Source organism: Pediococcus sp. EKM201D (assembly GCF_011800215.1).
Classification (GTDB): Bacteria; Bacillota; Bacilli; order Lactobacillales; family Lactobacillaceae; genus Pediococcus; species Pediococcus pentosaceus.
In genome coordinates this window covers 1-57,671 of sequence record NZ_JAALFK010000001.1, presented here as the reverse complement: position 1 = coordinate 57,671, position 57,671 = coordinate 1, and the positions used below count along the sequence as shown (strand labels likewise).

At 36.3% G+C, this 57,671-nt stretch carries 57 protein-coding genes, 10 tRNA genes and 1 other annotated feature (1 of these 68 running past the window's edge); of the genes, 8 read left to right on the top strand and 59 right to left on the bottom strand.

The annotated features are described in order from the left end of the window. The 6 genes from rsmD to HFC68_RS00315 form a co-directional block, all read right to left on the bottom strand. On the bottom strand, positions 1-85 hold the 5' portion of the coding sequence (gene rsmD, locus HFC68_RS00340; protein ID WP_002833456.1) for a 16S rRNA (guanine(966)-N(2))-methyltransferase RsmD. Its footprint begins 467 nt before the window's first position; only the first 85 of its 552 coding nucleotides appear in the window; it begins with the start codon at positions 83-85; the stop codon falls past the left edge of the window. Then, positions 82-342, bottom strand: coding sequence for a DUF2129 domain-containing protein (locus HFC68_RS00335; protein WP_002833457.1), 261 nt, complete (start codon positions 340-342; stop codon positions 82-84). The genes rsmD and HFC68_RS00335 overlap by 4 nt, the downstream gene beginning before the upstream one ends. A 1-nt stretch (position 343) precedes the next feature. Further along, positions 344-1,552: an FtsW/RodA/SpoVE family cell cycle protein gene (locus tag HFC68_RS00330; protein WP_011673525.1), complete on the bottom strand. Its 1,209-nt coding sequence runs from the start codon at positions 1,550-1,552 to the stop codon at positions 344-346. A gap of 101 nt (positions 1,553-1,653) precedes the next feature. After that, a complete protein-coding gene (gene typA, locus HFC68_RS00325) occupies positions 1,654-3,498 on the bottom strand; it encodes a translational GTPase TypA (RefSeq protein WP_002833459.1) in 1,845 nt (614 codons plus the stop codon). Positions 3,499-3,572: 74 nt separating this feature from the next. Continuing rightward, positions 3,573-4,358, bottom strand: coding sequence for an inositol monophosphatase family protein (locus HFC68_RS00320; RefSeq protein WP_002833460.1), 786 nt, complete (start codon positions 4,356-4,358; stop codon positions 3,573-3,575). Then, on the bottom strand, positions 4,342-4,641 hold the full coding sequence (locus HFC68_RS00315) for a UPF0223 family protein (RefSeq protein WP_011673526.1): 300 nt from the start codon (positions 4,639-4,641) through the stop codon (positions 4,342-4,344). The genes HFC68_RS00320 and HFC68_RS00315 overlap by 17 nt, the downstream gene beginning before the upstream one ends. 84 nt (positions 4,642-4,725) lie before the next feature. On the opposite strand from HFC68_RS00315, the gene def reads away from it, so the two are divergent. Next, positions 4,726-5,280, top strand: a complete 555-nt coding sequence (gene def, locus HFC68_RS00310; protein ID WP_011673527.1) for a peptide deformylase — start codon at positions 4,726-4,728, stop codon at positions 5,278-5,280. Between the two features lie 96 nt (positions 5,281-5,376). On the opposite strand, the gene HFC68_RS00305 is transcribed toward def, so the two are convergent. Continuing rightward, positions 5,377-5,844, bottom strand: a complete 468-nt coding sequence (locus HFC68_RS00305) for a hypothetical protein (protein ID WP_011673528.1) — start codon at positions 5,842-5,844, stop codon at positions 5,377-5,379. Positions 5,845-6,006: 162 nt separating this feature from the next. Here HFC68_RS00305 and HFC68_RS00300 point away from each other — a divergent pair, with 162 nt between their 5' ends. Further along, positions 6,007-6,222: a DNA-directed RNA polymerase subunit epsilon gene (locus tag HFC68_RS00300; protein ID WP_002833465.1), complete on the top strand. Its 216-nt coding sequence runs from the start codon at positions 6,007-6,009 to the stop codon at positions 6,220-6,222. 4 nt (positions 6,223-6,226) lie between these two features. After that, the gene (gene rnjA / locus HFC68_RS00295; protein WP_002833466.1) at positions 6,227-7,903 is read left to right on the top strand and encodes a ribonuclease J1; all 1,677 of its coding nucleotides are present in this window, start codon (positions 6,227-6,229) and stop codon (positions 7,901-7,903) included. A 178-nt stretch (positions 7,904-8,081) separates the two neighbouring features. Here rnjA and HFC68_RS00290 read toward each other — a convergent pair whose 3' ends face one another. The 30 genes from HFC68_RS00290 to mraZ form a co-directional block, all read right to left on the bottom strand. After that, complete coding sequence (locus HFC68_RS00290) at positions 8,082-9,572, bottom strand: LysM peptidoglycan-binding domain-containing C40 family peptidase (RefSeq protein WP_011673529.1); 1,491 nt, start codon at positions 9,570-9,572, stop codon at positions 8,082-8,084. Between the two features lie 362 nt (positions 9,573-9,934). Further along, a complete protein-coding gene (locus HFC68_RS00285) occupies positions 9,935-11,848 on the bottom strand; it encodes a fructose-specific PTS transporter subunit EIIC (protein ID WP_167399566.1) in 1,914 nt (637 codons plus the stop codon). Positions 11,849-11,859: 11 nt separating this feature from the next. Beyond that, the gene (pfkB, locus tag HFC68_RS00280; RefSeq protein WP_055126305.1) at positions 11,860-12,771 is read right to left on the bottom strand and encodes a 1-phosphofructokinase; all 912 of its coding nucleotides are present in this window, start codon (positions 12,769-12,771) and stop codon (positions 11,860-11,862) included. Further along, the gene (locus HFC68_RS00275; protein WP_178084808.1) at positions 12,768-13,523 is read right to left on the bottom strand and encodes a DeoR/GlpR family DNA-binding transcription regulator; all 756 of its coding nucleotides are present in this window, start codon (positions 13,521-13,523) and stop codon (positions 12,768-12,770) included. The genes pfkB and HFC68_RS00275 overlap by 4 nt, the downstream gene beginning before the upstream one ends. A 124-nt stretch (positions 13,524-13,647) precedes the next feature. Beyond that, the gene (locus HFC68_RS00270) at positions 13,648-14,700 is read right to left on the bottom strand and encodes an AI-2E family transporter (RefSeq protein ID WP_002833471.1); all 1,053 of its coding nucleotides are present in this window, start codon (positions 14,698-14,700) and stop codon (positions 13,648-13,650) included. A 90-nt stretch (positions 14,701-14,790) separates the two neighbouring features. Next, on the bottom strand, positions 14,791-15,768 hold the full coding sequence (locus HFC68_RS00265) for a ribose-phosphate diphosphokinase (protein WP_002833472.1): 978 nt from the start codon (positions 15,766-15,768) through the stop codon (positions 14,791-14,793). A gap of 68 nt (positions 15,769-15,836) precedes the next feature. Continuing rightward, entirely contained in the window at positions 15,837-18,281 is a 2,445-nt protein-coding gene (locus HFC68_RS00260) for an ATP-dependent RecD-like DNA helicase (RefSeq protein ID WP_167399565.1), read from the bottom strand. Beyond that, positions 18,281-18,931: a tetratricopeptide repeat protein gene (locus HFC68_RS00255; RefSeq protein ID WP_011673534.1), complete on the bottom strand. Its 651-nt coding sequence runs from the start codon at positions 18,929-18,931 to the stop codon at positions 18,281-18,283. Before HFC68_RS00255 ends, HFC68_RS00260 begins: the two co-directional genes overlap by 1 nt. Positions 18,932-18,944: 13 nt before the next feature. After that, positions 18,945-19,619 (bottom strand): histidine phosphatase family protein, encoded by a 675-nt coding sequence (locus HFC68_RS00250; protein WP_011673535.1) that lies wholly within the window; start codon positions 19,617-19,619, stop codon positions 18,945-18,947. Positions 19,620-19,725: 106 nt separating this feature from the next. Continuing rightward, a complete protein-coding gene (mnmA, locus tag HFC68_RS00245; protein ID WP_301233043.1) occupies positions 19,726-20,871 on the bottom strand; it encodes a tRNA 2-thiouridine(34) synthase MnmA in 1,146 nt (381 codons plus the stop codon). A 109-nt stretch (positions 20,872-20,980) separates the two neighbouring features. Then, entirely contained in the window at positions 20,981-21,322 is a 342-nt protein-coding gene (locus tag HFC68_RS00240; protein WP_002833479.1) for a DUF1831 domain-containing protein, read from the bottom strand. 15 nt (positions 21,323-21,337) lie between these two features. Beyond that, the gene (locus HFC68_RS00235) at positions 21,338-22,498 is read right to left on the bottom strand and encodes a cysteine desulfurase family protein (protein WP_002833480.1); all 1,161 of its coding nucleotides are present in this window, start codon (positions 22,496-22,498) and stop codon (positions 21,338-21,340) included. After that, positions 22,498-23,199: a 5'-methylthioadenosine/adenosylhomocysteine nucleosidase gene (locus HFC68_RS00230; RefSeq protein ID WP_002833481.1), complete on the bottom strand. Its 702-nt coding sequence runs from the start codon at positions 23,197-23,199 to the stop codon at positions 22,498-22,500. Before HFC68_RS00230 ends, HFC68_RS00235 begins: the two co-directional genes overlap by 1 nt. 11 nt (positions 23,200-23,210) lie before the next feature. After that, positions 23,211-23,471, bottom strand: coding sequence for a hypothetical protein (locus tag HFC68_RS00225; protein ID WP_002833482.1), 261 nt, complete (start codon positions 23,469-23,471; stop codon positions 23,211-23,213). An 8-nt stretch (positions 23,472-23,479) separates the two neighbouring features. Continuing rightward, positions 23,480-24,019 carry an NUDIX hydrolase gene (locus HFC68_RS00220; protein WP_002833483.1) on the bottom strand — a complete coding sequence of 180 codons (540 nt, stop codon included), beginning with the start codon at positions 24,017-24,019 and terminating at the stop codon, positions 23,480-23,482. Positions 24,020-24,021: 2 nt separating this feature from the next. After that, positions 24,022-24,231, bottom strand: coding sequence for a cold-shock protein (locus tag HFC68_RS00215; RefSeq protein ID WP_011673536.1), 210 nt, complete (start codon positions 24,229-24,231; stop codon positions 24,022-24,024). 105 nt (positions 24,232-24,336) lie between these two features. After that, entirely contained in the window at positions 24,337-27,138 is a 2,802-nt protein-coding gene (gene ileS / locus HFC68_RS00210; RefSeq protein WP_011673537.1) for an isoleucine--tRNA ligase, read from the bottom strand. Between the two features lie 46 nt (positions 27,139-27,184). Next, positions 27,185-27,399 (bottom strand) — a binding site (T-box leader). Then, positions 27,395-28,126 (bottom strand): DivIVA domain-containing protein, encoded by a 732-nt coding sequence (locus HFC68_RS00205; RefSeq protein WP_002833486.1) that lies wholly within the window; start codon positions 28,124-28,126, stop codon positions 27,395-27,397. Its footprint overlaps the feature before it by 5 nt. A gap of 23 nt (positions 28,127-28,149) precedes the next feature. Continuing rightward, complete coding sequence (locus HFC68_RS00200) at positions 28,150-28,935, bottom strand: RNA-binding protein (RefSeq protein ID WP_011673538.1); 786 nt, start codon at positions 28,933-28,935, stop codon at positions 28,150-28,152. A 2-nt stretch (positions 28,936-28,937) separates the two neighbouring features. Then, positions 28,938-29,210, bottom strand: a complete 273-nt coding sequence (locus tag HFC68_RS00195) for a YggT family protein (protein ID WP_011673539.1) — start codon at positions 29,208-29,210, stop codon at positions 28,938-28,940. 81 nt (positions 29,211-29,291) lie between these two features. Beyond that, complete coding sequence (gene ftsZ / locus HFC68_RS00190) at positions 29,292-30,611, bottom strand: cell division protein FtsZ (protein WP_002833489.1); 1,320 nt, start codon at positions 30,609-30,611, stop codon at positions 29,292-29,294. Positions 30,612-30,632: 21 nt separating this feature from the next. Then, positions 30,633-31,994, bottom strand: a complete 1,362-nt coding sequence (gene ftsA, locus HFC68_RS00185; RefSeq protein WP_011673540.1) for a cell division protein FtsA — start codon at positions 31,992-31,994, stop codon at positions 30,633-30,635. 297 nt (positions 31,995-32,291) lie between these two features. Next, positions 32,292-33,404, bottom strand: coding sequence for a cell division protein FtsQ/DivIB (locus HFC68_RS00180; protein ID WP_011673541.1), 1,113 nt, complete (start codon positions 33,402-33,404; stop codon positions 32,292-32,294). Between the two features lie 14 nt (positions 33,405-33,418). Beyond that, positions 33,419-34,507 carry an undecaprenyldiphospho-muramoylpentapeptide beta-N-acetylglucosaminyltransferase gene (gene murG, locus HFC68_RS00175; RefSeq protein ID WP_011673542.1) on the bottom strand — a complete coding sequence of 363 codons (1,089 nt, stop codon included), beginning with the start codon at positions 34,505-34,507 and terminating at the stop codon, positions 33,419-33,421. Between the two features lie 4 nt (positions 34,508-34,511). Beyond that, on the bottom strand, positions 34,512-35,879 hold the full coding sequence (gene murD / locus HFC68_RS00170; protein WP_011673543.1) for a UDP-N-acetylmuramoyl-L-alanine--D-glutamate ligase: 1,368 nt from the start codon (positions 35,877-35,879) through the stop codon (positions 34,512-34,514). A gap of 13 nt (positions 35,880-35,892) precedes the next feature. After that, positions 35,893-36,849: a phospho-N-acetylmuramoyl-pentapeptide-transferase gene (gene mraY / locus HFC68_RS00165; protein ID WP_002833494.1), complete on the bottom strand. Its 957-nt coding sequence runs from the start codon at positions 36,847-36,849 to the stop codon at positions 35,893-35,895. 16 nt (positions 36,850-36,865) lie between these two features. Further along, complete coding sequence (locus HFC68_RS00160; RefSeq protein ID WP_002833495.1) at positions 36,866-39,031, bottom strand: penicillin-binding transpeptidase domain-containing protein; 2,166 nt, start codon at positions 39,029-39,031, stop codon at positions 36,866-36,868. After that, entirely contained in the window at positions 39,028-39,414 is a 387-nt protein-coding gene (ftsL, locus tag HFC68_RS00155; RefSeq protein WP_002833496.1) for a cell division protein FtsL, read from the bottom strand. Before ftsL ends, HFC68_RS00160 begins: the two co-directional genes overlap by 4 nt. A 15-nt stretch (positions 39,415-39,429) precedes the next feature. Continuing rightward, positions 39,430-40,374 (bottom strand): 16S rRNA (cytosine(1402)-N(4))-methyltransferase RsmH, encoded by a 945-nt coding sequence (rsmH, locus tag HFC68_RS00150; RefSeq protein WP_011673544.1) that lies wholly within the window; start codon positions 40,372-40,374, stop codon positions 39,430-39,432. A 5-nt stretch (positions 40,375-40,379) separates the two neighbouring features. Beyond that, on the bottom strand, positions 40,380-40,811 hold the full coding sequence (mraZ, locus tag HFC68_RS00145; protein WP_002833498.1) for a division/cell wall cluster transcriptional repressor MraZ: 432 nt from the start codon (positions 40,809-40,811) through the stop codon (positions 40,380-40,382). Positions 40,812-41,053: 242 nt separating this feature from the next. On the opposite strand from mraZ, the gene HFC68_RS00140 reads away from it, so the two are divergent. Beyond that, entirely contained in the window at positions 41,054-41,182 is a 129-nt protein-coding gene (locus HFC68_RS00140; RefSeq protein ID WP_011673545.1) for a DUF4044 domain-containing protein, read from the top strand. Positions 41,183-41,229: 47 nt separating this feature from the next. On the opposite strand, the gene HFC68_RS00135 is transcribed toward HFC68_RS00140, so the two are convergent. The 4 genes from HFC68_RS00135 to HFC68_RS00120 all read right to left on the bottom strand — a co-directional run bounded on the left by HFC68_RS00135 (position 41,230) and on the right by HFC68_RS00120 (position 45,798). Beyond that, a complete protein-coding gene (locus HFC68_RS00135; RefSeq protein ID WP_011673546.1) occupies positions 41,230-43,581 on the bottom strand; it encodes a DNA translocase FtsK in 2,352 nt (783 codons plus the stop codon). An 8-nt stretch (positions 43,582-43,589) separates the two neighbouring features. Continuing rightward, entirely contained in the window at positions 43,590-44,108 is a 519-nt protein-coding gene (locus tag HFC68_RS00130) for a tRNA (cytidine(34)-2'-O)-methyltransferase (protein WP_002833501.1), read from the bottom strand. 177 nt (positions 44,109-44,285) lie between these two features. After that, the gene (locus tag HFC68_RS00125) at positions 44,286-45,428 is read right to left on the bottom strand and encodes an AI-2E family transporter (protein ID WP_011673547.1); all 1,143 of its coding nucleotides are present in this window, start codon (positions 45,426-45,428) and stop codon (positions 44,286-44,288) included. A gap of 13 nt (positions 45,429-45,441) precedes the next feature. Then, a complete protein-coding gene (locus HFC68_RS00120) occupies positions 45,442-45,798 on the bottom strand; it encodes a PTS glucitol/sorbitol transporter subunit IIA (protein ID WP_011673548.1) in 357 nt (118 codons plus the stop codon). 137 nt (positions 45,799-45,935) lie between these two features. On the opposite strand from HFC68_RS00120, the gene HFC68_RS00115 reads away from it, so the two are divergent. Together HFC68_RS00115 and HFC68_RS00110 are read left to right on the top strand one after the other, a co-directional pair. Further along, a complete protein-coding gene (locus HFC68_RS00115) occupies positions 45,936-46,946 on the top strand; it encodes a lactonase family protein (protein ID WP_011673549.1) in 1,011 nt (336 codons plus the stop codon). A gap of 17 nt (positions 46,947-46,963) precedes the next feature. Beyond that, on the top strand, positions 46,964-47,593 hold the full coding sequence (locus tag HFC68_RS00110; protein WP_011673550.1) for a copper homeostasis protein CutC: 630 nt from the start codon (positions 46,964-46,966) through the stop codon (positions 47,591-47,593). Between the two features lie 47 nt (positions 47,594-47,640). Here HFC68_RS00110 and mgtE read toward each other — a convergent pair whose 3' ends face one another. Genes mgtE through HFC68_RS00090 form a run of 4 tightly spaced genes read right to left on the bottom strand, consistent with a single transcriptional unit; the run spans position 47,641 to position 51,310 of the window. Beyond that, positions 47,641-48,990, bottom strand: a complete 1,350-nt coding sequence (mgtE, locus tag HFC68_RS00105) for a magnesium transporter (protein ID WP_002833506.1) — start codon at positions 48,988-48,990, stop codon at positions 47,641-47,643. Beyond that, complete coding sequence (locus tag HFC68_RS00100) at positions 48,983-49,894, bottom strand: RluA family pseudouridine synthase (RefSeq protein ID WP_029258058.1); 912 nt, start codon at positions 49,892-49,894, stop codon at positions 48,983-48,985. Before HFC68_RS00100 ends, mgtE begins: the two co-directional genes overlap by 8 nt. Beyond that, entirely contained in the window at positions 49,884-50,693 is an 810-nt protein-coding gene (locus HFC68_RS00095) for an NAD kinase (protein ID WP_011673552.1), read from the bottom strand. The genes HFC68_RS00100 and HFC68_RS00095 overlap by 11 nt, the downstream gene beginning before the upstream one ends. A gap of 2 nt (positions 50,694-50,695) precedes the next feature. Next, the gene (locus HFC68_RS00090) at positions 50,696-51,310 is read right to left on the bottom strand and encodes a GTP pyrophosphokinase family protein (RefSeq protein WP_002833509.1); all 615 of its coding nucleotides are present in this window, start codon (positions 51,308-51,310) and stop codon (positions 50,696-50,698) included. A 167-nt stretch (positions 51,311-51,477) separates the two neighbouring features. Here HFC68_RS00090 and HFC68_RS00085 point away from each other — a divergent pair, with 167 nt between their 5' ends. Next, complete coding sequence (locus HFC68_RS00085; protein ID WP_002833510.1) at positions 51,478-52,074, top strand: ClpXP adapter SpxH family protein; 597 nt, start codon at positions 51,478-51,480, stop codon at positions 52,072-52,074. A 21-nt stretch (positions 52,075-52,095) separates the two neighbouring features. Here HFC68_RS00085 and HFC68_RS00080 read toward each other — a convergent pair whose 3' ends face one another. The 4 genes from HFC68_RS00080 to HFC68_RS00065 all read right to left on the bottom strand — a co-directional run bounded on the left by HFC68_RS00080 (position 52,096) and on the right by HFC68_RS00065 (position 55,513). After that, positions 52,096-53,121 (bottom strand): competence protein CoiA, encoded by a 1,026-nt coding sequence (locus HFC68_RS00080; RefSeq protein WP_167399564.1) that lies wholly within the window; start codon positions 53,119-53,121, stop codon positions 52,096-52,098. Positions 53,122-53,217: 96 nt separating this feature from the next. After that, positions 53,218-53,943, bottom strand: a complete 726-nt coding sequence (locus tag HFC68_RS00075; protein WP_011673554.1) for an adaptor protein MecA — start codon at positions 53,941-53,943, stop codon at positions 53,218-53,220. 177 nt (positions 53,944-54,120) lie between these two features. Then, on the bottom strand, positions 54,121-54,519 hold the full coding sequence (gene spxA, locus HFC68_RS00070; protein WP_011673555.1) for a transcriptional regulator SpxA: 399 nt from the start codon (positions 54,517-54,519) through the stop codon (positions 54,121-54,123). A 256-nt stretch (positions 54,520-54,775) separates the two neighbouring features. Further along, entirely contained in the window at positions 54,776-55,513 is a 738-nt protein-coding gene (locus HFC68_RS00065) for an MBL fold metallo-hydrolase (protein ID WP_011673556.1), read from the bottom strand. Between the two features lie 109 nt (positions 55,514-55,622). On the opposite strand from HFC68_RS00065, the gene HFC68_RS00060 reads away from it, so the two are divergent. Continuing rightward, positions 55,623-56,108, top strand: a complete 486-nt coding sequence (locus HFC68_RS00060; RefSeq protein ID WP_011673557.1) for a hypothetical protein — start codon at positions 55,623-55,625, stop codon at positions 56,106-56,108. Positions 56,109-56,572: 464 nt separating this feature from the next. On the opposite strand, the gene HFC68_RS00050 is transcribed toward HFC68_RS00060, so the two are convergent. The 10 genes from HFC68_RS00050 to HFC68_RS00005 form a co-directional block, all read right to left on the bottom strand. Beyond that, positions 56,573-56,643, bottom strand: a tRNA-Cys gene (locus tag HFC68_RS00050). An 84-nt stretch (positions 56,644-56,727) separates the two neighbouring features. Further along, a tRNA-Leu gene (locus HFC68_RS00045) sits at positions 56,728-56,811 on the bottom strand. Positions 56,812-56,858: 47 nt separating this feature from the next. Further along, a tRNA-His gene (locus HFC68_RS00040) sits at positions 56,859-56,931 on the bottom strand. A 5-nt stretch (positions 56,932-56,936) separates the two neighbouring features. Continuing rightward, positions 56,937-57,010, bottom strand: a tRNA-Trp gene (locus tag HFC68_RS00035). A 44-nt stretch (positions 57,011-57,054) separates the two neighbouring features. Beyond that, positions 57,055-57,127 (bottom strand) — tRNA-Phe (locus HFC68_RS00030). 22 nt (positions 57,128-57,149) lie between these two features. Next, positions 57,150-57,223 (bottom strand) — tRNA-Asp (locus tag HFC68_RS00025). Positions 57,224-57,241: 18 nt separating this feature from the next. Continuing rightward, positions 57,242-57,314: transfer RNA gene (locus HFC68_RS00020), tRNA-Val, on the bottom strand. 7 nt (positions 57,315-57,321) lie between these two features. Continuing rightward, positions 57,322-57,393: transfer RNA gene (locus HFC68_RS00015), tRNA-Glu, on the bottom strand. Positions 57,394-57,411: 18 nt separating this feature from the next. Beyond that, positions 57,412-57,503 (bottom strand) — tRNA-Ser (locus tag HFC68_RS00010). Between the two features lie 12 nt (positions 57,504-57,515). Continuing rightward, positions 57,516-57,588, bottom strand: a tRNA-Asn gene (locus HFC68_RS00005). Positions 57,589-57,671: the final 83 nt, after the last annotated feature.

The following is a 57,671-nucleotide window of genomic DNA, read 5'->3' as shown; positions in this document are numbered from 1 at the left end:
TAATTTTATCTGTTGTCGGACGGGTTTTCATTCCCGGTACGGGTTTCAAACGACGTCCACCAAAATCACCTGAAATAACTCTCACTGTTCATCTTCCTCTGCTGAATAATCTTGACTATAGTCAACCCTTAAATCTGATCGTGGAGAGATATACGCAGATCTCACCATCTCAAATCCTCGAATTTTTTTTAAAGATTCCTCAACATTACTTTTATTAACGTAAAGGATTAAATAATGCATATCTTTTGAAACATAATCAACATCGCCAATTTTTTTGATGGGTCCGATTTTTTTGATGTTATTAAAAAATACAATAATACTTTGACGTTGTACTATATTCATTCTAATCTTCCTCTATGATTTGTTTCTGTTCATTAAGTGCTTGTCTTTGCGAAGCACTTATATTTAGTAGTACCCCCATGGTAGCCGATAAAACCATCATACTTGAACCACCATAACTAATGAAAGGGAACGTAACCCCTGTAATTGGTATCAAACCAGTTATTCCACCAACATTGAAGAAAGTTTGAACAACTAGATAAGTTGCAATACCATAACAAACAAGAGCATCATACATTTTACTGGACCTAGTACCAAGAATAATTGCTCTGAAAATAATGACAAATAGGATCGAAATGATAATTACAACCATAATCAAACCCAATTCCTCAGCAATTACCGACATAATAAAATCAGTATTAGCTTCGGGTAAATATCCCTTCTTTTGAATACTATTTCCTAAACCAACACCAAAAATCCCACCATTACCGAGTGCGTAATATGAATTAACCAACTGATTACCGGCACCTTTAGAAAGTTCAAAAGGATGCGCAAATCCTACCAAACGTTGAAGCATATAATTTGAGGTATGCACATCAATTTTCGAAGCAACTGTAGTTAATAGTATAAAAAATGCTGCTAATCCAGCAAATATTCCCGCAACACTTTTACGATAATTTTTACCACCTGCAAACAAAATTACAATTGCAATTGCCGCATTAATCGTTGAACCTCCTAAATCATGTTGTAAAAAGTTCAATAAAATTAGCGAACCAATCATAACCATTGGACTCCACGTTACCTTAGGAGAAATTTCTTCTCCTAATTCAATCCGATGTTGATGTAGTGACAAAATATTTGATAAATACAAAATAATAAATAACTTCAAATATTCAGCCGGTTGGATCCCAAAAGATCCAATATAGATCCATCCAGTAGCTCCATTTGTATTCGAACCAAAAAATATAAGAAAAAAAGACGCTGCGTACATAACTAATGCACCAATTTTTAATATACCTTTATTCCTAAAACCTTTTTTGTTAATCAAAAAAAAGAACATCATGATTACAATTCCAACCATTACCCAAACTGCTTGTTTTAACAGATAACTTTTAGCGCTAATTCCATTCTGGATATAAAAATCAGCACTGGCTGAGTAGACCATTACAATTCCAAAAATACTAAGTATAAGATATGGGATTATTACCCATAAATCTAGATACGGCAATCGCTCTTTAAATCGCCTTGGAAACCAATATAAAAATTTTTGCATTAATATTTCACCCTTATCCTGCATAATACCTAATCTATTATATCGTACTACGCTCCTTAAAAATAAAAAAAGACGAAAATTAAATTTTCGTCTTTTCTTAATTATTTTTTAGCAGCCATTTTACGTTTCTTAGCAGCTTTTTCACGTTCATTTGTATTCAAGATTTGCTTACGCAAACGAATGTGATCAGGTGTAATTTCACAGTATTCATCTTCATTCAAAAATTCAAGTGATTCTTCGAGTGACATATGAACTGGTGTTTTAACCTTAGCGATATCTTCAGAACCAGCAGCACGCACGTTAGTTTGGTTACGTCCACGAGTAATGTTAACTGAAATATCATTTTCACGACTGTTTTGACCAACAATCATACCTTCATATACTTCAGTACCAGCATCTGTAAAGATAACTCCACGATCTTGAACAGCCATGATAGCGTAAGTGGTAACTTTACCAGAATTAATTGATACTAAAGTACCATTACGACGACCTGGATTCCAGTTCTTAATTTGTGGTAAGTATTCTTGGAAAGTATGGTTCATAATACCATATCCACGAGTCATTGATAGGAATTCTGTAGAGTAACCAATCAATCCACGTGAAGGAGCCAAGAAAGTCAAACGAGTTTGACCATTATCAGTAGTTTCCATATTCTTCATTTCACCCTTACGTTGTGAAAGTGAATCAATTACAGAACCAGTATATTCATCAGGTGTATCAATTTGAACCATTTCATAAGGTTCACATAGCTTGCCATCGATTTCCTTGATGATAACTTCTGGACGTGATGCTTGAAGTTCGTAACCTTCGCGACGAAGTGTTTCAATTAAAATTGAAAGATGAAGTTCACCACGACCTGAAACAATCCATGCACCAGGATCATCAGTATCATCAACTCGAAGTGAAACATCAGTATGAAGTTCAGTCTTCAAACGTTGTTCCAACTGACGTGATGTAACGAACTTACCTTCGCGACCAGCAAATGGTGAATCATTTGTTCTAAATGTCATTTGTAGTGTAGGTTCGTCAATTCGTAACACTGGTAATGCTTCTGGATGTTCTGCATCGGCAACTGTTTCACCAACGAAAATGTCTTCCATACCTGAGATAGCAATCAAGTCCCCTGCTTTGGCTTCGTTGATTTCCAAACGTTTCAAACCAAAGTAACCAAACAACTTAGTAACTCGGAAGTTTTTCTTTGAACCATCAAGTTTAAGCACGGAAACGTTGTCTCCAACCTTGATCCGACCGCGGAATACACGTCCAATACCAATCCGTCCAACGAAGTCGTTGTAATCAAGTAAAGCAACTTGGAATTGAAGTGGTTCAGCTGAAGAATCTTCAGGAGCTGGAATTGTATCTACAATTGTATCAAAAATTGGTTTCATTGTGTGTTCTTGGTCAGCTGGGTCTGAAGAAAAACTAGAAGTTCCATTGATAGCTGAAGCATATACAACTGGGAACTCAAGTTGGTCTTCATCAGCACCAAGTTCAATGAATAGATCAAGAACTTCGTCAACAACTTCTTCTGGACGTGCGCCTGGGCGGTCAATCTTGTTAACAACCACGATTGGTGTTAAATGTTGTTCCAAAGCTTTTTTCAAAACAAAGCGTGTTTGGGGCATTGTTCCTTCAAAAGCATCAACAACAAGCAAAACACCATCAACCATGCGCATGATACGTTCAACTTCACCACCGAAGTCAGCATGTCCTGGAGTATCTAAAATGTTAATTTGTTTATCTGCATAACGTACAGCAGTGTTTTTTGAAAGAATTGTGATTCCACGTTCACGTTCAATCGCATTTGAGTCCAAAGCACGGTCTTCAATTTGAACGTGTTCGTCTAATGTATCTGATTGTTTCAATAATTCATTAACCAAGGTAGTCTTTCCGTGGTCAACGTGGGCAATGATTGCAATATTTCTAATATCGTCTCTTAAATTCAATATGTTTCTCCCTTTCGTTTTTCAATGGCTTAACATAAAAAAACCTGTGACGTCTAATTCGTCACAGCATAATGCTATTTCACTATACTCATTATAGCAGAATATGCTTTTTTCGTAGCAACTAGTACAACGCCCGATTTTAGCACATTAATAGCCTCTCCGTCAACATACCCTACTTTTAACCCAAAGACCGCCGCTAAAGCGTTTCCAGCAGCAAAATCCCATGGTTTTAAGCTAGAAACATATCCAATTTGTTTACCCAAAAGTACTCGAATAAATTCGATTCCTGCACTGCCAATAACTCTAGCTCCTAGCGTTCTTTTTTCAACGTCTTGGAAGTGATATGCATTATTAACTAGCATTGGGCCACTTAACCCGATTAAACTTTCTTCTAGAGCTAGATTGGCTGGAGGATTGATTACATCTTGATTTTTATATACCACTCCAATTCCCGGTCCGCCATGTAATAAAACATCGCGCATGACATCGTAAATATATCCCAACAAAGGTTTTCCATCTTCATATAGAGCGATCATTACAGCAAAATCTTCACGTTGCTTAACAAAATTCATGGTCCCATCAATTGGATCAATGACCCACATCAACCCCTTGGCATCAGTTAAATCATTTTCAGATTCCTCAGCTAAAATTTTAGCATCAGGGAGTAATTGACTTAACGCTTCAATAATGTGAGCTTGATTACCACGATCCACTTCAGTTACCAAATCTCGGCGGTTTTGTTTTTCATCAACTTCCAAATGCTTTCCCATCTTTTCAAAAATAAATTGACGATCTTTGACTAGAAATTCCACTATTTTGGCGTCTAATTGAAGTAAGAAATCTTTATCTATATTTTTCATTTTCAATCACCTTAATTTTTTTAATATTTAAATCTTTTAATTGTTTAACCGCTAAAAATGGTTCCATACCAGAATTACTTAAAAATTCCCTAAAAAGTCTTTTTTCTTCACTCTTATTGGGCACTACTACCTGAAATTTGCGATAACTTTCAACAAATTTTTCGCGTTTAACCCCTTCTTGATAAGTTTTTTCAACTATAGCGAAGAAATTAATTACATCAGTTAATTCGGCTGTATTCCAGCGTTCATCGATTGGGTAAGAAAAAGTTTCTTTTATACTCATTTTAATATTCCTTTTAAGATTTATTTTGTGTTAATACTATATTATATATTATACTTGTTGTTAGACGAATTGGAGGTTTTTATCTTGATTAAAATGAACGATATCACTCGTGACGGAAATCCCGTTTTACGAAAACGTGCTGAAAAGCTTACTTTTCCGCTCGATCCTAAATATCTCAAAGTTGCCGATGAAATGATGGAATATTTAAAAAATAGCCAAGATCCAGCCATTGCTGAAAAATACCACTTAAGAGCCGGCGTTGGTTTGGCCGCTCCACAGATTGGTTTATCAATCCAAATGGCTTCAGTCCTTGTTCCTGGGCCAGATAATACCATCGATTTAGAAGAAACATTAGTTAATCCTGTAATCGTTAGTCAATCGGTTCAAATTGCTGCTTTGGAGGAAGGCGAAGGCTGTCTTTCGGTCGATAAAGACGTTCCTGGATATGTTCCTCGTCACGACCGCATCACTGTGCGTTACCAAACCTTGGATGGCGAAGAAAAAACTATTAAACTCCGCGATTATCCTGCAATTGTTTGTCAACATGAAATTGATCATCTAAAAGGCACTTTATTCTATGATCATATCAATAAAGAAAATCCTTTAGATATTGAAGATAATGCTATTTTAATCGGCTAATTATAAAAAAGAAGCTATGCCTGCATGGTGAATCTCAAAAGTTAAGTTATCTACTTAATTTCTGACTATTCATTCCTTTGTGGCATAGCTTCTTTTTTATAGCTTACTGAGATCATTTAAGTAATCTTTAGTCTGACGATTAATTAAATATACAACGTCTAACTCTAAATGGTTTTGATTAAGCCAAATATCTGAAACCTTTAATTGAGGTCCATCTTCGTCTTCTAATTGATGCTTTCGGCAATATTCCGCTAGAATTTTGTTGATTTTAGATTCAATTAATTTAATATCCATACTATGTTTGAGGTTGGCGTGATAATTAAACCCAACAACGGATTGACCCCAAACGTCTGCGACCGATTTTCCCTTTGCTCCATCAAATTCCATACCATCCATTTTAAGCTGCTTAGCTACTTGGATCATGGCATTATTTACGATTGTTTCACTTGCATTTCTAACTATTGTAGCTGCTTTGGTAATTCTTTTCCTTTTTATATATGTAAGAATTAATAGCACTGCAACTAAAATAATTAAGAAAATTATAATTAATGACTTAATTAGCATTTTTGATACCAGTCCCTCCGCCTTTCAAGGCTATGTTTCTATACTTATATCAGCCTCTATGATAAAATGTTTAAAGATGCGTTGTAGTAATACAACTTATTGAACGGGCAAAACTTTTATTTTTATTTGAACACATTTTTACGAAAGAAGGAAGAAAAAAACATGATTTTTAAAGTTTATTATCAAGAATCTAAAAAAGAAACACCACGTCGTGAGAATACACACTCACTATTTATTGAAGCTGAAACGAAGCCAGATGCAATTAAACGCGTCGAAACTAACAATCCAGACTTCAACGTTGAACAAGTCGAATTGCTCGAAGGTAAGGCACTCGAATATGAACAACAAGGTGTAAATTACAAGCTAGTGGAGTACTAAGCTTATGGGTAAAATTAACATTAAAAATAACGAGACTGCCGTTTATGCAATCGGTGGCCTTAATGAAATTGGTAAAAATACTTATGGTATTCAATTTCAAGACGAAATTATTGTCGTCGATGCTGGAATCAAATTCCCTGAAGATGAACTATTGGGAATTGACTACGTTATCCCTGACTACCAATTTCTAGTTGCTAACCAACAAAAAATAAAAGCCTTAGTTATCACACATGGTCATGAAGACCACATTGGTGGTATTCCGTTTTTACTACAACAAATTAACGTTCCAATTTATGCTAGTCCACTTGCTGCCGCTTTAATTAAAGGAAAACTTGAAGAACATGGTCTATTAAAAACCACCGAAATTCATATCATTGATGAGGATACGGTAATCAAATTTCCTAAGACTAGCGTTAGCTTCTTTAGAACCACCCACTCGATTCCAGATACTTTAGGGGTTGCCGTCCACACTCCTTCTGGGGTGATTGTCGAAACTGGTGATTTTAAGTTTGACCTAACACCAACTACACATCAGCCACCTAACCTTCAAAAAATGGCTAAACTTGGTGATGAAGGCGTATTGTTGTTAATGTCTGATAGTACTAATGCTGAACGTGATGAATTTACTAAATCTGAACGTTGGGTTGGTAAGTCCATTCGTAAAATTTTCGAAGAAGTCGAGGGACGAATTATTTTTGCTACTTTCGCTTCTAACATTTCTCGAATCCAGATGGCAACAGAAGCTGCACTAAAACATGGTCGTAAAATTGCGGTTTTTGGTCGCTCAATGGAAGCAGCTTTAGTTAACGGCCGTGAACTAGGATACCTTGATATTCCCGATGACGCATTAATCAATGCCGAACAACTTAACCATTTACCAGCTAATAAAGTATTGATCATGTGTACTGGTTCTCAAGGTGAACCGATGGCAGCGCTTAGTCGAATTGCCAACGGCACTCATCGTCAAATTTCAATACAACCTGATGACACTGTCGTATTTTCAAGTAACCCAATTCCTGGTAATACTATCAGCGTCAATAAAGTTATTAACGAATTAGAAGAAGCTGGTGCTCGTGTAATTCACGGAAAAGTGAATAACATCCATACTTCTGGTCATGGTGGCCAAGATGAACAACGTCTAATGTTACGTTTGATGCAACCTAAATATTTTATGCCTATTCATGGCGAATATAGAATGTTGCAATTGCATACTGAACTTGCTCATGACTGTGACGTACCATTCGAAAATAGCTTTATTATGTCCAATGGTGATGTTTTAGCCCTTACAAAGGACTCCGCTCGTCGTTCTGGTCATTTTAGTGCCGGTGATGTATATGTAGATGGAAATGGTATTGGAGATATCGGAAATGTTGTTTTACGTGATCGTCAATTACTTTCTGAAGAAGGACTTGTGGTTGTCGTTGCAACAATTAACCTAAAAACTAAGATGATTGAATCCGGTCCAGATCTTTTATCACGAGGATTTGTTTACATGCGAGAATCCGGTGAATTAATTAATGAAGGTCGGCGTCGAATGTTTGCGAGAATTCGTCACGCAATGCGAAATCCGCACGCTAATGAAGCCTCTATTAATCGGGCAATTATTGATGATCTACAGAAATTCTTATATGAACAAACTGAACGTCATCCTGTAATTATTCCAATGTTAATTATGGATTAATAAAAAACGCAATCTTATCAAACTCTGAGATAAATCTCTAATGATTGAAAAGATTGCGTTTTTATTTAGCTATAATTTTGCTAAACATGAAAAGTTCCCTTTCCCAAATTTTAAAAGGTAAAATAAAAAACGTCTCAACTAACCTAGGTTAATTGAAACGTTTTTTTCTTAGTTAATTTTAACGTACGCTACCAGCAAAACTTGGGTAGAAGTATGATGAAATTGTTGAAACCTTAGCATTTTGACCAAATGTTGGAGCATTTGCATATTGGTTGTTACCAAGATAAATAGCGACGTGATATGTTGAACCAGCGCTACCCCAGAATAATAAATCACCTGGTTGAGCAGCTGAAACAGATTTCTTTGTTACATATGATTCCATAGCTACAGTATAGCTTGGAAGACTAATACCAGCTGAATGTTGGTATACATATGAAACAAATCCAGAACAATCAAAACCTGAAGTTGTTTTACCGCCCCATACGTATGGGATTGTGTTATTAGCTAAAGATCTAGCTAAACCAGTAACAGAACCAGTATTTTGAGTAGTTGTTGTTGTAGCACTTGATGATGCAGCTGAACTAGCAACATTGGTTGTGTTAGTAGTTGTTGCAGCTGAACTAGTATGTGTAGCATATGAAGGAGTTGTAGCAGCGCTTGATGGTGCTACACTAGTTACAGCTTGTGATGTTACCGCACTACTTGATGGTGCAACTGAGCTTGCAGCTGATGATACAGCTGAACTTGGTGCTACGCTAGTTGCAGCTTGTGATGTCACTGCGCTACTTGATGGTGCAACTGAGCTTGCAGCTGATGATACAGCTGAACTTGATGCTACGCTAGTTGCAGCTTGTGATGTTACTGCACTACTTGATGGTGCAACTGAGCTTGCAGCTGATGATACAGCTGAACTTGGTGCTACGCTAGTTGCAGCTTGTGATGTCACTGCGCTACTTGATGGTGCAACTGAGCTTGCAGCTGATGATACAGCTGAACTTGGTGCTACGCTAGTTGCAGCTTGTGATGTTACTGCACTACTTGATGGTGCAACTGAGCTTGCAGCTGATGATACAGCTGAACTTGGTGCTACGCTAGTTACAGCTTGTGATGTTACTGCACTGCTTGCAGGTGCTACATATGTTGTAGCAGCACTACTTGGTGCTGGTGTTACTACAGTTTGAGCAGCTGCACTACTTGCTTGAACTGTAACTTGTTGAGTAGCTTGAGGTACATATGTACTTGAAGCTTGACTTGCTGAACCATTGGCAGCAGGAATTGTTAAACTTTGTCCAACAATAATTAATGAACTGCTAAGATTGTTTGCTTTCATGATGGCATTAACAGATACACCATATTTTTCAGCAAGAACTGATAAACTATCACCGCTCTTTACGGTAATTTTAGTAACTTTTGAGTCTGTTTTGCCTGGAATATTGATATCTTGTCCAACAAAAATCAAGTGACTATTTTGATTAATGTTATTTAGTGATTCAATGCTTTTAACGGAAACTCCGTATTTTTGTGAAAGTGCCCAAACTGTATCACTCTTTTGTACCTTTACAGAATCAGCATGAGCAATCACTTGTGTTCCGCCTGCAACAAGAAGACCTGCTCCGGCCGCACCAGCTAATAATAATTTGGATGCATTTGATTTAGAATTGGTAACCATATAAGTTCGTCCACTCCTTAAATTTTCGTATAATTTTTATGATTTCTATCGTTAATATTCAAAATAAATTAGAATTGGTTTTTTGCACATGTTTAATACTATCATTTTTAAGATATTTTGAAAACACTTTTTATACATTAACTATTCATCATAAATTAAAAAAATCTTATAAATCCCGCCACTACAATGTTTAACAAAACTTAAAAAAAACAAATAACTTTTGACACTTTTTTTCTTAAAATCCTTTATTTCATGCATGTTTATCTAATGTTACACCAATATTACAAAAAAAGAGTATTGTTACAAAGAATGTAACAATACTCCCAAGTTAAACCATATTTTTTATACATAAAAATGAATTTTTATGCATTTTTTGAATTCTTTACTGGTTTCCATAATCCCATAATTACACCGGCTATTACCGCACCAATTACTACAGATAGAACGTAGAATAATTTATGATCAGCTAACGCAATTACCCATATACCACCATGAGGAGCCGGAACACTAACCTTCCAAAGTTGACTTAGTCCACCACCGATTGCTGAACCAATAATACTTGATCCAATTACACGAAGAGGATCAGCAGTTGCGAATGGAATGGCACCTTCAGTAATAAATGATAGTCCCAGAACCCAGTTTGAAATTCCAGCTTCACGTTCTTGTGCCGTAAATTTCTTAGGCCAAAATGTTGTGGCAATTGCTGTAGCTAAAGGTGGAATCATCCCACCCACCATTACAGCAGCCATCAAATCACCATTTTTAGTTGAAGTAAACGCTGCAATCGCAAACGCATAAGCAGCCTTATTAAATGGACCACCCATATCAATTGACATCATCGCTGCCAGTACAGCACCTAAGAGAACCGCGTTTCCGGTTCCCATGCCTTCTAGCACACCAGTTACCCATGCATTAACGGCCGCAAACACGGGGTTAACTGCAAAGAACATTAATGCGCCAACCAAAAGTAAACTCAAGATTGGATAAATCAACATTGGTTTTAAACCTTCAAGTGTCTTAGGAACAAATTTGAATAACTTTTTCAAACCGTTGACAATCAAACCAGCTGCAAAACCAGCAATTAATCCACCAATAAATCCTGAAACACTTGTTGTATGCATTACGCTCGCAGCTGACTGGGTTGCCATATAACCACCCACAACCCCAGGCATTAACGCTGGTAAATCACCAATTGATTGAGCAATAAAACCGGCAAGAATTGGGATCAAGAATGAAAAGGCATAATTACCAATTCCATTAGGGAAAGTAAACCACAAACTAGTTGCTGACGTATATCGCTCAATAAAGAACGAAAGAGCCATGATAATCCCACCACCAACTACAAATGGTAGCATATGAGAAATACCGTTCATTAAATCTTTATAAATTTCATTCCAAAAACCACCGTTTGATGATTCAGATTCTGACGCTTCATTTCCAGTAGAATGGAATGTAGTAGCCTGATTAGCTTCAACCAAGTCAATTAATTCATCAGCTTTATTAATCCCATCAATGACTGGTCGATTTAAAAGTGGTTTACCATCGAAACGCGCCATTTCAACTTTTTTATCTGCTGTAATGATAACTCCATCAGCTCGTTCAATATCTTCATTAGTTAAACGATGCTTTACACCTTCGGAACCATTTGTTTCAACTTTGATCTCGATTCCTTTTTCCTTAGCCGCCTTTTTCAAAGCAGCCTCAGCCATATAAGTATGAGCAATCCCATTAGGACAAGCTGAAACCGCAACAATAAAGGACTTTTTATCTGAATCGACTGGTTCAGTTGTTTCAGCATCATGTGAATCTTCTACATCTTTTGCTGCTTCTGCAGCTTCAAATAATGCTAAGACATCCGCTGGAGTTTCAGCGTTCTTCAATTTTCCTACCAACTCTGGGTCAATCAGCAAACTAGATAGTTTAGCTAAGGCCTGTAGATGCGCGTTATTCGCCCCCTCTGGAGCAGCAATCATGAAGAATAATTTTACAGGTTTTCCATCCAAGGCATCAAAATCCACCCCATTACTACTTTTAGCAAATAACACCGCTGCCTCATTAACAGCATTAGTCTTAGCATGAGGCATCGCAATCTCATCACCAATACCAGTTGTTGATTCAGCTTCACGATCTAGAATACCTTTAAGATAGGTCGCACGATCGGTAACAATTCCTTCACTAACGTATTTATCAATCATTTCGTTAATTGCATCCGGTTTTGAATCTGCTTTTAGATCCATAATCATTAAGTTTTTCTTGAGTAAATCTTTAATCTCCATAATTTTACCCCTTACTTTTCAAAGACATCAATTTCGTTAAAAATCTCGTCAATTTTTTTATTAGTTGCAATATCCAGTGAAAATGCTGTGGCACTTCCACACGCTAAACCTTTTTTAAAGGCTTTTTCTAAATCATGTGACTGATTGAATTCTCCAACAAATCCAGCCAACATTGAGTCCCCAGCTCCTACAGAATTTAAGACTTTGCCTTTTGGAGCAAAACTTCTAAGCACACGATCCTTGGAAACTAGCATCCCACCTTCACCAGCCATTGAAATCATGACATTTTGAGCGCCCATTTCAATTAACTTTTTAGCATACTTCTCAATATCTGCATCGGTGGTTACTTCCGTATGAAATAATTCTCCAAGTTCATGGTTATTTGGCTTGATAACGATTGGATTATTTTCTAAGGTATCTAATAGACCCTGTCCCGTAGTATCAACTGCAAATTGCGCCCCATTTGCCTTAATTTTTTTAATTATTTGATCATAAAGGTTCTGAGGTAAATTGGCTGGGATACTTCCTGAAAATACAACAACATCTCCATTGCCAATTTGATTAAATTTGTCGATAAAACTTGCTAATTCTGCATCATCAATATTAGGCCCGAGAGCATTTAATTCTGTTTCTTGTTGAGCATGAATTTTTACATTAATCCTAGTATCTTCTTTAATCTCAACAAAATCGGTTTGCACATTCAATCTTGTTAATGCATCATTCACAAATTTCCCAGTAAATCCTCCTAGAAAACCTAACGCTGTGTTAGACACATTTAATTCATTTAAAATTCTTGAAACATTAATCCCTTTTCCACCCGGAAATTTACTTGATGTCTTCAAGCGATTGACCAAGCCAACTTTCATTTCATCCAGACTGATTACATAATCAATCGATGGGTTAAGTGTAACTGTGTAAATCATTTTTGAACCTCCATATAATATATATTTTCCTCTGCTTTGAGCCATTCTGGACAATGGTCGGCAATAATTGTTGCATCTTGCAATTCTGCAAAACGTACAAATGAAGTCTTATTAAACTTAGAGCTATCTGCTAAAACATAAGCATTTCGACTTCTTTTAATCACTTCTGACTTAATCTGGGCTTCTTGAATATCTGGAGTGGTAAATCCTAATTCTTGGGATACCCCATTGGTTCCCATGAAACATCGATCAAATTGAAATGTTCGAATCCGATCCGTTACCTCTGATCCAATCAAAGCCCGGGTTTTATTTTTTAATTGGCCACCAACTAGATACGCATTGATATCAAAATCTGACAGTAATCCAGCAATCGTCAATCCATTGGTTACAACTAACAGTCCCTCGCTTTCTGCCAAGTATGGAATGATCGTTGCAGTGGAAGTTCCGGCATCCAGAAAAATAATCTCTCCACTTTGAACCAGTTCTGCAGCTTGTCGCCCAATTTCATTTTTTTCTAATAGATTCATTTTCGATTTAACTTGAAAATCCGTTTCGGTTTGAAGCCCATTTTCAAGTTGAGCTCCACCATGAACACGGACTAGCTTTCCTTCTGCTTCAAGTTTTTTTAAATCTCGACGAACCGTAGAAATTGATGATTGATTTGCATGCATAATTTCATCAACTTTGATAACTTGTTTCTCTCTTAATAAACGTAAAATATTTCGTTCTCGAAGTTCTGTAAGCACTTTCATCAACCTCCATAGAAGAATATACCATCATTTTAGTTCAAAATCAATCAAATTAATTCAAAAAAATTCAATTTCGTTCATTTTACATCAAAAAAAGACGCCTATCACTTGATAGACGACTTCTAAATTATTCAATTTCACTTTCAATAACTTCTTTAGGGTTTCTAGGATGATGCTGCTTTAATTGAATTCCTAATAAATCAATGAAGAAAGCGACGGTAGGAATACCAACAATCAACCCCCAAGTTCCCAACATTTTTGCTCCAATAATTAAAGTAATGAAGGTTACAAAGACCGGCAAATCAGTGGCACCCGCCATCAATCTTGGGTGTAGAAAGTATGATTCAAAAAAGTGTATCAATATTACTAAACAAAGCACTTCTGCAATTGAGATAATACCATTGGCCGAAAAAGCAACAATTGACAAGGGGATTAATGAAATTAAAACTCCAGCAACGGGGACTAAACCTAGAACAAAGACAATAATAGCCATTAATAGTAGTTTAGGCACCCCAATTATCCATAAACCAATCACCATCAAACCGGTATTGATAATACAAATTACTAATTGGGTTTCAATTACCGTACCTAGTATCACTACGTACTTACGAAGTAAGTAGTATACATTTCCGAACATGATATCATACTTACTCTTTAAAATAGCATGCCCAAATTCACGTAAATGGTTGTAAGTTAAATTAAATACCATACTTAGAAATAACGCAATTATAACGTGTTCCGCAGCAATCCCGATCCTGCCAAGCTGATTTAACCCAGACATTGCGATGTATTGACTTCCTTTCACCGCTTGTGAGTTTCTATTTATCTCAGTAAGGATTGTTTGAACATAGTGGTTACTAAACGTATCACTGTCAATAGCATGTTTAATTAAAGAAGGAATTCCTTTTAATTGATCATAAATCATCGAGGCCGTAAAAGAAAAAACAAAGCCCGCAAAGGCCAGTAAAACAATATAAAAAATTATTGTACCAATTGGCTGACTAACCTTGGTGTATTTTCTAATCTTTTGAATTCCCACGTGTGACACAAAGGAAAAAATTACTACCAATAAAATTTGCGACATAAAATCTCTTAATAAAAATATTATCAATATTAGCGCTACTAGCGTTGCCCAAAGTTGAACAGATTTTTTATGCCATTGTTGAACTAATATATCCATTGAATTCCTCCAAATAAAAAGACCTGCACAAATTATAATCTGCAACAGATCTTAATCGAAAATTTAAAAAGTTATTTAACACTTATTTAATTATTTTTGGCTTTTAAATAATGGAGCAAGTGGTTCATTATCATAAATCATCTTAATTGCATTTCCTAAAAGTGGTCCTACAGATAATTCAACTAACTTATCAAATTTCTTATCAGCATCAATTCTAATTGAATCAGTAACAATGATTTTAGACAATTTGGATTCTTGTAAAATTTTAGGTGCATTATTAGAAAAGATTGCATGAGTTGCAGCACCATATACCTCAGTTGCTCCTGCGTTATGGAGGGCTTCCGCTGAAATCGTCAAGCGTGTTCCTGTGTCAATCATATCATCGACAACCAAAGCAATTTTATTTTTAACATTTCCAATGATTTCAGTCGGAATTTCATTAATACTTTCCACAGATTCTTCATTACGATTATCAATAATTGCAATGGGTGTGCCTAATAATTCAGCCATGGTTCTAGCTCTAGAAACACTAGCGTGATCAGGTGAAACTACAACCATATTTTCGACATCAAAACTCCCATCACTAAAATAACTTGCTAACAATGGAGCAGCGGCAAGATGGTCAACTGGAACATCGAAAAATCCTTGAATTTGTGGAGCATGTAAATCAAGCGTCAGAACACGAGTAATTGCATCATCTTCCAAAAGATTAGCAATTAATTTAGCTGTAATTGGTTCCCGTGAACGAGCTTTGCGATCCTGTCTAGAGTATCCATAATATGGAATAACAACATTAATTTGGCTAGCACTAGCACGACGCAAAGCATCAACCATAATTAATAATTCCATCAATGAATCATTAATAGGGTCTGAAATGGATTGAATTACATAAACTTCATCCCCGCGAATACTTTCTTCAATATTTACTTGGATTTCGCCATCACTAAATTGCTTAATAGCAGCTTTTCCTAAAGGCATTCCCACCTCTGCAGCAATTTTTTCAGATAAAGCATGATTTGAATTCAAGGAGAATATTTTCATTCTTCTTTTTGTTTTACTTTCTTCCACAGCTGAACCTCCAATTATTATCTACCTATCATTATAGACAACTTAGGCTACACACTTCAAGATATTAACTAAATAAAATCATACGGTGTGACCCCTTCCATTCCAATCATTGGGTCTACCTGTTCTTTTTGAACCATCGACGTAGTTAAATACTTTGGTTGCTCTACTTCCACTGGCTCTGACGTTGATTGCTCTTGATCAACTGGTTCTGATACTTGTATTTGGTTTACTTTTTCAGCTAAAACTTCTACTTGCGGATTAATTCGACGTTCTAAACTGGTATTTCGATTAGATGATTCATTGCTTACCGCTCTTTGGTAAGCATCAGGTTCACCCAACAAAATAATCGAATTGGACGCACGAGTTAGCCCTGTATATAAGAGGTTGCGTTGTAACATTCGATAGTATTGATGCACCATAGGCATAATCACCACCGGAAATTCACTACCTTGTGATTTATGAATCGAAATACAATATGCCAAGGTCAATTGTCCAAGGTCAGTTTTAGCATACGTAACCTCATTTCCATCATAGTCAACGACTAGATGAGCTCTGCCTTTGCCTTGCTTTTCCATAACGATTCCGGTAATTTCGCCAATATCACCATTAAAGATATTATTTTCAGGTGAATTAACCAATTGCAAAACTTTATCACCAATTCTAAAAGTTTGATTGCCAGATTCGATTTTCTTCGGTTTATCCGTTTGAGGTGGATTTAAAACTTTTTGTAGATGTCGGTTAATTTCATCTACTCCTGCACTACCTCGATACATCGGTGCTAAAACTTGAATATCATTCTTAGAAATCCCTTTATCTACAGCTTTTTGCGCGATTTGATCTATTGCGTCAACAATTTGATTAGCGTTGGCTAGAAAGAAGGATTTATCTTTTTTATTTTTGGTAAAATCTTCAGGTAATACCCCTTTTTGGATATCGTGGGCTAACTGAATAATCGATGAATCTTGTTCTTGACGATAAATTTTTGTTAACGAAATGGTTGGAATTTTACCACTTTTAATTAAATCATTAAATATTTGTCCTGGTCCAACTGATGGTAATTGGTCTTTATCTCCTACCAATACCACTTGCATATCTGGATTAATGGCATTAACCAACGTACTAAATAATCCAGTATCAACCATAGACATCTCGTCGATAACTAACAAATCGCCTTCAAGCTGCTTTATTTCATCATTCTGGAGATCGTCATTACCATTTAACCCTAGCAAACGATGAATAGTTTTAGCTGGTACATTCGTAACTTGGCTTAATCTTTTAGCTGCTCGACCAGTTGGGGCTGCTAACTGAATGGGGAATTTACTTTCCGTATATTCGTTAATATCCAACGAAATATCATTTAATTCTGCAAAGCTATTAATTAACCCCTTAACAATTGTAGTCTTCCCTGTCCCTGGGCCACCAGTAATAATTGTCAGAGGATGTGAAAGTGCAAGTTCAATCGCTGCATTCTGCGTATCATCATACTTTAAATTTAGATTCTTTTCAGCGGCTTTGATTGCCCGCTTAATACCTTTAACGTTCGAATTCGATTCACCGACCATGCGTTTAACGTTATAACTAATAGCGACCTCAGCATTATATAACCATTTCAGATAAATTTGGCCGTCCTCACCTACGACTTTTCCATCTTTACCTAGCTGTAAAACTTGATCTGCAATAGCTTCAGCATTTACAGCCGTACCTAAAAGCTTTCGGGCTTCTTGGAGTAGCATATCTGCCAAAATATAAGTATCACCTGTGGCATTACACCAAGTTTTAATTGCTTCTAAAATTCCTGCTTGAATTCGTTTTTCAAAATCCGGTTTAATATTTAAGCTAGCAGCGATAGCATCAGCTCGTTTAAAACCAATATTTTCGATATCCTCGACCAATCGGTAGGGATTCTCTTCAATGATGTTAATTGCATCCTCATGGTATTTATTTACGATACTACTAGCAATTTTTCCTGTAATCCCCATATCACTGAGCTTTATAAGGATATCCTCTAATCCATTGGACTGGTCCAAAACCGATACAATCATATCAATTTGCTTTTCTTTAAGGTTTAGACCGTTTAAAACTCCAGGGTCTTTCTTAATTTCATTAAGTGCATCCGATCCCAAAGCTTCAACAATTTTTTCAGCGGTTTTCGTTCCAATTCCTTTGAATTGTGGTCCCGACAAATATGTAACAACACCATCTTCTGTATTTGGCATAAACGCTCGATATTGATTAGCTTGAATTTGCATACCATACTTAGGATGTGCAATTAGTTTTCCATTAAATTGATACTTCTGTCCTTCTTGTACGTCACCAATATTTCCAGTAACGACAATCTGCTCTTCGGACCAGTCAAAATCATCTTCTTCTACAGTAACCAGGAGCACTTTAAATAAACTATCTGGGCTCTCAAAAAAGACCGCACTAATTTCACCAATCAGTTCGACCATCTTATTTTGAGACTGCTTTTTTGGGTCAGCATCGCCAAATAAATTCATTTTCTCAAATGCCATTAAACATCTTCCTTAGATTCACTTAGTAATTTATCGATATCAATTAATCGTTGTTTGCTACTTTCAAAATACGTTTTATCAATTTTTTTTGCTTGTTCAAAATAAATGTTTGTTTTCTTTTTAGTTAACGTCATTTCAACTACGCCACGGTTAAATAGTAACTTAGCTGTATTTTTATTTTCTAACGCCGCATCATAATACTTTTGGGCCCTTGGAGCATCCCCTAGGGCTAAATTAACATCACCCATTAATTCATTTGTATCAGCATCGTGGGGATTCTGTTCTAACGCAGTTAGTCCAAAAGCAAAAGCTAATTTGTACTGACTTTGAGCATAGTAACCCTGAGCAATCATTAAATTAGCATCTTTTTTTAGATGTGCATCTTTAATAGTTTGAAATTCTACATTAGCCTTCTCATAGAGTCCAGATTCATAATAAACATTTCCCAAACCGTATGTTAATAAATCGACGCTATGCGAATCTTTAAATAAACCTCGAGCTTTTACTAAAAGTTCTTCAGCTTGGTCAAAACTTTGTTGCTTAACCAAAACCGTAGCTAACGCATAATAATTTTCAGCTTCTTGCGGATTTTGATCGATTTTATCAATCAAATCTTTAACTATATCTTGTTTTTTCTTATCTTCAGTCATTTTTTCACCTACATTAAATTACATCTGTTGGGTCAATGCGCTTCTTTAAGTAACTAGTATTATTCCAATCAACTAATTCAAAAGACTTTCCTAAGTCATTACTTGCTAGGACAGTCGTACTCGTATTGGCTAAACCGCCACGTTTCCTTAAATCAGCTAACGGAACCTCTAATAGTGAATTAATTAGAGCATTTAAAGCCGCTCCGTGGCTTACTATAATTACATTATCATTTTTAGCAGGATACTTTTCACAAATACGCAAAATAGTAGGTTTCATACGTTTTACTAAATGTTGAAAAGTTTCTCCCTTAATTTTGGTAGGATCATAACGATCTGGGTGGTTTCTGAATGCATCCACTTCATCTGTATATTCCCGCTCAACATCGACGAATTTCATTCCTTCCATAATACCTAGATTGAACTCTTTTAACCTACTAGAAATAGTAATTGGCGTTGGATAACCTTGTAATTCATCCAACTCATGTTGTAATGTCGTAGCTGTTACTCTAGCACGTCGTAAAGGACTGGCATAAATATGTTGAAATTTATTAGGTGCAAGAAAACTAGCTAATTGTGAAATTTCCGTGTAGCTTTCTTTCAATAGTGGAGAATCACCATTGGCACCTTGATAGCGTCCCTCTAAATTCCATTCTGTTTTACCGTGTCTAATAAAATATAATTTCGTCAAAATTCTTGTCCTTCTTTTACATAGTTACTAATAATTTTAACATTAAATGAATCCTAGGTTACCAAAAAACAAAAAAAGAACCAGACTAAGTCTGATTCTTTTTAAATTAGATGTATTGTAACATCTTCTTTTCACTATTGTATGCAGCATCAATGATTCCGCCACCAATACATTCCTCACCATCGTAAAGCACAAGTGCTTGTCCAGGAGTAATTGCACGAGCTGGATCATCAAAATCTACTGTAACTTTTGAAAAGTCTTCACTAAAATGAACTGTTACAGGTACATCTTGCGCACGATAACGGAACTTAGCTGTACAGCGGAAATCACGGCCTCGTTCTTCACCTAATTTATTCACAAAATGCATGTCAGATGCATCCAAACTAGCAGCATAAAGATGACTGTTTTCAAAACCTTGTCCAACGTACAAGATATTCTTAGAAAGATCCTTACCAACTACAAACCAAGGCTCGTTATTCTTAGATCCACCACCGATACCAAGTCCACGACGTTGTCCAATAGTATAGTACATTAAGCCAGCATGCTCACCCTTCACTTCACCATCGAGTGTCATCATCTTACCAGCCTTAGCTGGAAGATAATTTCCTAAGAATTCGCGGAAATTTTTCTCACCGATAAAGCAAATACCGACAGAATCCTTCTTATCATAAACTGATAGTCCAGCTTCTTCAGCAACCTTACGAACCTCAGGCTTAATCATTCCACCAAGTGGGAACATTACTCGATCTAACTGTTCAGCACTTAATTGACTTAAGAAGTATGTTTGATCCTTATTGCTATCTGTAGCTCGAAGGAGATGTTGGTGACCATTCTCATCACGCTCAACTTGGGCATAATGTCCAGTAGCTACGTAATCCGCACCTAAACTAATCGCATAGTCAAGGAAAGCTTTAAACTTAATTTCATTATTACAAATAACATCAGGATTTGGTGTACGTCCTTTTTTGTATTCATCTAAGAAATAAGTAAACACTCGGTCCCAATATTCCTTCTCAAAGTTAACAGAATAATAAGGAATACCAATCTTAGCTGCAACTTTTGCAACATCTTTATAATCTTCGGTAGCTGTACAATACCCATTTTCATCAGTATCATCCCAGTTTTTCATGAAAACACCTACTACATCGTATCCCTGCTGCTTTAGCAAGTATGCAACTACAGATGAATCCACACCACCACTCATACCAACAACGACACGTGTCTTACTGTTGTCAGTCATATTTATCACCATCATTTCTATCAGATTCTGGAGAATCTACGATTGAAGGTCGCATAAATCCAGTAAAATCCATTTTATACCAAACACTTATTAAATTCCACCATTAACAAAAAGTTAGTAACTATTTTTTAGCCAATACTTCTCTTTCAAGTAATTCTTGAATCAAAAAATGGTACTGTTCAACTAATGGTGCATCCTGTTCCCGACTAAAAATGTTAACACTTTGCATTCCATTAGCTGTGGTTGTACTCATTTTAAATCCAGAGAAATCTGGTTTAATCATTATCTTTAATTTAATCCCTTGGTTAAAGGGTGAAGTTGAATCTAACGAACGTTCTAAAACGAATGTCCCATTATTCTTAGTTGTGAATCCTAAGTCTAATAAAGTATATTTTTTTATATTAGCATTTAACGTGTAAATGACATTATCGCCCTTAACATTCACTTCTTTAGTAAAAGCCATCTGAACCCCTCGCTTCTATTTATTGCTTATTTGTTTTAATCGTTGTTCAATTGCTACAATCTGATCACACAGATACTCAATATCTTCTTCCGTAGTCTTTTTACCGAAGCTAATTCGAATCGATTCACTAATGCGAGGTGAATCCTCACCATACATCGCCGTCAATACATGTGATGGTTCTAAGCTTCCAGCGGTACAAGCTGATCCACCTGATATAGCGATTCCGGCAAGATCAAGGTTAGTTTGCATTACGTAAGTTGAAACTCCCTTCAACCAAATGTTAAAAACATGTTGGAGGTTGTTTTCATCTAACGAACCATTGATTTCAAATTCAATTTCATTTTCTTTTAAAGTTTGAATGATTTTTTGCTTAAAACCGGCATAACGAGCCTGCAATTGATTCTTTTGGTCTGCATCAAGCAAACTAACAGCCTTAGCAAATCCAGCAATATTGGCAACATTTTCTGTACCTGCACGCCGCTTGTCTTCTTGTTCGCCGCCTAATATAAAGCTATCGAAATTAACTTCGTTGTTTTTATACAAGAAGCCCATCATTTTTGGACCGTTCAACTTGTGGGCTGAAGTTGATAATAAATCAATGTGGTCACGCTTAACATCAATATCTACTAACCCGTAGGCTTGTACTGCATCGGTATGCAATACTGCTTGATGATTTTTCAATATTTCACCAATTTCATGAATTGGCATATGGCTACCAACTTCATTGTTACCAGTCATAATACTTACTAAGATTGTTTGGTCATCTAGCGCATTTTTAAATTCATCCAAACTAATCAATCCATTTTGATCGACCCCTAAATAAGTAACTTCAAATCCCATACTTTCTAAACGACGCATGGGGTTCAAAACTGATGGATGTTCAATTGCAGTAGTAATAATTTTTTTACCTTTATCTTGATTACGTAAAGCGACTTGTGTAATGGCAGTGTTATTACTCTCCGTGCCACCACTAGTAAAGATAATTTCATCATCATTCGCATGAATACTTTGTGCGATTATATGCCTAGCTTCGTCAAGTGTAGCTCGAGCTCGACGACCGAAGCCATGTAAACTAGATGCATTACCCCAGTTATTTAATAATTCATTAGATATTACTTCAACTACCGCGGCATCCGTTGGCGTTGTAGCTGCATTATCTAAATATACTTGTTGCATTATTTATTCCCTTCCATCTTAAATAAATCAATCAGCATTGATGCGGAGCGCTTTCCAGCGTCAATAATAAATTCGTCAAAAGAAACATCCGCATCATCACTACCGGTATCAGACATAGCACGTACCACAATAAATGGTTTGTCAAATTGATGAGCCACCTGTCCGACTGCCGCACCTTCCATTTCACAACATAAAGCATCTGGAAAGTTTTTTAGAATAGTTTTAACTTTATCAGCACTAGCAATAAATTGATCACCAGTAACAATTAGACCTTTTTTTGTATTTAAATTACGATTCTGAGCTGCTAATTCAAATTGATGAATCAATGACGCATCAGCCTTAAATCTAGCACTGTCTTGTTGTGGGAGTTGACCATATTCATAGCCAAATGCTGTTGCATCTACGTCGTGGTACGCCACTTCAGTTGATAGCACCACGTCTCCAACTTCTAGTCCTTCCCCAATTCCGCCTGCAGAACCTGAATGAATTAAGGCATCTGCGTTAAAATTGGTAACTAAAATTGCTGCTGTAATTCCAGCCTCAACTTTACCGATTCCCGAACGCACCAGAACTACATCTACATTACTAATTTTTCCTTCATAAAAAATGATTCCATTGATATTGGTTTCTTTTTCAAGTTCTAGCGTGTCAAGAAGCGTCTTAATTTCTTCTTCCATGGCACAAATTACACCATATTTCATACTTTACTCACCTATCCTACAAAAAATAAAATTAAGAAAACTAATATGATTCCAATTCCTAATCCTGCTATTGCGATGTTTAACTTCTTAGCCAATGCCCGGCTTTTTGCTTCCGACTGTTCGTCTGGATTGAAGCGCTGATCTTTAGTCTCACGCTGTTTTCTTTGGCTACGTGATAATTCTTCATCTACAGTTTGCTCTGCATCTATTTGTTCTGTTTCTTTTTGCAAACTCCTTTGATATTCAGCACGAGTTTGTTTTTTCTTATCCAAAGCCTCACCTACTTAATGTTAGCCTTCCAATAATAAATGGCTAAAATTGTTTTTGCATCTTCAATTTTACCTTCAGCGACAGCTTTTAATGCCTCATCCAATGAAAGTTCAAAAATATTTAAGTTTTCACCTTGATCACGAGGAAGTTCCTTAGTGACTTTCTTTAAATTGGTTGCTTTATACAAAGTCATATATTCATTTGAAAAGCCTGGAGCAGAATAAAAACCGTTAATTTTTTCAATCTTCCCAGCTTCATAGCGGGTTTCTTCGTTCAACTCTCGTTTGGCTGTCTCAAGTAAATCTTCACCCGGTTCAACTTTACCAGCTGGGATTTCAATTGTTAACTTGCCAATTGGTGTACGCCATTGTTCTTCAAAGATTGCCTTACCGTCATTGGTTAAGGCTAAAACTCCCACAGCTCCTTGGTGCTTAACAACATCTCGATTAGCCAATTCGCCGTCTGGTAATTTCACCGTTTGTTGATAAACATCAATAACTTCGCCTTTATATCTTGAAATAGACTCTACTACTTTTTCTTCAAAACTCATTATTATTCAACCTCCTCACGAAAAACTTTAACCGCGATTAACCCTTTAGGTCCATCTGCAAGCATTAATTTAACCTTTTCACCGACTTCTAAAGTTTTATAATCTTCAGATTGAATGACCGTGTAATGCGCGAATACTTTATCTCCACTAGCTGTTTCAATAAATCCATACCCTTTTTCTTTATCAAAGCTTTCTACTGTTCCAGTTTCCAAAATTTAAGCTCCTTTTTTATGTTTGTCATACTACCATCATAATGGTGGAAAACACTTCTGTAAATTAAAAATGATTAGGTTACTCGCCTAATCATTCTTAATTAACTATTTTTCTTCAAATCCTTCAGTAATTGCTTCAGGGTAATTTTCAGTAACGATTTGGGCACAACTAGCACATAGCGTAGCAAAGTGTTCGTCTGAACCAACATCAGTTTTTGTCATTCGGCAACGTTCGCAAACTTCCCCTTGAGCAGGTGTAATTTCGACTGCTAATTGATCATCAAAAATTGCTGCATCTTTTGGAGCTTCTGATAATGCCTTTACTTCTAATTGTGAAACAATCAAAATCAAACGTAAATCAACCCCTAATGTATCTACTAATTGCTTAGTGGATTCGTCTAGGTATAAGGTAGCCTTAGCTTCCATTGATTTACCAATCATTTTACTATCGCGAGCTTCTTCAAGCGCCTTTAATACATGTGAGCGCAGTTCCTTAATACTTTGCCATTTACTTAGTAAATCTGCACCATCCGTATAGTTAGCAACTTCCGGCATTTCAGCTAATTGAACAAATTCTTCTGGTTCACGAAGGTATTCCCAAATTTCTTCTGCTGTATGTGGCAAAATTGGTGTAATTAGTTTTGTTAACCCAACCAGAATTTTGTAGAAAACAGTTTGCATAGAACGACGTTTCAAACTATTTTCAGGTTCAATATAAACGACATCTTTAGCGAAGTCTAAATAGAATGCAGATAGATCCGTAATAATATAATTCAACAATGTTTTGTAGATGTCGATAAAGTCATAGTTATCATATGAAGTACGAATCTTACTAATTAATTCATTGAACTGAACTAGCATATAACGGTCTTCTGGACGCAATTCATTATAATCTACGCCATTTTCCTTTGGATCAAAATCAGATGTATTTGCAAGTAAGTAGCGAACGGTATTGCGAATCTTCTTATATGATTCAGAGGCCTTTACAAAGTTTTCTTGAGAAACTCGGACGTCTGATGAAGAATCAATTGAAGAAACCCAGAGACGAATGATTTCAGCACCCATCTTCTTATTAATTTCATCAGGAACAATGGTATTACCAAGTGATTTACTCATCTTATGGCCCTTACCATCTAAAGTAAATCCTTGTGAAATAACTTTTTTATAAGGAGCCTTGCCTGACACAGCCACGCTTGTAATCAAACTAGAATTGAACCAACCACGGTACTGATCAGAACCTTCCAATACCAAGTCAGCTGGGTATTCAAGATAATCGCGTTGTGCCAAAACTCCTTGATGAGATGACCCTGAATCAAACCAAACATCCATAATATCATTTTCTTTAGTAAACTCGCCATTTGGTGAATGCTCGTTGGAGTAGCCTTCTGGAAGAAGATCCTTTGCTTCCCATTGGAACCAAATATCCGAACCATTCTTCTCGAATAAATCTGCAACGTGATTAATCGTTTCTTTTTCAAGAATTGGTGTACCATCTTCAGCATAGAAAATTGGCAAAGGAACTCCCCAAACACGTTGACGAGAGATAACCCAATCACCACGGTCCCGAATCATATTGTGAAGCCGCTTTTGACCCCAGTCAGGAAGAAATTCAACATCTTCAATAGCTTCCAAAATCTGATCACGAATCTTATCTACAGATGCAAACCATTGAGGCGTTGCGCGGAAAATGATTGGTTTCTTAGTCCGCCAATCAAATGGATAACTATGCACATAGTCCATTTGTTTTAATAAAGCATTAGAAGCTTTTAATTTGTCCAATGCAATTGCATTAGCATCTTCATAAAAGACACCTTCAAAATCTGGTCCAGCTTCAGCTGTCATGTAGCCACGATCATCTACTGGTACAAAAATATCTAATCCATATTCCTTACCTACACGGAAGTCATCTTCACCAAAACCTGGTGCAGTATGAACTAACCCAGTTCCAGAATCCAAAGTAACAAAATCACCTAACATAACAACTAGTTCGCGATCGTTATCAAATGGATGGATAGCCTTGATACGGTCTAATTCACGGCCACGGATAACTTGAAGGGTTTGAACATCTTCCCAACCAAATTGTTCCGCAGCATAATTTAAACGATCTGTAGCAATCACAAATTTACGATCTTCACCGGCTGGTTGAACAACTGAATAATCAAAACCAGCATCAATCGTAATTCCTTCTGAAGCTGGGATTGTCCAAGGTGTCGTTGTCCAAACTACAAAATAAGTGTTTTCATCAAGAACGCCTTTTCCGTCATTAACTTTTTCTGCGTAAAATGCAGATGGTGAAGTAACATCATGATATTCTACTTCTGCTTCGGCCATCGCTGATTCAGATGACCATGACCAGAATACCGGCTTCTTACCACGATAAATTAATCCGAGCTCGGCCATTCGACCAAATGTTCTAATTTCTTGTGCTTCAAATTCCGGATTAAGTGTCAAATATGGATGATCCCATTCAGCCGAAATACCTAAACGTTTAAAATCAGTACGTTGTTTATCAACCTGTTTTAACGCATATTCATGACATAGCTTTCTAAAATCAGCTGTAGACATTTTTTTTCTGTCATAGCCTTCCTTAGTAAGCTGTTGTTCAATTGGAAGTCCATGGGTATCCCAGCCGGGAACGAACGGGCTTCTAAAACCACTCATTGACTTGTAACGAACAATAATATCTTTTGAAATCTTATTCATGGCATGTCCCATATGAATATTTCCATTTGCATATGGAGGCCCATCATGTAAAACGAAGGATGGTTTGCCTTCATTTAATTTTTGACGTTGTTCATAAATTTTATTTTCAGCCCAGATATCTTCACGTTTTTGCTCATTAACTGGAAGATTTCCACGCATTTTAAATTTTGTTTTTCCAAGGTTTAATGTATCTTTAACTCGCACTAAAACCACTCGCCTTTCCAAGTAAAATAAAAAGACTCCATCCCTTAACAGGGACGAAGTCTTCGCGGTACCACCCAAATTTAAAGACCATTAAATGGTCTTCCTCTTTGTAGCACTTAACGGTTGCCAACCGACTAGATTTACTGAATTTCAATCTAGCACTCAAAAGTGATCAACCTTCAAATTACATACTGACCTCCCACCGTCGTCAGCTCGCTAAGATGCTACATTTTGAAGATTCTTCTTTTTTAACGTTTTATTCTTTTGGTTTAACATGGAATCCTTCACTAGTTGGATTACCATTCTCATTATTGTAGTCTTCTGGGAAAACTACAACGGTTTGTTGATCATCTTGTACTTCAGGTTCAACTGCTGGAGTATCTGGAGTAACTTCGACAACTTCTTCTGAGTGTACACTCTCATCTTGGAAGTTGTCAAGCGTACCACTATTACGCATGGCTTCTTTAATTTCACCAATGGTGAGTAGTTCATCTGAACTAAGCAGATTATCCCAGTCGCGTCCCTTAATCATTTGAAGTTGTGACTCTAGTAAAACTTCAAATTTTTGACGGAAACTACGAGCTTGCTTCTTCAAATCATCAGTAGCAATTACAACCTTTTGAGCTTTACCAGCCGCTTCACCGATGTAACTATCAGCTTTCTTATGAGCCGCATCAATTACTGACTTAGCCTCTTTCTGGGCTTCTTTAGAAGTAAATTCGGCTTCGCGTTTTGAACTGATTTTGACTTTATCAGCTGCATCTTGTGCCACCATAATTGACTTATTGAGGGATTCTTTCATCTCATCAAAATAATCAATTCGACTTTTAGCCTCGTTAAGTTGTGAACGAAGTGTATCGATTTCATCATGAAGACGACGCTGTTCAAACGCAACTTCGTCTAAAAATTCATCAACTTCGACTGGATTGTATCCTCGCATTTTATTTGAAAATTGTTTTTGTTGTATATCTTGTGGTTCAATTGACATTTTAATAAAACCCCCATAACTCACTATCTAGTTTTGATTATATCCAGCTGGATCTTAAGTTTATCTTTTTTTGTTTTTCCAAGAATATCAACAAGTTTTATCCTACCATATTTTCGAACTGAAATAACATCATTTAACGCAATTAAAGTATCAGCTTTCTCATCAATCATCCAATTTAATTGAACTAAACGTTTTTCAATCAGTTCTTTCACTCGATGACGAGAGATCGAAAATCCTGTTGAAATAATTGAATCCATTCTTAAAGATGCTACAGTCTGGTTAACAGGCTCCCAATCATCTTGAACTTTTAAAATATCATTTGTTGAAGTAGGAATCAATTTAACTTTTATTTTACCAATTCGATCAATTTCATTTAAAAAGAAATTTTCTAATTCTCCATTGACAGCAAATTGCCAGCGTTCTGCTTGATGAACTATATCACCAAAAGTACTTCGTTTAATACCAGCATTAACCAATGTTCCTAAAATCTGACGATGTTCTAAATCTGTAAAATTAATTGGATAATTAATTTCAAAGATTCTAACAGAAAAATCATCTTCCGCAGGAACAAAATAATCTGGTGTAATCAATGCTCGCTTATTTTCTGCCTCGCTAAACCCTCCATTAAAATAAACCTTTAGTTCAGGAAATCGATTAACTAGGGTTTGGAGAATATGTTGTTCTCGGGGATTTAAAAAATTAGTTAAAATTGGACGATTTTGATCTAAAGCCTCTTGGAGTGAAGATGAAAAGCTCTCAATTAATTCCTGCTCTTCTTTTCTAAAATGCTGTGTAATTTGATTATCCATAGTTAAATTACACCAAGCATTAAGGTTTCAAGAAAAACTAATCCATTTGCACACAGTTCAAGAACTAACAAAGCTAATATCGGCGAAAAATCTATTCCAAAGATAGGTGGAATAAATCTAAACCAACTCATATAAGGCTGACAAATTTTAGTAAGCAACTTTCCCAAGCCGGATTGATAAGCTCCTGGAAGCCAAGACATCAAAACCCACACAAAGATTGCTAACATATACAATTGAATGGCCCAATGTAACAATTGGAAGATTACTGTAATCATTATTTTCTATCACTCATTTCAATATTTTGTCCTAATTGCAATAAACGGGCTTGAGCTTAGCCCAAACCCTTTTATTATATTTTATTTGCCACGACGTTTGAAAAATGGAGGTGTATCCAATGAATCATCGTCAGAGCTAATATTGTTATTATCGTTAAAAGCGTTGAATTCTTTCTTTTCAACATTTCTAAAACTATCGTTATCGCGTGAAGTAGGACGAACCCCATTTGAAGCATTTGATTGACGTAATTGCCAGTCACCAAATGGATCATTAGCAGCTTGAGTAGGTTGTTCACTATTAGATGACGTGTTTAAACTTTCTGTAGAACCAGCACCGCGAATTTCAGTATTATTTGAAACATTTGTTGTAGTAGTATTTACGCTACTGCTTGGTGTTTCAAAAGAGGTGCGTGCTGGTTGACGGTGTAAAGACGCTCTACCAGCTTTTTTATCAATACCTGTAGCAATTACAGTTACTCGTACCCCATCTTGTAAATCATTATCAATAGAAGTACCGAAGATGATATTTACATCATCATTAGCTGCTTCCGTAACAATTTGTGAAGCTGCTTGTGCTTCAAATAATGAAAGGTCTGGACCACCAGTAATATTAAGAAGAACTTGTTCAGCACCATCAATTGATGTTTCGAGCAGTGGCGATGAAATAGCCTTCTTTGTAGCCTCTTCTGTTCTGTTTTCGCCGCTAGCTGAGCCAATTCCCATAAGAGCTGATCCTTGATTTTGCATAACTGTCTTAACATCAGCGAAGTCCAAGTTAACGTAGCCAGGTGATGTAATCAAATCAGAGATACCTTGAACACCTTGACGTAATACATTATCAGCTTCGTTAAATGCTTCCATCATTGGAGTTTTCTTATCAACTAAATCTAGTAAGCGGTTATTAGCAATGATAATAAGCGTATCAACATGTTCTTTAAGATTTGCAACACCTTCTGCTGCAAATCGAGCACGTTTAGGTCCTTCAAATGTAAATGGACGTGTTACCACACCCACCGTTAAAGCACCTTGCTCTTTGGCAATTTGAGCTACCATAGGTGCAGCACCTGTACCGGTACCACCACCCATTCCTGCTGTAACAAAAATCATATCTGCTCCTTCAAGAGCAGAGGAAATGGTTTGTTGACTTTCTTCAGCGGCCTTAGCACCAACATCAGGTGTTGAACCGGCTCCTAGACCTTTAGTTAACTTAGGTCCTAATTGAATCTTAACGTCTGCGTTTGAAGCTTGTAAAGCTTGAACGTCAGTGTTAGCAACGATAAATTCTACTCCCTTTACGCCTTCAGCGATCATGCGGTTAACGGCATTCCCACCACCGCCACCAACACCAATTACCTTGATGTTTGCGCCTGTACTTTTACTTTCGTCCATTGAAAATTCCATGTTAATTCCTCCATCGATTAGTTAGTCAAAGAAATCACTAAACCATTTTTTGATACCATCGAAGCGATTTGAGTTTGCTGTGCTTGATGATGAATTATTAGTTGTTGGCTTAGGCCGTTCTTGTTGTGATTCGGGACGTCTCTCTGATGATTTTGTGCGTTGTTTAAATTTAGGCTTTTCATCAACAACATCATCTTGCAGTGTTTCTGATACGGTTCTTTCGCTTGAAACCATTGCTGTTTTAGCTAAAATCTCAACATCGCTCATGCGACCTTCATAATTCAAAATAGCAAGAGCTTGCGCAAAAGCAGGATGTCTTAGACCCATTTGATCTGGAACATATAGTTTAGCATTTGTTTCAAAAATTCTTTCAACTAACGTTTCGATTCCAGGAAGGGCAGCTCCCCCGCCGGTAATGACGACACCACCCGGCATATCCAGAGCCCCTACTTTTTCTAATTGTTTTTTTATGTTAGTTAATATTTGTTCCATTCGAGCTTCAATAATTTCACTTAAATATTTCTCAGTAACTGCAACCGGTTCATTTTGACCAACAACATTTACTGGAAATGCATCACTACTTGCTTGATCAGCAACAGCATAACCATACTGTTGTTTAATTTGTTCTGCATTATCTAACGAAGTATTTAATACTACCGAGATATCTTTAGTTACAAATTGTCCGCCTTCTTGTTCAACGAACGTGTACTTAAGATGATGATCATGGATCACAGCGGCAGTTGATTGTCCTGCACCCAAATCAAGAGTAATCGTACCAAAATCTTGTTCACCATCATTTAAAATTGTTCTGCCAAGAGCCAGTGGACTAACGACTACATCTACTAATCCTAAACCAGCTTGACGGATTGCGCTCTTTAAATTATGAATAATGGTCTTAGGACCAGTAATCAATCCCCCATTCATCTCAAGTCGAACACCGACCATTCCACGAGGGTCTTTAATGCCATCAAAACCATCAACGATAAATTCGTCAGGTAAAACATCAACCACTTCCTGTTCGGGAGGAAGATTATGTACTGAAGCTGCATTTGAAACTTCAACTACATCTTGATTTCCAATCTCCCTTGAGCTATCTGAGATAGCTATCATACCTCTGACAGGTTCTATTCTTAATAAATTAGCTGGAATACCAGCTACTACGTCGTGGATTTGAATATTTGCCTTGCGTTCTGCAGACTCAACGGCCCTTTTAATTGCAATTGAGGCTTTGTCGATATCAACAATAACACCACGATTTACACCATCTGAGGGCTCTCTTCCCACACCAATAACGTTCATTTGTCCTTTGACATATTCAGCAACAATAACTTTTATTGAGGTGGTTCCAATATCCAGTCCAACGTAAATTCCTGAATTATCCATAATAAAGGAACCTCCTAGTCGTTTAACCGTTTCTTATATATATATTCATCACATATATTAAACAGTTTACCATATTAATATCAATTCTTGTATAAAAATAGGAAATACTTATTCATAAACAATTATTTTTTTAATCAGCTCCAAAACTGATAGTTTTTCAATTAAAAAACTTATTTTAACGCAACCAATAGCACTTAAAAATCGTTTGACCCTTTAGTGGATTAAACGATTTTTATCTAAGAGCATCTTATCCATCTTAAGTTTCAATTTGATGTTAAGAATAAATTAACAGATTTATTAATCTATATCTTGTTGAGTATTTACTGTACTTTCAGCATTTGAGCTTTCTAAGTCTTCTTTACTTTGTGAGCTTGCTGAATTAATTGTTTCGGTTGAATCTGCTGAAGCACTGGTAGAATCGGCACTTTCACTATTTTGTGTCGTTTTTTCCTGCTTTTTAGCTTTGCTACTAGATTCGGCACTTTTAGACGATTCACTGGCTGCTTTAGCCTCATCTGTCCAACCGCTAGGTCTAGAAAAAGCTCCTACTTGTAAATCAACCATTCCCCGTTCTTTCATACTTGCTGAAATTTCGGGGTAATACTTCATTTTTTTAGCAAACGTACTCATAATAGCGTACACTTGATTTCCATCATTCATGAAAAAATGTAGACGATCCTTAACATTTTTAGTCGGTGAAAAATCGACTTCTGCTACATCATTTTGAACACTATTTGGCATCTGGGCATATTCCTTCAAAAACTTTTTAAGTGTACTATTTTCTTGGAAATTTCTGAAGATTGGGTAATCCGAACTTGGTTGACTAACACTCTTCCTAACAACCGAACCATCTTGTTTTACGGTGTAATAAGTCTTGTTTCTTATTACATATCCCATGACCGCGTTTTCTTTAACTTTAATTTTAACTTTGCCACTCCATGAAATGGATACGGTAGCATCTTTGATGTCTGTATTTTTCTTTAAAAGATTATTTTCAAATTTTCCTTCCTTAAATATGGAAGTTAAAATTACATCATTTTTTTTGATAGACACATTTTTTAAAATTTTAGCAGTGGAAACACGCTTATTACCGCTTACACTAAATTTTTGAACTCGACTAATTGAAGAATAAAAATAACCAAAAAATAAGGCGATCACTATCAACGTACTTCCAATTAATATTCCCAGTTTTTGTCTGGAAAGCCGTTGTTCTTTTACTATTCTTTTGGTGCCTTTTTTATTTGATTTTTTAACCTTGTTTCGATTATTTCTTCTAAAAGAAGCTTGAGGTTCGCGTGGATTTTTCGAAGTGGCTTTGCGTTTCCGCTTAAATCTGCTTCTACTATTTGCATTATGTTCTTTTTGATATTTGGCCCACGGAGTTAATTCTTCATCCTTCTTCTTTTTCATCTTACTACCTATATCTACTTACTAACCGATTTCAAAACATCATAAAGATTTTCAGCAGCACGTGGTTGACCCATTTTCTTAGCGTTTTCTGCCATTACGTTTCGAAATTTCTGATCTAGCATCAATGTATCAAGCGTATTAATCAATGCTTCGGAAGTAAGATCACTTTCTTTGATAATCTCTGCTGCATCATTATTAACCAGACTCATTGCATTTTTTGTTTGATGATCATTGGTTACATATGGGCTAGGAATTAAAATTGACGGTATTCCTAAAGAAGTAATTTCTGCTAAACTAGTTGCTCCAGCTCGCCCCACAATTACTTCCATATTGGAAAGAATTTCTGGCATATTTGCAATGTAAGGTAAAATAGCTATTTTGCCTTGATATTTAGCCAAATCAATATCTTTGGTTAAACGTTCGAAATGAACTCTTCCTGTTACAAATATTGTTTGATATGGACGTTCCATTAATTCTTCCAAGGTGTCGATAGTGACCTGATTAATCTTCTCAGCTCCACGGCTTCCACCAAAAATCAATACGGTAGGCACCTTATCGTCTAGACCAAATTGACTTAGTCCACTTGGTTTAATCTGTGCTACTTCAGTAGCGCGAGGATTACCAGTTAACACAACTTTCTTGGTAGGAAATTGACTTGCAGCCGCCTCAAACGAAATAGCAATTTTTTTAACGAACTTACTCAAAAACTTATTGGTAACGCCAACCACACTATTTTGTTCGTGAATCACAGTAGGTACACCCATCATACTAGCTGCAAATACAACCGCACCACTAACGTAGCCCCCCGTTCCCAAGACTACATCTGGTTTAAATTCCTTAACCATCTTACGCGCTTTAACCACGCTACTTAAGAAAAGTCCGATTGTCTTAAAATTTTCAAGTGAAAGTGAACGTTTGAATCCTTGGATATTTATGGTTTTAAAATCAATTCCACTATCTGGGACAATTTTACTTTCTAATCCCTTACTTGTACCAACGTACAAAATCTGTGAATCAGGTTCACTTTGTTTAACTTGTTTAATCAGTGCTAGGGCTGGATAAATATGTCCACCAGTTCCACCACCAGAAACCATCAGTCTCATTTAATTATTCCCCTTTATGTAAATTTTGAACTGCTGCAATAAATTCGTCACCACGTTCTTCAAATGTTTTGTATTGATCCCAACTAGCCGCTGCCGGTGAAAGTAAGATAATATCCCCTTCTTTACTATCTTGATACGCTATTTCAACCGATTCACTTACTCTAGAACTATCTTTAATTACTGAAATACCGGCTTTTTGAGCTATTTTTTTGAATTTCTCAGCAGTTTCGCCATTAACAATAACTTCTTTTACATTTGGCTCTAAGTCTGGAATTAAACGATCTAAATCGTCATGTCGGTCTAATCCACCTGCAATTAATATCACTGGTTTTTTAAAAGAACGTAAGGCTACTTGGGTAGCTTCGATATCAGTCGCTTTAGAATCATTATAGAATTGACGCCCATTGAGGTTTTCAACATATTGAATTCGATGTTTTACTCCACCAAAAGTTGTCAAAACTTGTTTAATATGAGCTGTGCTGACTTTTTCGATTTTAGCTACTGCGATAGCGGCTAGTGCATTTTCGACATTTTGTTCACCAGGAATTCCAATTTCATCGGCTTCCATAATTAATTCATCTTTAAAATAAAGTTTGCCTTCAATTTCGTACGCACCGCTCTTAGTCAGTCCTTGACGTGAAAACGGAACTACTTTTGCCTGAGTTCTTTTAGCTAGTTCTTGCCATTCAGTATTATCCCAATTGATTACCAAGAAATCGTCCTTGGTCTGATTCTTAGTAATATTCATCTTGTCATTAACGTAGTTTTCACGTGTTTTATGCCAGTCTAAGTGACTAGCAAAAATGTTATTCAAAACTGCAATATGTGGATGAAGTCGATCAATACCAGCTAACATAAAGCTAGATAATTCCATCACTATTTTATCTTCTGCAGTGGCCTTTTGAGCAACTGTTGTAGCAGGAACTCCAATATTTCCGGCAACATAAGCATGTTTTTTATTATCGTCAAGCATCAATTGAATTAGCGTTGTTACGGTTGTTTTCCCGTTACTTCCTGTAACCCCGATCAACTCACTATCCATTACCCAGTATGCTAATTCAGGTTCAGAAACAATTTTTATACCTCTGGCTTGTGCGTCGACTAGAACGGGATTTGTATAAGGAATGCCCGGATTTTTAACAATCAACTCAATTTTATTTTGACTTAAAATATTGGTTGGATGTTCCCCTAGTACCATCCGGATACCTTTGTTCTCAAGCTTTTCAATTAATTCTTGTGGCTGATTAGCGTTAGCATCATTAACTAAAACATTTGCTCTTAATCTATGTAATAAAAGAGCGGCGCTTATTCCGCTCTTGGCCATTCCTAAAACTAGAACATTTTTATCTTCCAAATCTTCTACTGACTTCATCATTAAAGACTCCCTATAAAATACTAATTAACGTAATTATGGATCCGATTAAACCAACTATCCAAAATACAATATCTACTTTCCATTCGCTCCAACCTAACATTTCAAAATGATGATGAATCGGACTCATTTTAAAAATACGATGTCCAGTTAATTTAAAAGAAAGTACTTGGAGAATAACACTTAAAGTTTCTAGTACAAAAACAATCCCGATTAAAATCAATGATAATTCCTGATTTAAAAGAATTGAGACAGCTGCCAAAGCTCCCCCTAAGGCAAGAGATCCCATATCACCCATAAAAATTTTAGCTGGTTTATGGTTAAAAACTAAGAATCCTAGCATTGAGCCCACTACTGCCATACAGAAAATCATTACTGGAATATTTTGTTGGTGAGCTGCAATAATTGCATACGTTCCAAAAGCAATCGTCGATAATCCTGCTACTAATCCATCTAATCCATCTGAAAGATTTACGGCATTGGAAAATCCAGTTAACCAGAAAATAACAAACAATGCATACCAGCCGCCTAGGTGCCAAATACCTAAGCCAGGGATATTTAATTGTAATGCCACTCCAGTCTCCTTAATCACTAGAAAGAAAATTAGTCCTCCAATAATTTGTCCTAAAAGCTTTTGCCAAGCTTTAAAACCTTCATTTTGGCGCTTTAACAACTTAATACTATCATCCCAGCAACCAATCAATCCAAATTCAACTAAAACAAAAAGTAACATTAAAAGGCTCACTTTTGCCCCGTGGAAAATCACACCAGTTACTAAACTAGCAATAATGATAGCAATGATAAACACCATTCCACCCATGGTTGGTGTTCCAGATTTTTTTTGATGCCATTTAGGTCCCTCTTCACGAATCATCTGTCCTTCATTCCGGACTCTAAAGTAATTGATAAATTGGGGCATCCCCACTAATGTTACTAGCGCACCTAGTATTAAAGCTGTTCCATTAATCATTTTTCTCTCCTAATCTCTACTTCTTAAGACTTACAGTCATGGTCATGCCAGATTTTATTGGCCCACCCTTGGCCACCGATTGCCCAGAAACAAAACCATTCCCGCTATATTTCACATCAATATCAAACATGTTAGCTAATTTTATAACATCATTTTTTGACCACCCTGTAAGATCAGGCATAGTTATGGTTCCACCAGTGTCTAAGATAATTCGTTGCCCCACTAGAATACTACTTCCTGCACTCTCGGATTGTTCTTTAACAGTTTGCCCATTTCCTAATGTAACAACTGCCACATTCTTCTTACCCAATTCTTTTTTGGCTTCAGAAGCATCCTTGCCAACTAAATTAGGTACTTCAATTGAGCTGTCGAGCTTTGACTTATCAGTTTCCTTATCCTGTTCAAGGGCTTGTTTCATCACTGGACCAAATATTTCATCAAGTAATTGTGTGGCAGTTTTATCTTTGAGCACTGGCTTTTTCATCGTAATGTACATTATGTACTTAGGATTTTTGGCCGGGGCCATCCCAGCGACTGAATACAGATAACTGTCATCGCCCATTGAATATCCTCCACTTGCATTCGCAACTTGGGCAGTACCTGTTTTAGCTGCAATTTTATAACCTTTAATTTTGAAGTTTGAGCCGATACCATATGGTTTGTATACTACATCCTCCATTAGTTTTCGAACCTTTTTAGCAGTACTAGCCTTAATTGGCCGTCCTACATCTTTTGTCTTCATTTTATAAGTTGTTTTACCAGTATTCGGATCAACTACCTTTTTGATAAATTGAGGCTTAACCATTTTTCCATTATTAGCAACTGCTGTAAAACCTTGTAACATCTGGATTGCGGTCACATTGATTGCTTGACCGAAAGCTGTATTAGCTTGTTCAATCGGATAGTCGAATTGAATACTACCTTTAGATTCGCTTTCCAAACCAGAATTAGTGGATTGCAACAGTTTAAAACGATTAATGTATTTCTTCCATGTCTTAGCTCCCATATTTTGTTCTAAGTGAGCCATAGCGACGTTACTTGATAAGGCAAATCCTTTTGCGTAACTAATTACGCCCCACCCTTCTGTCTTCCAATCTGGAACAACTTTACCATCGATGGTATAGGTTCCAGAACGATAAGTGGCATCCGAGTCAAAATTACCACTATCAATGGCCGCAGAAGTAGTAAAGATTTTCATGGTTGAACCTGGTTCAAAAGTATCCTGAACTAGCGCATTATTCCATGCTTTAGAAAGTCCTTTTTTAGTTGAAGCATTAAAGGTTGGTCGTTGTGTTGTGGCTAAAATTGCTCCCGTTTTGGCATTCATAATTGTTGCGCTAATTGCCTGTGATTCCGATTCTGATTGAACCTTACTTACCACATTTTCCATGATGTTTTGTAAACGCTGGTCAATAGTAGTATAGATTGTGCTTCCGTCGCGTGCTGGACGCTCAGTCTGGGATCCTGGGAGCTGGTAGCCAAACTTATCTTTTTGCAACGATTGTTCACCATCAGTCCCCGTTAAAGTTTTGTTACTCATTTTTTCAATTCCCATAACGCCAGAAAGTTGAGTCGCATCATTTTCCTTTTGTTGAGATTGTTGAGCAAATCCAATCAAATTTGAAGCAAAAGTTCCATTGGGATATAACCGAGCTTCAGATGAAACAAAGTTAATTCCGTTTAATTTTTCTTTTTCTATTTTTTCTTTAGTCGCCACAGAAATATTGCTTCCCGCATTTCCAAATTCAACTTGGAACGTTTTACTATTGCTGGGACTAAGAGTTTTTAAAGCCTTGTGATAGCTAATTGGTAGATATTTGCTAAGTACTTTAGCCGTCTTTTTCTTATTGGTGACATAAAGCGGCTTGTTATTTGCTCCTACCTGCTTCTTACTTACAACTGCGTAAACTGAATATGTACTTGTGTCTTCGGCAATCGGATTGCCATTCGTATCTAAAATAGATCCTCTTTTGGCTTTAATTGTTTTATTATCGGTATACAAACGCTTTGCTTGACTACTTAAGTTAACACTTTCGACAGTGCCACTTACGGCAATATAAGAAAAGCGCCCAACAATAACTATAAATACTCCAATCACAATCAATAATAGCCATTTACCAAACATTTTCCGATTGTGTTGAGTTTCCGTAGTACCAGTTGTTCGCTTTTTTCGGTTCATCATTTATTTACATTCCTTATATTCTCAGAGTTGAGAGAAAGGCCTGCCTTTTTAGCAATTTTGTTCAACCGACTTTGGTCAGACAATTGATTAATTTCCTGTTCCATAATCGTATTTTTACTTGATAAGGCCGTCGCTTTCTCTTGAGTTGTTTCAAGATTATGTTGTGCAGTAGATAATCCTATTTTACCAGAAACAACTGTTAGCATTAACCCCACTAGAATAAAACCACAAATTGTTATCAAAATCTTTTCAAATTTTGAAAGTGGTAATTGCCTAGCAGTTACAACCTCACGTGCTCTTTTTAATTCTTTTTCACTAATGCCCGTAATTACTGTGTCGTTAATTAATTTTGTTCTACGTCCAGCATAATTATTTTGAGCCATTGGCGTCTATCCCTTCTATAACTTTTCGATAATTCTTAGTTTTGCGCTATGTGATCTTCTGTTTTCTTCAAGTTCATCTTCAGAAGGAATAATCGGCTTCCTATTGATCAACTTGTATTTTGGTTTCATATCATCTGGGATAATTGGCAGTCCAGCCGGTAAATCACCAATCTCAGTTTGTTCTTTAAACATTCTCTTTACTAACCGATCTTCTAATGATTGGAAAGTAATAACCGAAATACGTCCTGCTGGATTCAAAATTTGTAGGGCTTGTTCCAATGATTCTTCTAAAGCACCCAATTCATCATTAACCGCAATTCGAATGGCCTGGAAAATCTTTTTAGCAGGATGTCCACCCGTTCGCCTTGCTGCCGCCGGGATTGCGCTTTTAATTAAATCGGCTAGTTCACCAGTAGTTTCAATGGGCTTTTCTTCGCGAGTACTTTCAATTTTTCGAGCAACTTGCTTAGAATATTTTTCTTCTCCATATCTAAAGAAAATTCGTACTAAATCGTTATAGCTCCATTCATTAACAACTTCTCTAGCATTCAATTTTTGAGTTTGATCCATACGCATGTCTAAAGGAGCATCAAATCGATAACTAAATCCTCGTCCTGCGTCGTCAAATTGGGGTGATGAAACGCCTAAATCGTATAAAACGCCATCAACTCCATCAATCCCCAAGTGGTTTAATTCATTCTTTAAATTACGAAAATTTGATTTTACAAAAGTAACTTGTCCCTTAGCAACATATTCTGCTAAATTTTTTTGATTGTAATCAATTGCCGTTTGATCTTGGTCAAATGAATAGAGGTGACCATTTTCTCCCAACTTAGACAAAATTAGTCTACTATGTCCACCGCCACCTAGGGTGCAGTCTACATAAATACCATCTTCTTTTACATCTAAGCCGTTAACGGTCTCTTCTAAGAGAACCGTTGTATGTTTAAATTCCGTCATATTTATCACAATCCAAAGTCAATTAAATTTTCGGCGATATCGTCGAAGTTTTCTTCAGTTTCTTCAATAGTTTCTTCCCAGCGGGCTTTATTCCATATCTCAACTCGATTAGAAACCCCCACCAGGACACATTCTTTTTGTAATTCCGCATGTAATCTCAGTTTTTTAGGAATAATAATTCTTCCTTGCTTATCAAAATCACATTGGACAGCATCTGCAAACATAAAACGTACAAATGCACGATTATTCTTCTTATTAGAAGGTAGTTGACTGAGCTTCTCCTCAACTAGACGCCATTCAGACAAAGGATAGACAAATAAGCATCCATCCAGCCCTCTCGTAACAACAAAGTTGCTATCCAGTTGATCTCGAAATTTAGATGGAATGATTAGACGTCCTTTTGAATCAAGTGAATGCTCAAATTCACCCATGAACATGAAACCGCCTCCGTCAACTAAATCTATAACAATATTACCACTTCCCCCCACTTTCCACCACTTAAAACCCGAATGTTTTTCTTTTATTTGAAAAAAATTAACATACTTAGAAAAAGTATGAATTTATCAATAGTTCTTAGCCATAAAAGTAATCATTTCGAGGTGGGGATTTTTTCTAATTTGCCTTAAAAATACACTTATTGTAAAATTATCCTAAGTCAATCAAGAAAGTAGTGTTTTAAATGTATAATAAAAAGAAAAAGAAAAGCGGTTTACAAAAAACCATCATGATTTTTGTTTGGATTATGATTATCTTGACCTTGGGAAGTGTGCTTTACGCTCCTCTGGCTCAATTGTTTGGTGCAAATTAATCAGAATATAAAAAAAAAGATTTAAGACAGATTGTCTTAAATCTTTTTTATTCTTTTTCACGATATACTTTACGAGGTTTACTACCTTCTTGAGGACCGATGATACCATTATCTTCAAGTTGATCCATAATACGGGCAGCGCGATTATATCCCACTCGGAACTTCCTTTGAAGCATTGAAGTACTTGCCCTTTGCATATCTGTTACTAATTGAACAGCTTCCGCATAATACTCATCTAATTCCCCACTATCATTTTCTTCAATTTCTTGGTCACTAATATCTAAAGTTTCATCATAGTCAGCAGATTGTTGTTTCTTAACAAAATCAATAATCTCCTTAACATCATGATCCGAAATAAATGCCCCTTGTACACGTTCAGGCTTGTTCTGACCCATCGGAAAGAACAACATATCTCCTCTTCCTAATAACTTCTCTGCTCCATTAGCATCAATGATTGTTCTCGAATCGATTCCCGATGCTACCGCAAAGGCAATTCTGGATGGCACATTAGCTTTAATCAAACCGGTAACCACGTTAACGGACGGACGTTGTGTCGCAATAATCATATGTATTCCTGCAGCACGTGCAAGCTGTGCCAGCCTAATAATTGCATCTTCAACTTCATTGGAAGCTACCATCATTAAATCAGAAAGTTCATCAACCACAACCACAATATATGGCATTTTTGGGCGATTCATCCCGTCTGCTGCATTCTGTTCTTCGATGAAATCATTGTAGCTTTTAATATTTCGTTGATTTAGTTCAGCAAACAAATCATATCGATGTTGCATCTCTGCGACCACCTTATGCAGCGCTTTAGCAGCTTTTCTAGCATCGGTCACCACTGGGGTTAGTAGATGCGGAATGTCATTATAGATTCCAAGTTCTACCTTCTTAGGATCAATTAGAATTAATTTAACCTCATCTGGACGAGCATTCATTAAGATTCCGGTAATAATGACATTAATCATCACTGATTTTCCAGAACCTGTAGCTCCCGCAATTAGTAAATGCTGCATTTTAACTAAGTTAGCTTCTACCAGATTACCCGAAACATCCCGACCAACAGGAACTTTAAGTGGGTCTTCTGGATGGGCCGGTTGAGATTCAATAATGTCTCTAAATGAAACTGTCGAAATTGTTCGATTGGGAACCTCAATTCCAATTAATGACTTTCCCGGAATTGGAGCTTCAATACGAATATCTTTTGCGGCTAGAGCTAACGCTAAGTCATCGGCCAAGCCAACAATTTTACTAACTTTAACACCAATCGCTGGATGAATTTCGTATTCCGTCACAGAAGGCCCCATCTTCACGCTTTCAACGGAAGCATCAACTCCAAAACTATTTAAAGTATCTTGTAAAATTTTAGTATTCTTTTTAATTGAAGAATATTCGGAACTCTGGTCTGTTTGTGGAATTTCAGTTAATAGTTCCGATGATGGTAAGCGATAATTAGGATTAGTCTTAGACTCACTATCAAATCCACTATTAATTTCTAAATCATCATTGTTAACCTGATTCTTAGGTTTACGTTGAATTTTATTAGTAGTCGCAATTTCAATTTTTGGTTCAATTGGATGTTCGGTTCCTCTAGTTCCATCAACGATAGGTTCTTCCAAAACTTTTTCATCCGTTTTGGTAACTTCAACTGCTGGTTTAGATGCCCTGTGCATTGATCGAGTAACATCCGTTTTACTTGATTCATTTCTGGTTTTTGATTGTTCTTTTTCTGAAAAATCTAAATTGCTGAACCAGTCGTATACATTGTTTGCAGCAGATTTAAAACTAGCGATCGCATGTCGTATGGTCCAAGCAAATCCAATTCCAATTTTTTCCAAAACTTGATCAAATGGGATACCAAACAGAACTACCAGCCCCATCCCCATTAGAATAACTGAAAAGAGCATGCTCCCTACGCTGCTAAGCAAAAAATGAGTTGCGGTATATAAAGTTGCTCCACCAATTCCTCCTCCAACATCATTTGTAGAGGTTTGTTCTAGAAAGGATCGTTCAATGCCATCAATGGCCCGACTGATAAACCCATTTTCTAATCTTAAGCTACTGGCAAATTGATACTCTACCCACAATAAATATCCTAACAAAGTCAAGCTAAGTCCAATTACTCGATCTGTTATTCCATTAAAAGACAATTCTTTTCCCATGAATAAAAGATACAATCCATAGATGAATAGAATAATGAATAAAATTGGGCTAAGACTACCAACAAAGATTCTAAACATGTTAGCGACTAAAATTCCTAGAAATCCTCGACCAAAATACCCTAATATTGCAACTAAAACGTAAGTTAAACCTAAAAGATTTTTTGTTGGTACTTGGGTCTTTTGCTTAGTTTTACGTCTTGTCTTTGTTTTTCGTTTTTTTCTTGTTTTTGCCATATCAAATCCTATTTTAATTTATCATTTTCATACAAATGGCTCATCTCTAAATTAGGGAATCCTTGTTGACGTAACACTTCATAAATTACAATCGCCGCTGAATTCGACAAATTTAGTGCCCGAATGTTTTCATCATTTTGTGGAATCCGTATTGCACATTCTTCATATTGCCGCATAAATGCTTCGGGTAGCCCTGTAGTTTCTTTTCCAAATAATAAATAATTATCTTCATCATTATTTTCGCTGGTATAATCTGCCTGTGAGTATGCACGTTTAGCAAATTTTGAAACAACAAATAATCTTTTTTTATCAGGAACCGTTGCTAAAAATTCGGGTAAATTTTCATGATATACAATTTCAACTTTGTCCCAATAATCCAGTCCTGCACGCTTTACCGTCTTATCATTGATGGTAAATCCCAAAGGTTTAATTAAGTGCAAAACTGTATTTGTACCCGCACAAGTACGAGCAATATTACCAGTATTAGCCGGCATTAGTGGTTCAAATAATACAATGTGATTTGTCATAATTTTTCTCCAAATATTTTTTAGAATTAAAAACGCAGATACTCGGTATTACGCGGCGAGTATCTACGTTCGTGAAGTCAATCTGCCCGTTTCAAACGAACATAGTCGATATTGCGATCAAACGATTTCAACTGCATATTAACATTACTTTTTGGTTTCCGCAAACTCCGCTTTAATTCAGTCATATCCACCGATATTTTTCTTAAATGCTCTAAATCCATGAATGAATAGAACTTTTAGAACCGCGTAAGCTGGAATCCCAAATATCACGCCAACCAAACCAAAAATCTGTCCAGAGGCTAGCAATACAACCAAAATAGTAACCGGATGAATATCCAAATTACTACCTAAAACAAGCGGTGAAACAAAACGGCCTTCAATTGTTTGTTCAATTACGAAGACTATCAAAACCTTGACCAGCATGATGGGAGAAACAAAAGCCCCAATTACAATTGAGGGTACCATCGCTAAGAATGATCCTAAATATGGAATTAAATTGAGAAAACCTGCAGCTACTCCTAAGGTTAGGGCAAATTTAAGACCAATAATTGAATACCCAATAAAGAAAATTACTGCCACAAAAAATGCCACAATCAATTGTCCTCGGATGTACTGACTTAACTGTGTATTGATTTCTGTTAAAATTTGAATGAATCCATCCCGGCGTTTAACAGGAAAAACTTGTGCGATAAAATGAGGTAACCGATGTCCATCCTTTAATAAATAGAAAAGAATAAACGGCATTGTAATAATGCCAATAACTATTTTGGTAATCAAACCAATCACACTACCTAACGATGTGACCGTGTTATCCACAAATTCGGTTGCCTTCTTACTCCATGATTGAACAGTATTACTACCAATACCATCAATTTGTTTTTTTAAATCTCCTAGGCGCGGATCTTTTAAGAATCCTTCGACCTTCTCAACTCCTGAATTCCAGTAGTCCGGCCAATTTTTAATCAATGCCGCGGATTGCTCCCGAATAACCGGAATGACAGACACAATTCCTGCAATAATTAAAATCGTGATTAAGACAAAGATGATCGTAATTGATAAAACTCGTTTCAATTTGAATCGCTGTTCTAATTTATCAACTAGTGGATTAATCAGATAATATAAGACCCCCGCTAAAATAATAGGAAAACCCACAATTCCGAAAAATTCCTTTAGTGGACTAAAAATCCATGTGACTTTTGAAATCATGTATAAAATCATCAAAAATAATAAAATGATGATTAAACTTACCACTGGCCTATTATCTAATACAAGCTTATTAAACCAGCTTCTCCAATACTTATTTCTTGGTTTATTGTCCACTGTTGTTCACCGCCTACATATACATAATCTCTTCTCCAACTTTAAATTCTGGAAATTGGTTAGGTGTTAAATAGATTGCACTTTCCAACGGTTTTTCAGGTACCGGTTTAAATTCCAGCGTTGTATGCCCAATCATTTGTAAGTTATTATTCACTAAACTACCAACAAAATTAATTTGATATTCAGTTTTACCTATCTTAATTTTGCCACCTTTTTTCAAAGCAAATTTTTGATGCTTTTGATCATCAATCGCTTGAATAATCGCAATGTTTTTTAAATCCGGTGTTGCAGTTTCGTCGAATAAAATGGCTAAAGCATCTTTTTTTGAAATCGCATCCGGTCCGACACTCATAATTTTTGCTGAAATCATCAAGACAAACACCCTTTCTATATTCTTATTTCATTGTATCATATCGCATAGTATTATCCCTTTAGTAAGCGCATTCAATACTAACTAAATGTGGTATACTTGTTGTTAATGTTTAAAAGAGCAAGGAGGACTATTTTATGATTGAATCCATTTTATTAGGAACGTATACAAAACAAACTAGTAAGGGTATTTATCAAATTGATTTAGATACTGATTCAAAACAGTTAACTAATTTACAGTTAGTTACCGAAGTTGAAAACCCCACTTATTTAGCACTTAGCAAGAAAAATATTTTATATGCTGTTGACCGTTTTGATAACCAAGGTGGCTTATCTGTTACAGATTTATATTCACCCCAAAACGTTCTTCAACATATCGTAACTCCTGGTACTCCTCCGGCTTATGTCACAGTTGATGAAAAACATCAATTCGTCTTTGATGCAAACTATCACGAAGGTACTCTTCATGCCTATAGTATTAATAATGATCACACACTAACCCTAGGTAGTACTTTTACTAATACGGGTAAAGGCCCTCTAAAAGAGCAAGACGGTTCACATTTGCATTACGTTGACCGCACTCCTGACGGTAAATTGATTGCTTGTGATTTAGGGACTGACCAAGTTTTCGTTTTAGATTATGATTCAACTGGTTTTAAAATTATTAGCACTTTCGAAACCACTCCTGGATTTGGCCCACGCCATATAGTTTTCAATAATACTGGTGATACAGCCTACCTAGTTGGTGAATTATCCAGCTCGGTAGCAGTACTTAATTATAAGGATTGCCAGCTAACCCATCTCCAAACTATTAAGACCATTCCGGATGATTGGAACCAACATAATGGTTGTGCGGCAATTCGCATTACTGATGATAGTCGCTTCTTATACGTTTCAAATCGCGGTTATGATTCCATTGCCGTTTTTGAAATCCAAGCTGATGGTCAATTGAAACTCATCCAAAATATCAGTGTTGAAGGAAGTTTTCCTCGTGACTTTGCTTTAAGTCATGAACAAAACTTTTTAGTAGTCGGAAACCAAACTACTAATAATTTATCTTTATTTGAAAGAAATTCTAATGATGGTAAACTGGAATTGATTCAAAAAGACGTTGCAGCTCCTGAAGTTGTATGTGTTCACTTTAAATAAAAAGAACGGAGAGAATTATGTTTAAAGAAATTCCAGTAGAAAATTTTACTGATATTCCAGCTTTAATTGCTAAAGGTGCCAATCGAATTGAACTTTGCGATAATCTCGCCGTTGGTGGTACCACCGTTAGTAAAGGTGTAATGGCCGAAACACAAAAGTATGCTAGTGAGCATGGGATACCTGTCATGGCAATGATTCGCCCGCGTGGTGGTAATTTCGTGTACAACGACATCGAACTTAAGATTATGGAAGCAGATCTTTTTCAAGCCCAAGAGTTAGGGGTTGACGGCGTTGTCTTCGGTGCTCTTACGTCTGATGGAAGCTTAGATGAAGAAGCAATGGAACAATTGATCGGTGCTGCAAGTGGAATGCAAATCACTTTCCATATGGCTTTCGATGCAATTCCTACCGCAAAACAGACTGAGAGTATTGATTGGCTAGTGGAACATGGAGTGGATCGCATTCTTACGCATGGCGGTTCTTTAGATCAACCTATTGAAAAAGGTTTAGAACAAATTAAATCTAATCTTAAGTATGCTGCTAATCGCATTATTATAATGCCCGGTGGTGGCATAACCTCACAGAATGCTGAAAGTATTCAAAATGAGTTAGGGGTTCATGAACTCCATGGTTCAAAATTAATCTAAAACAAAAAGACATGCAATCACTGTTACGTGATCCATGTCTTTTTGTTTTAGTAAAAGTTTGCTAAACATATTGTAGCAATATTAAAGTAAATCAAAATTGAAGTTATATCACTTAAAGTTGAGATGAACGGACCACTGGCTACAACCGGATCCATTCCTAACTTTTCCATAATAATCGGTATTAAAGTTCCGACAAGGTTAGCAACAAAGATTGCCCCACTCATCGCCGCCCCAACGATAATTCCTAAAACCATGTTTTTTTGCCAGAATAAAATCACCGCAAAAATAGCAATTCCTGTTAATAGACCAATTAAAATACCGGTAATAACTTCATTCAAAATTAGTTTAAAAACACTATCGCCTTCTTCATCATTAGCTAGTCGGCGGATTGCTACAGCTAAACTTTGTGTACCGGCGTTCCCTGCAGTACCTGTAATTAAAGTGATAAATACTGCCAACACGCCAAATTTATCGAGTACATTTTGAAATTGGCTAATAACCATTGCACTAATTAATCCTAAAAACAGCATAGTTACTAACCAAGGAATTCGGCTTTTGACAGCTTTCCAAGGATTTTCTGACATATCTTCAGAATTAACCCCAGCTAAACGTGAATAATCCTGTGCCGACTCTTCGTCAATAACATCGATAATATCATCAACCGTGATAATTCCTAACATTTTATTACGTTCATCAACAACTGGAATTGCAATAAAGTTATAATCACGAATTTGGGCAGCAATTTCAGTTTGATCCTCATCATCTCTTACAGATACCACGTTCGTATTCATAATTCGTTTGATAAATACATCATCCGGATTAACAATTAAATCCTTAACTGAAATCACTCCAATTAATTGATTAGATTCGTTAACCACATAAATGTATGAAATAGTTTCCGCATATTGAGCTTCCTGTTTAACTTGATTCATAGCCGAGCCCACCGTTGTATCTACGGCAACTGAAATGAATTCAGTTGTCATCAACGCACCAGCAGTTTTTTCTTCATACTTAAGTAATTGGCGAACTCGGGCAGCATCTACGGGTTGCATATATGATAGAAGTTTATGTAACTTGTCATTTCGAACAGCTCCTAAAATATCCGCTTCGTTATCATCATACATCCCGTTCAACAACGCTGCAGCATAACTAGGTGCCATTTCGTCCAGATATTCTGCAATTAAATCTGGTTCATCATCAAGTTCATCAAACGTATCCGCCAGCTCATCCGGGTCTAGATACTTGTACACGAGAAGACGTTCTTCACGCGTTAATTCACCAAAAAAACGACCTTGATCATAATTATGTAAATCAAGGAAATCTTCTTTAAATTTTTTGGAATGATGTTTTAATAATTCTATTTTTAATTTTTCAAAAATAGCTTGAGTATTATCCATGCTCTTCGTCCTTCTCTTTATTCCAATATTCAAGCATATCATCTGGAATAGACGTTTTGATATCGATCATTTTTTCCGTAAAAACATTTTTAAAAGTTAGAGAGAAACAATGTAAGGCTTGTCGTTGTAAGATATCGTTAGCCATCCCACCGTATAATTCATCTCCGACTAATGGATGTCCAATTGAACTAAAATGAACTCGAATTTGGTGAGTACGACCAGAATGTAGTTTTACTTTCAGCAAAGTAAAATTTTTGAAGGTATCCTCCACCCAATATTCGGTCAAAGACGGCTTCCCTTCGCCCATTGGAGCTACCATCCTTTTAATAAATGAATCTGGGTCACGTTGAATCGGTGTTTCAATGATGCCATGTTGGTTAGTAAATGTTCCCTCTACAATCGTCAAATACATCTTGTTAATTTTACGTTGACGTAAATCTTGATCCATCACTGTATGAGCAAATCGATGCTTAGCGAAAATTACTAATCCTGATGTATCCTGATCTAACCGAGTTACCACATGGACAACTCGGCTCTCATAATTATTTTTAACATAATAATTTTTAACCCGGTTAACTAATGTATCCTTTTGATTAGCTGCAGATTGTACGGTTGGTAAGAAGGGTGGCTTATTTACAATCAAATAATCTGCATCTTCATATCGAACATCAATTGGTACATCAGATAGCCCTACATGTGGATTACTAGGTTCAGGTGGCAAAGTCACTTCAACTAAATCGCCTTTTTCAACCATTGCATTTGTTCTCGTAGGTAATCCATTCACAAAAATCTTACCGCCATTAAACTTAATACTTTTTAATAATGACCTTGAAATTCTTTTCCTACCCAAGAAAGTCCGTAGGTGCTGCCGACTCTCAAAGTTAACTATCCATCTAAACTTCATCGATACTACCAATGAAGGAATTTCGAACTCGATTCCAAAATCCAGTATGACGATACTTTAAGAATTTCACTTTTTGTTCATCAATGCTATAGTGAACCTCTTTGACATGTTTATCCAGTAAATCGATACGATCTGCTGTAAAATTGTAGGTTCGATGGAAACTAGGTACTGGCCTAATTGTAATAGTTTCGTTGGGCGCCATAATTAAAGAAGCTCCCACCGTTCGAAAAACGCGATTATTAATTGACGCAATTTCAGCCATTTGTAATACTTCTAATCTAGGATGTACAATCGCTCCACCTACCGAACGATTGTATGCCGTTGATCCTGTTGGTGTAGAAATACACAGACCGTCCCCACGAAAACGTTCAAATAGATTATCACCAATCAATACATCCGCTACCATTGTCCCAGACAATTTACGTAATGTGGACTCGTTAACTGCCTTATAACTAATGTGTGAACCATCTGTATGAGTCACATCAATATTTAATAATGGATACGAAACTTCAGCTCCTCCATCACTCTTCAAAGCCTTAACTAAGGTTTCCAATTCATATTCGCGCCAGTCTGTGTAAAAACCTAGATGTCCCGTATGTACGCCTACAAATCGGACCTCTTCAAGAAGATTAAGATATTTTTGAACGGCAGATAGTAACGTCCCATCCCCCCCAATGGTAATCACCACCGTAGGTTTTTCGTTATCAATTACAATCTCATTTTGAGATAAAATCTTTGCTAAATCTTTACCAACTTGAATGGAATGCTCATCACTTGAATGATAAATAGCTACTCTCATATTTAGACATCCTTTTGTTCTTTTTGTGCTAATAAAATTTGTTTTCTGATTTCAGACATTTCTTTGTCTAATTCATATGATTTAACCGAGGCCTTCTGCAACCGTGTTCTTAGTTCTTTTGGAAATTCTCCGTCAAATTTATAATTTAAAGAGTGCTCGATTGTAGCCCAAAAATTCATTTCAAGTGTACGTACTTGAATTTCTGCTAAAATTTTCTTTTGACCATTCATCATTTGAACCGGATATTCCACCACAATATGATAAGAACGGTAACCACTAGGTTTTTCATTTTCGACATAGTCTCGCTCTTCAATTACCGTCATATCAGTACGCTTCCGAATTAAATCGACAACTTCATAGATATCTTCTACGAATTGACACATAACACGGACGCCAGCTATATCCTGCATGTCTTGTTCTATGCGTTCTTCTAGGACTTGGCGACGAACCATCTTTTCTTTTATACTTTCAACTGGTTTTACTCGTCCAGTCACAAACTCAATTGGACTTTCTTCTCCATTTTTTAGAAACTGAGTTCTCATACCCCTAAGCTTAACCTTTAATTCAGAAACAGCCTGGGAATATGGTAATAAAAAGGTATCCCAATCTTTAATCATGCGTATCCCTCCGAACCAAATTAACAACCTCTTCTATTCTATCATAGAAACTAAAACTTCTTTTTAAACATTGTTTTCAGATTTTTTAAAACAAAATAATTGATTTTATATTTAAATTTGGTAAAGTAAAGACAGTTTGACTTATGTAATTCTTTGGAGGAATTAAAATGCTTGAAACTTATCTTTTCATCACTCCCTGGGGTGATGAGTGCTTTAACTGCGAAAAAGAAACTATTCGATATTTTAAATATGCTGAGGAGAAAGTTGATTTTAAAATTATTACAGTTTTAAATATGAACGTTGTCCTTAAATTCATTAAACGCAATCAACTTAAAGATGCTAATTATAACGAACTTTTTAACCGAATGTATCTAACTAGCCTTGATTATAAAGCCGCTAGTTATCAAGGAAAAGCCAAGGGACGTGCTTTCTTAATGGCAATGCAAAATGCAATCATTGACAACAATGTCCCATATTCATTTGAATTAGGTAGCACTATTGCTAGACAAGCTGGTTTAGATACAGCTATGTTTGAAGAAGATCGCCAATCAAAAATGACGCAAGAAGACTTTAAACGGGATCAAAAACTTGCTCATGAAATGGGCGCCGAAGACATCCCAGCAGCGGTTATCTTTAATCTTAAAGATGAAGAATGTGGAGTCTTAATGGATCACTATGACTACCAAACTCTTGCATCGGTGTGTCAATTAAAAATGATTCAAAAGACTCAGCCCAAGAAGTTGTTTACCCCTAAAACCCTATAGTCTCCTAAAATCAAAGCTTACTTATCTACTTTGATTTTTTTTTGCCAATTTTTCTGATAATGAATTATACCATTGCACTTTTTGAGAAATAAAATACCATTCGCCATCATTACTGATAACGATGTTTTTCTCTAAAAGCATTTGCCAAAATTCAATATCAATTTGAGTAATATCAGTGATAGATACTTTAACTTTTTGTTCCGCTAAAACCAAAAAGCGCACTCGATTTAATAGTGGAATCCCACGATTCCTAAAATCAGTGCACAGTCGTGGAAAATGAACCGTCCAAGGACATCCCATTAAATTTTTACCATTTGTATAGCACAATTGTTGTATTTCTACATATCGTTGGTCAATTTGATTTCCTAGTAAGGAATTTTCAATCTTGTAAGCCTCATATTCAACGGTAGGTAATTTGGGTCTTATAAATTCATTTTGATGACCTTTGCAATTAAAAATTCTTTCTTGATAAAGAACTTTGCCTAAAACTGCTCGTTGCATATTAAAAAATACATGGGGAGCTTCTTGTTTAAGAGCGTCCCAAGCTAAGATCCACCATCCTTCTTTTTTAGAAAAACGGCCAAATTTCTGTACGGTTTGAAAAAGACTTCCTTTTCCAAGATGTTTAGGGCCCGCAATCCAATAAGAGATTAACCCTAATTTCAAATACGCTTTAGTCCTTTTTTGAATTTCCTTTAACTTAATTGGACTACATTGATATTCAACTAAGTATATGTGGTCATCGATTTCAACTCTCAAATCCGCTCTTTGCTTAATTTCTGGTAGATAAAATTCCGTCTGTACAGAAATTTGACGTTGATTGAAGAAATCGACGACCTTTTTTTTACCCATTAAATGACGTTTAGTTTCACCTTTTGGCTGATAGCCTTGTTTCTTAGTAAAGGATTGATGGGCAAAATAGTTCTTTTTGTATTGCCCGCTACATAGTTTTAACGCTTGTTGGCAACTTGGACAAAAGTACTTTTCATTCCGATCAGCCTTTCTTGCTTCCACTAAAGTTCCGTTTTTAGTTATTCCAATTTTCATTAGGTTCACCCCAATATAGAAATACGGCTTTTGGGATCTTTCCCACGAAAAAAACACAACAAATTAATGTTGTGTTTTGGTAAAATCTATTTTTGATTATTTAAAATAACGCTTAGCCAGCTCTAAAGCTGCTCCATCCATAACTACTTCACCATGTTCTCTAAGAACCTCGCTTGAAACAATAGTCGAATTTCCATATTCATACGCGATTGCTAAGTCATTCTTAATAGTTTCAGGAGAATTTTCACTGGTAAAGAAAGTTAATTCTAAATAATATATGTCATGATAACGGTACAGAACTGACTCAATTCCACTATTGGTTTTTATCAATTCTGCAATACTTGGTAAGCTTTCAAAATCCTCCAACTCTATCACTGATTTTTGCGTACTTCCAACTCCATTAGCATAGCCATTTAGGTCAGCTGGATTTCCGTCACTCATATAGCTTGAATCATCGTTATTTTTATCATTTGAATCTGTTTCGGCCAATTTTCTCTTTAAAAAGTCCGACACTTCATCCATCTCCCCATTACTAGGAGCATTGTCTTTTGATACTGATTTTATAGCTTCTTCCATGCCATCAGTTGGGTTCTTACTAATGTATAGTTCTAACCCATTACGGTTAGGTAGCACTTGGAAAGTAACAGCATCATTACTAGCAAACTGATGATCTGTATCTACCTCTTCTAATACCGAATAAAAGAAGCTCTCGATTTCTTTATGATTATCAAGTAAATCTAGGAACGTCACACCTCGCTCATTTAAATCATCCGAACTAATTGTTACTCGGATTGTATCATCATTAATTCGTTCCATTTCCATTAATCAGCACCTCCAGTTCTATCGAAACTGAATGGAAATAACAGTATATTTGTTTCCTATAATTATCCCACAAAATATAAGACAATACCACCTGTCCGTTTCAGGTCACCCAAAATAAAAAGAATCATTTCGAGTTACTGTGGAGCCTTGTAAACCCAAAGTGATTCTTTTTCTATTTTAAAGGTTTGCGATACTTTGTGCTTTTGCCAATTCCAGTTGACGTACTTTTCGTGGTAAGAAACGACGAATTTCATCTTCGTTATAACCAACTTGAAGTCGTTTGTCATCCATGATAATTGGACGTCGAAGCAATCCAGGATTTTCTTCAATTAAATTAATAAGTTGTTGGAGTGGTAAATCGTCCAAATCAACATTTAACTCTTGGAAAACTTTAGAGCGGCGAGAAATAATTTCTTCCGTACCATTCTCAGTCATCCGAAGAACTCTTTTAATTTCTTCGGCACTTAAGGGTTCAGAAAAGATATTTCTTTCTGTAAAATCAATTCTGTGTTCTTTCAACCACGCTTTTGCTTTTCGACACGAAGTACAACTTGGTGATGTGTATAAAATAACCATATTAAATTCCCCCTTTGGTGACCTGTAACATTACTTAACCTGTAATTAAAATTGTACAATGTTATTTAGCTTTTGTCCACCCCTCCGTTAACCTTTTTTCTTACAAAAAATAAATATAACAAAGGCATGGTTTTTAGAATAAGACCGTTTATTTCGCACTAAATTTACACATTAAATAATTATGTTAAATAATTTTAAAAAGAGAATTTAATAAAAACTTATGGAATACAAAAATCATAAGTTATGAAACTGTTTTCTAAATTTCGATGGTAAGCCCAACTTTAGGCGCAAAAATGTTGTTTTTATTTTTTGAAAATTGTTTTGTTTCTTTTAACATTTCGTCAATATCAATCTGTGGAGATAAGTGGCTGATCATTAATTGCTTTGCATTAGACTTATTAAATAACTCTGCCGTCTCTTTTGTACTTAGATGCCATTTTATTCCAGTATGATTACTCAAAAAATTGGTATCTGTTACTAATAAATCACTATTAGTTGCAAATTTAACTAATTCGTCAAAATATCTTGTATCAGACGTAAATGTGAAAATTTTTCCAGTTTCTCGTTCTACAATTCGCGTTGCAAACGCTGGAACTGGGTGAATCGTCTTTTTGAAACTAACTGTAAAAGGACCTAAATCAATTTCTTCATTCTCATTATAACCTACGCCTTGAGAAGCGTTTGGCCAAGTTAAAGCTCCAAAATTTAGTGGGTCTTCTGTATGCCCATATATTGGCAAAATTTCAACTTTATTCTTGGAATTTAGTTGCCATTGATACTGTAATACCCCTAAGTCAGCGGTATGATCATGATGATAATGTGTTAAAAGTACTGCATCTAAATCAAGTGGATTCAAATGCCTTTGTAATTCCAATAAAGTTCCTGAACCGGCATCTAACAATAAATTATAATTACCACTTTGCACTAAGTACCCTGTCGTTCCCACATTTTCGCTAGGATATCCACCATAATATCCTAAAACTGTTATTTTCATATTTAATTCCTCCCAATTACTTTATATATCTATTTTAACGCAAAGTTATAATGGTTTTCGATTCGTTTTAAAACAACTATAATAGAATATGGATGGAGGTGCTTATGTAATGAAAAATTTAAATGTATCTTTCGGTAGTGAACCCGTTTTAAGAGAAATCAAAGAAAAATATGCTTCTCGTAAGATGACTTTATTATCAAACTCTGCTAAAGAAACTAGCTTTCAATTAGTTGATTTTTCCGACCAGAAAAATGTTTTTTACTCACCTAATCGTTATAGAGTTCTTTTTGAAAGTCCATTCTTAAATATGGGTGATATTTTTATTTATGATTTTTTTGATTTAGCAGGTGATTCTCTCTCAGCTTTTGATGAAAAGGTGCGTCATTGGAGTGGCATTAATGCTGACTCTAGTTTTTTGCAAAGTGTACTTTTACTATCTCCTCTAGATGGAAAACCACATAATCGTGCTGTTCTAACCATCTGGAGTACGAATAAGTCCGATCAAGTCACTTTAGATACACACGATCTGAAAAAAACTTTGGAGCCTTACGTGAACCATAACTATTTTAGAACTACTTATAAAGTACTGTCGTAATACTATGAAATTATAGTTATTATACTGTATACTGTTATAACGTATATAGAAAGGAATGGTTCAAATTTTCTTAAAGAAGAACAATAAGGCTTTAATTTCAAATATTATTTTTGACTTTATTGTTGGGATTTTCTTTGTTTATTATCTAAAGGTCTCAGCTGACGTTTCTACATTCTTACGTACTATTTTAATTGTCTTTGCTGCTTATGACTTTACAGACATGTTTTTTAGTATCAAATTATTAATAGAACAAAAAAGAAATTCTAAAAAATAAACTTTCATAAGTAAAAAAGCACCTATTAATGCAACAGTGCTTCCCAATTAGTCAGATATTTGATCTAACTTTTAGGGAGTACTGAACGTTAATAGGTGCTTTTCTTTCAAGAAAGACTCTACTGCATTTCTAACACAGTTAAATTAAAGTACAAAAAAAGAGTTAGTTAAAACTAACCCATTATTATTAAAGGCGGTAACCGGATTTGAACCGGTGATGAAGGTTTTGCAGACCTCTGCCTTACCACTTGGCTATACCGCCATTATAATAAAAAAGTGTAATTACTCGCATAAAAATTACACGAAAATTACACGAAATAGCTCGATAACAATCTTACTAAATTTATGCCGCCGGTGGGGGTCGAACCCACACTCCCGTGAAGGAACTGGATTTTGAGTCCAGCGCGTCTGCCAATTCCGCCACAGCGGCATCTAGCGTTGCTATATTATAAAGTAGGTCTTTAAATCAACCTAAAGGGCGGTATGTGGGAATCGAACCCACGCGTGCCGGAGCCACAATCCGGTGCGTTAACCACTTCGCCAATACCGCCATCATGGCAGGGATAGTAGGAGTTGAACCCACACTGACGGTTTTGGAGACCGTAGTTCTACCATTAAACTATATCCCTATCATTGGTAAAAACAAAACTAAATGTGAACTAAACGTTCACTATGGCGCGGGACAGAATCGAACTGCCGACACATGGAGCTTCAATCCATTGCTCTACCGACTGAGCTACCGAGCCAAAAAATATATAAATGTAACAACGGTCCTAACGAGACTCGAACTCGTGATCTCCTGCGTGACAGGCAGGCGTCCTAACCAGCTAGACCATAGGACCAAAGAAAAATTTTTGGAATGGAGGATACAGGGCTCGAACCTGTGACCTCCTGCTTGTAAGGCAGATGCTCTCCCAACTGAGCTAATCCTCCAAAATAATGACCCGTACGGGATTCGAACCCATGTTACTGCCGTGAAAGGGCAGTGTCTTAACCACTTGACCAACGGGTCATACTTTTATCATATATACGGAGAGTAAGGGATTCGAACCCTTGAAACAGGCTTTAACCCGTTTACATCATTTCCAATGATGCTCCTTCGGCCATCTCGGACAACTCTCCAAATAAATGAAACTCCGGCAGGCGGACTCGAACCGTCGACACCCTGATTAACAGTCAGATGCTCTACCAACTGAGCTATGCCGGAATAAACGCATGGCAACGTCCTACCCTCGCAGGGGGCGATCCCCCAACTACTCTCGGCGTTAAGAAGCTTGACTTCTGTGTTCG

Coding starts and splice junctions, on each gene's coding strand:
- HFC68_RS00335 (WP_002833457.1), bottom strand. CDS start 342: ATGAATATAGTACAACGTCAAAGTATTATTGTATTTTTTAATAACATC.
- HFC68_RS00330 (WP_011673525.1), bottom strand. CDS start 1,552: ATGCAAAAATTTTTATATTGGTTTCCAAGGCGATTTAAAGAGCGATTG.
- HFC68_RS00320 (WP_002833460.1), bottom strand. CDS start 4,358: ATGAAAAATATAGATAAAGATTTCTTACTTCAATTAGACGCCAAAATA.
- HFC68_RS00315 (WP_011673526.1), bottom strand. CDS start 4,641: ATGAGTATAAAAGAAACTTTTTCTTACCCAATCGATGAACGCTGGAAT.
- HFC68_RS00305 (WP_011673528.1), bottom strand. CDS start 5,844: ATGCTAATTAAGTCATTAATTATAATTTTCTTAATTATTTTAGTTGCA.
- HFC68_RS00300 (WP_002833465.1), top strand. CDS start 6,007: ATGATTTTTAAAGTTTATTATCAAGAATCTAAAAAAGAAACACCACGT.
- rnjA (WP_002833466.1), top strand. CDS start 6,227: ATGGGTAAAATTAACATTAAAAATAACGAGACTGCCGTTTATGCAATC.
- HFC68_RS00290 (WP_011673529.1), bottom strand. CDS start 9,572: ATGGTTACCAATTCTAAATCAAATGCATCCAAATTATTATTAGCTGGT.
- HFC68_RS00285 (WP_167399566.1), bottom strand. CDS start 11,848: ATGGAGATTAAAGATTTACTCAAGAAAAACTTAATGATTATGGATCTA.
- pfkB (WP_055126305.1), bottom strand. CDS start 12,771: ATGATTTACACAGTTACACTTAACCCATCGATTGATTATGTAATCAGT.
- HFC68_RS00275 (WP_178084808.1), bottom strand. CDS start 13,523: ATGAAAGTGCTTACAGAACTTCGAGAACGAAATATTTTACGTTTATTA.
- HFC68_RS00270 (WP_002833471.1), bottom strand. CDS start 14,700: ATGGATATATTAGTTCAACAATGGCATAAAAAATCTGTTCAACTTTGG.
- HFC68_RS00260 (WP_167399565.1), bottom strand. CDS start 18,281: ATGGCATTTGAGAAAATGAATTTATTTGGCGATGCTGACCCAAAAAAG.
- HFC68_RS00255 (WP_011673534.1), bottom strand. CDS start 18,931: ATGACTGAAGATAAGAAAAAACAAGATATAGTTAAAGATTTGATTGAT.
- mnmA (WP_301233043.1), bottom strand. CDS start 20,871: ATGGTGATAAATATGACTGACAACAGTAAGACACGTGTCGTTGTTGGT.
- HFC68_RS00240 (WP_002833479.1), bottom strand. CDS start 21,322: ATGGCTTTTACTAAAGAAGTGAATGTTAAGGGCGATAATGTCATTTAC.
- HFC68_RS00235 (WP_002833480.1), bottom strand. CDS start 22,498: ATGCAACAAGTATATTTAGATAATGCAGCTACAACGCCAACGGATGCC.
- HFC68_RS00230 (WP_002833481.1), bottom strand. CDS start 23,199: ATGAAATATGGTGTAATTTGTGCCATGGAAGAAGAAATTAAGACGCTT.
- HFC68_RS00220 (WP_002833483.1), bottom strand. CDS start 24,019: ATGAGTTTTGAAGAAAAAGTAGTAGAGTCTATTTCAAGATATAAAGGC.
- HFC68_RS00205 (WP_002833486.1), bottom strand. CDS start 28,126: ATGTCAATTGAACCACAAGATATACAACAAAAACAATTTTCAAATAAA.
- HFC68_RS00200 (WP_011673538.1), bottom strand. CDS start 28,935: ATGGATAATCAAATTACACAGCATTTTAGAAAAGAAGAGCAGGAATTA.
- HFC68_RS00195 (WP_011673539.1), bottom strand. CDS start 29,210: ATGATTACAGTAATCTTCCAATTGTTACATTGGGCCATTCAATTGTAT.
- ftsZ (WP_002833489.1), bottom strand. CDS start 30,611: ATGGAATTTTCAATGGACGAAAGTAAAAGTACAGGCGCAAACATCAAG.
- ftsA (WP_011673540.1), bottom strand. CDS start 31,994: ATGGATAATTCAGGAATTTACGTTGGACTGGATATTGGAACCACCTCA.
- HFC68_RS00180 (WP_011673541.1), bottom strand. CDS start 33,404: ATGAAAAAGAAGAAGGATGAAGAATTAACTCCGTGGGCCAAATATCAA.
- murG (WP_011673542.1), bottom strand. CDS start 34,507: ATGAGACTGATGGTTTCTGGTGGTGGAACTGGTGGACATATTTATCCA.
- murD (WP_011673543.1), bottom strand. CDS start 35,879: ATGAAGTCAGTAGAAGATTTGGAAGATAAAAATGTTCTAGTTTTAGGA.
- mraY (WP_002833494.1), bottom strand. CDS start 36,849: ATGATTAATGGAACAGCTTTAATACTAGGTGCGCTAGTAACATTAGTG.
- HFC68_RS00160 (WP_002833495.1), bottom strand. CDS start 39,031: ATGATGAACCGAAAAAAGCGAACAACTGGTACTACGGAAACTCAACAC.
- ftsL (WP_002833496.1), bottom strand. CDS start 39,414: ATGGCTCAAAATAATTATGCTGGACGTAGAACAAAATTAATTAACGAC.
- rsmH (WP_011673544.1), bottom strand. CDS start 40,374: ATGACGGAATTTAAACATACAACGGTTCTCTTAGAAGAGACCGTTAAC.
- mraZ (WP_002833498.1), bottom strand. CDS start 40,811: ATGTTCATGGGTGAATTTGAGCATTCACTTGATTCAAAAGGACGTCTA.
- HFC68_RS00140 (WP_011673545.1), top strand. CDS start 41,054: ATGTATAATAAAAAGAAAAAGAAAAGCGGTTTACAAAAAACCATCATG.
- HFC68_RS00135 (WP_011673546.1), bottom strand. CDS start 43,581: ATGGCAAAAACAAGAAAAAAACGAAAAACAAAGACAAGACGTAAAACT.
- HFC68_RS00130 (WP_002833501.1), bottom strand. CDS start 44,108: ATGACAAATCACATTGTATTATTTGAACCACTAATGCCGGCTAATACT.
- HFC68_RS00120 (WP_011673548.1), bottom strand. CDS start 45,798: ATGATTTCAGCAAAAATTATGAGTGTCGGACCGGATGCGATTTCAAAA.
- HFC68_RS00115 (WP_011673549.1), top strand. CDS start 45,936: ATGATTGAATCCATTTTATTAGGAACGTATACAAAACAAACTAGTAAG.
- HFC68_RS00110 (WP_011673550.1), top strand. CDS start 46,964: ATGTTTAAAGAAATTCCAGTAGAAAATTTTACTGATATTCCAGCTTTA.
- mgtE (WP_002833506.1), bottom strand. CDS start 48,990: ATGGATAATACTCAAGCTATTTTTGAAAAATTAAAAATAGAATTATTA.
- HFC68_RS00100 (WP_029258058.1), bottom strand. CDS start 49,894: ATGAAGTTTAGATGGATAGTTAACTTTGAGAGTCGGCAGCACCTACGG.
- HFC68_RS00095 (WP_011673552.1), bottom strand. CDS start 50,693: ATGAGAGTAGCTATTTATCATTCAAGTGATGAGCATTCCATTCAAGTT.
- HFC68_RS00090 (WP_002833509.1), bottom strand. CDS start 51,310: ATGATTAAAGATTGGGATACCTTTTTATTACCATATTCCCAGGCTGTT.
- HFC68_RS00085 (WP_002833510.1), top strand. CDS start 51,478: ATGCTTGAAACTTATCTTTTCATCACTCCCTGGGGTGATGAGTGCTTT.
- HFC68_RS00080 (WP_167399564.1), bottom strand. CDS start 53,121: ATGAAAATTGGAATAACTAAAAACGGAACTTTAGTGGAAGCAAGAAAG.
- HFC68_RS00075 (WP_011673554.1), bottom strand. CDS start 53,943: ATGGAAATGGAACGAATTAATGATGATACAATCCGAGTAACAATTAGT.
- spxA (WP_011673555.1), bottom strand. CDS start 54,519: ATGGTTATTTTATACACATCACCAAGTTGTACTTCGTGTCGAAAAGCA.
- HFC68_RS00065 (WP_011673556.1), bottom strand. CDS start 55,513: ATGAAAATAACAGTTTTAGGATATTATGGTGGATATCCTAGCGAAAAT.
- HFC68_RS00060 (WP_011673557.1), top strand. CDS start 55,623: ATGAAAAATTTAAATGTATCTTTCGGTAGTGAACCCGTTTTAAGAGAA.